The organism is Snodgrassella sp. CFCC 13594, assembly GCF_001590725.1.
GTDB lineage: Bacteria > Pseudomonadota > Gammaproteobacteria > Burkholderiales > Neisseriaceae > Snodgrassella.
This window is the reverse complement of record NZ_LQXR01000006.1, coordinates 57,672-115,342: the sequence shown is the minus strand read 5'-3', so window position 1 is coordinate 115,342 and position 57,671 is coordinate 57,672. Positions and strand designations below refer to the sequence as shown.

General features: G+C 49.4%; 53 protein-coding genes, 2 tRNA genes and 4 pseudogenes (2 of these 59 cut by a window edge). 35 read left to right on the top strand and 24 right to left on the bottom strand.

The genetic code is table 11. The features are described 5' to 3' along the window. Together coaBC and A2F46_RS05555 are read right to left on the bottom strand one after the other, a co-directional pair. A protein-coding gene (coaBC, locus tag A2F46_RS05560; RefSeq protein ID WP_066567755.1) for a bifunctional phosphopantothenoylcysteine decarboxylase/phosphopantothenate--cysteine ligase CoaBC crosses the window boundary here: on the bottom strand, positions 1-325 show its start. The gene continues 857 nt to the left of window position 1, outside the view; the window shows 325 of its 1,182 coding nt (coding positions 1-325); its start codon is at positions 323-325; its stop codon lies beyond the left edge, outside the window. 35 nt (positions 326-360) lie between these two features. After that, positions 361-717: a general secretion pathway protein GspG gene (locus A2F46_RS05555; protein WP_066567753.1), complete on the bottom strand. Its 357-nt coding sequence runs from the start codon at positions 715-717 to the stop codon at positions 361-363. A gap of 305 nt (positions 718-1,022) precedes the next feature. On the opposite strand from A2F46_RS05555, the gene A2F46_RS05550 reads away from it, so the two are divergent. From A2F46_RS05550 to A2F46_RS05530, 5 genes are all read left to right on the top strand, one after another. Beyond that, a complete protein-coding gene (locus tag A2F46_RS05550) occupies positions 1,023-2,159 on the top strand; it encodes an ABC transporter ATP-binding protein (protein ID WP_066567751.1) in 1,137 nt (378 codons plus the stop codon). 14 nt (positions 2,160-2,173) lie between these two features. Beyond that, positions 2,174-3,139, top strand: coding sequence for an ABC transporter permease subunit (locus tag A2F46_RS05545; protein WP_066567749.1), 966 nt, complete (start codon positions 2,174-2,176; stop codon positions 3,137-3,139). Continuing rightward, positions 3,132-4,019 (top strand): ABC transporter permease subunit, encoded by an 888-nt coding sequence (locus tag A2F46_RS05540; RefSeq protein WP_066567748.1) that lies wholly within the window; start codon positions 3,132-3,134, stop codon positions 4,017-4,019. Before A2F46_RS05545 ends, A2F46_RS05540 begins: the two co-directional genes overlap by 8 nt. A 124-nt stretch (positions 4,020-4,143) precedes the next feature. Beyond that, positions 4,144-5,457 carry an FAD-binding oxidoreductase gene (locus A2F46_RS05535; protein WP_066567739.1) on the top strand — a complete coding sequence of 438 codons (1,314 nt, stop codon included), beginning with the start codon at positions 4,144-4,146 and terminating at the stop codon, positions 5,455-5,457. Positions 5,458-5,510: 53 nt separating this feature from the next. Next, positions 5,511-6,335 (top strand): hypothetical protein, encoded by an 825-nt coding sequence (locus A2F46_RS05530; protein WP_156471568.1) that lies wholly within the window; start codon positions 5,511-5,513, stop codon positions 6,333-6,335. A 54-nt stretch (positions 6,336-6,389) separates the two neighbouring features. Here A2F46_RS05530 and fnr read toward each other — a convergent pair whose 3' ends face one another. Then, entirely contained in the window at positions 6,390-7,127 is a 738-nt protein-coding gene (gene fnr / locus A2F46_RS05525) for a fumarate/nitrate reduction transcriptional regulator Fnr (RefSeq protein ID WP_066567735.1), read from the bottom strand. Between the two features lie 263 nt (positions 7,128-7,390). Between fnr and hemN the strand changes: the two genes are divergently transcribed. Beyond that, complete coding sequence (gene hemN, locus A2F46_RS05520) at positions 7,391-8,776, top strand: oxygen-independent coproporphyrinogen III oxidase (protein ID WP_066567732.1); 1,386 nt, start codon at positions 7,391-7,393, stop codon at positions 8,774-8,776. A gap of 91 nt (positions 8,777-8,867) precedes the next feature. On the opposite strand, the gene A2F46_RS05515 is transcribed toward hemN, so the two are convergent. Both A2F46_RS05515 and A2F46_RS05510 read right to left on the bottom strand, forming a co-directional pair. Next, entirely contained in the window at positions 8,868-9,152 is a 285-nt protein-coding gene (locus A2F46_RS05515) for a hypothetical protein (protein WP_066567730.1), read from the bottom strand. A gap of 149 nt (positions 9,153-9,301) precedes the next feature. Continuing rightward, entirely contained in the window at positions 9,302-10,483 is a 1,182-nt protein-coding gene (locus A2F46_RS05510; protein ID WP_066567728.1) for an acetyl-CoA C-acetyltransferase, read from the bottom strand. A gap of 210 nt (positions 10,484-10,693) precedes the next feature. On the opposite strand from A2F46_RS05510, the gene A2F46_RS05505 reads away from it, so the two are divergent. Beyond that, positions 10,694-11,209: a CoA pyrophosphatase gene (locus tag A2F46_RS05505; protein ID WP_066567726.1), complete on the top strand. Its 516-nt coding sequence runs from the start codon at positions 10,694-10,696 to the stop codon at positions 11,207-11,209. A gap of 131 nt (positions 11,210-11,340) precedes the next feature. Here A2F46_RS05505 and msrAB read toward each other — a convergent pair. Next, positions 11,341-12,326, bottom strand: a pseudogene (gene msrAB, locus A2F46_RS05500) (bifunctional peptide-methionine (S)-S-oxide reductase MsrA/peptide-methionine (R)-S-oxide reductase MsrB); the annotation flags it as partial. Between the two features lie 160 nt (positions 12,327-12,486). Between msrAB and A2F46_RS05495 the strand changes: the two are divergent. From A2F46_RS05495 to serC, 3 genes are all read left to right on the top strand, one after another. Beyond that, complete coding sequence (locus tag A2F46_RS05495) at positions 12,487-12,975, top strand: GNAT family N-acetyltransferase (protein WP_066567718.1); 489 nt, start codon at positions 12,487-12,489, stop codon at positions 12,973-12,975. Positions 12,976-13,045: 70 nt separating this feature from the next. After that, positions 13,046-13,861 carry a molybdopterin-binding protein gene (locus A2F46_RS05490; protein ID WP_066567716.1) on the top strand — a complete coding sequence of 272 codons (816 nt, stop codon included), beginning with the start codon at positions 13,046-13,048 and terminating at the stop codon, positions 13,859-13,861. Positions 13,862-14,260: 399 nt separating this feature from the next. After that, the gene (serC, locus tag A2F46_RS05485) at positions 14,261-15,373 is read left to right on the top strand and encodes a 3-phosphoserine/phosphohydroxythreonine transaminase (RefSeq protein WP_066567713.1); all 1,113 of its coding nucleotides are present in this window, start codon (positions 14,261-14,263) and stop codon (positions 15,371-15,373) included. Between the two features lie 340 nt (positions 15,374-15,713). On the opposite strand, the gene cydX is transcribed toward serC, so the two are convergent. From cydX to gluQRS, 7 genes are all read right to left on the bottom strand, one after another. After that, entirely contained in the window at positions 15,714-15,830 is a 117-nt protein-coding gene (cydX, locus tag A2F46_RS12035) for a cytochrome bd-I oxidase subunit CydX (RefSeq protein ID WP_082783588.1), read from the bottom strand. A 55-nt stretch (positions 15,831-15,885) separates the two neighbouring features. Then, positions 15,886-17,028, bottom strand: coding sequence for a cytochrome d ubiquinol oxidase subunit II (cydB, locus tag A2F46_RS05480; protein WP_066567708.1), 1,143 nt, complete (start codon positions 17,026-17,028; stop codon positions 15,886-15,888). A gap of 11 nt (positions 17,029-17,039) precedes the next feature. Continuing rightward, on the bottom strand, positions 17,040-18,584 hold the full coding sequence (locus A2F46_RS05475) for a cytochrome ubiquinol oxidase subunit I (RefSeq protein ID WP_066567705.1): 1,545 nt from the start codon (positions 18,582-18,584) through the stop codon (positions 17,040-17,042). Between the two features lie 272 nt (positions 18,585-18,856). Beyond that, complete coding sequence (locus A2F46_RS05470; protein WP_066567702.1) at positions 18,857-20,554, bottom strand: amino acid ABC transporter ATP-binding/permease protein; 1,698 nt, start codon at positions 20,552-20,554, stop codon at positions 18,857-18,859. After that, positions 20,551-21,372: an ATP-binding cassette domain-containing protein gene (locus A2F46_RS12500; RefSeq protein ID WP_197457569.1), complete on the bottom strand. Its 822-nt coding sequence runs from the start codon at positions 21,370-21,372 to the stop codon at positions 20,551-20,553. Before A2F46_RS12500 ends, A2F46_RS05470 begins: the two co-directional genes overlap by 4 nt. Beyond that, complete coding sequence (locus A2F46_RS12495) at positions 21,288-22,244, bottom strand: ABC transporter transmembrane domain-containing protein (protein WP_197457568.1); 957 nt, start codon at positions 22,242-22,244, stop codon at positions 21,288-21,290. Before A2F46_RS12495 ends, A2F46_RS12500 begins: the two co-directional genes overlap by 85 nt. 33 nt (positions 22,245-22,277) lie before the next feature. Then, complete coding sequence (gene gluQRS / locus A2F46_RS05460) at positions 22,278-23,180, bottom strand: tRNA glutamyl-Q(34) synthetase GluQRS (RefSeq protein ID WP_066567700.1); 903 nt, start codon at positions 23,178-23,180, stop codon at positions 22,278-22,280. A gap of 91 nt (positions 23,181-23,271) precedes the next feature. Here gluQRS and tsaB point away from each other — a divergent pair, with 91 nt between their 5' ends. The 7 genes and pseudogenes from tsaB (at position 23,272) to A2F46_RS05425 (ending at position 28,692) form a co-directional block, all read left to right on the top strand. Further along, positions 23,272-23,949 (top strand): tRNA (adenosine(37)-N6)-threonylcarbamoyltransferase complex dimerization subunit type 1 TsaB, encoded by a 678-nt coding sequence (tsaB, locus tag A2F46_RS05455; protein ID WP_066567797.1) that lies wholly within the window; start codon positions 23,272-23,274, stop codon positions 23,947-23,949. Then, on the top strand, positions 23,949-24,374 hold the full coding sequence (gene rimI / locus A2F46_RS05450; RefSeq protein WP_066567693.1) for a ribosomal protein S18-alanine N-acetyltransferase: 426 nt from the start codon (positions 23,949-23,951) through the stop codon (positions 24,372-24,374). Before tsaB ends, rimI begins: the two co-directional genes overlap by 1 nt. Then, positions 24,368-25,246, top strand: a complete 879-nt coding sequence (locus A2F46_RS05445; RefSeq protein WP_066567691.1) for a uracil-DNA glycosylase — start codon at positions 24,368-24,370, stop codon at positions 25,244-25,246. Before rimI ends, A2F46_RS05445 begins: the two co-directional genes overlap by 7 nt. Positions 25,247-25,388: 142 nt before the next feature. Further along, positions 25,389-27,361 (top strand): annotated as a pseudogene (locus A2F46_RS05440) (cation:proton antiporter). A 65-nt stretch (positions 27,362-27,426) separates the two neighbouring features. After that, positions 27,427-27,502: transfer RNA gene (locus tag A2F46_RS05435), tRNA-Val, on the top strand. Positions 27,503-27,538: 36 nt separating this feature from the next. Then, a tRNA-Asp gene (locus A2F46_RS05430) sits at positions 27,539-27,615 on the top strand. A gap of 345 nt (positions 27,616-27,960) precedes the next feature. Then, the gene (locus A2F46_RS05425; protein WP_197457567.1) at positions 27,961-28,692 is read left to right on the top strand and encodes an endonuclease/exonuclease/phosphatase family protein; all 732 of its coding nucleotides are present in this window, start codon (positions 27,961-27,963) and stop codon (positions 28,690-28,692) included. Positions 28,693-28,710: 18 nt separating this feature from the next. Here A2F46_RS05425 and rsmI read toward each other — a convergent pair whose 3' ends face one another. Next, positions 28,711-29,592: a 16S rRNA (cytidine(1402)-2'-O)-methyltransferase gene (gene rsmI / locus A2F46_RS05420; RefSeq protein ID WP_066567686.1), complete on the bottom strand. Its 882-nt coding sequence runs from the start codon at positions 29,590-29,592 to the stop codon at positions 28,711-28,713. A gap of 82 nt (positions 29,593-29,674) precedes the next feature. Between rsmI and A2F46_RS05415 the strand changes: the two genes are divergently transcribed. The 4 genes from A2F46_RS05415 to A2F46_RS05400 all read left to right on the top strand — a co-directional run bounded on the left by A2F46_RS05415 (position 29,675) and on the right by A2F46_RS05400 (position 31,974). Further along, complete coding sequence (locus A2F46_RS05415; RefSeq protein ID WP_066567793.1) at positions 29,675-30,019, top strand: YraN family protein; 345 nt, start codon at positions 29,675-29,677, stop codon at positions 30,017-30,019. A gap of 2 nt (positions 30,020-30,021) precedes the next feature. After that, the gene (locus A2F46_RS05410; protein WP_066567684.1) at positions 30,022-30,609 is read left to right on the top strand and encodes an SIS domain-containing protein; all 588 of its coding nucleotides are present in this window, start codon (positions 30,022-30,024) and stop codon (positions 30,607-30,609) included. Positions 30,610-30,647: 38 nt separating this feature from the next. Then, on the top strand, positions 30,648-31,277 hold the full coding sequence (locus A2F46_RS05405) for a BON domain-containing protein (RefSeq protein ID WP_066567683.1): 630 nt from the start codon (positions 30,648-30,650) through the stop codon (positions 31,275-31,277). A 202-nt stretch (positions 31,278-31,479) separates the two neighbouring features. Further along, positions 31,480-31,974: a hypothetical protein gene (locus tag A2F46_RS05400; RefSeq protein WP_066567673.1), complete on the top strand. Its 495-nt coding sequence runs from the start codon at positions 31,480-31,482 to the stop codon at positions 31,972-31,974. A gap of 72 nt (positions 31,975-32,046) precedes the next feature. Here A2F46_RS05400 and A2F46_RS05395 read toward each other — a convergent pair whose 3' ends face one another. Both A2F46_RS05395 and A2F46_RS05390 read right to left on the bottom strand, forming a co-directional pair. Further along, a complete protein-coding gene (locus tag A2F46_RS05395; protein WP_066567670.1) occupies positions 32,047-32,262 on the bottom strand; it encodes a hypothetical protein in 216 nt (71 codons plus the stop codon). Between the two features lie 28 nt (positions 32,263-32,290). Further along, on the bottom strand, positions 32,291-32,830 hold the full coding sequence (locus A2F46_RS05390; RefSeq protein WP_066567667.1) for a C40 family peptidase: 540 nt from the start codon (positions 32,828-32,830) through the stop codon (positions 32,291-32,293). Positions 32,831-32,912: 82 nt separating this feature from the next. Here A2F46_RS05390 and A2F46_RS05385 point away from each other — a divergent pair. Both A2F46_RS05385 and A2F46_RS05380 read left to right on the top strand, forming a co-directional pair. Then, positions 32,913-34,582 (top strand): annotated as a pseudogene (locus A2F46_RS05385) (ABC1 kinase family protein). Between the two features lie 151 nt (positions 34,583-34,733). After that, positions 34,734-35,429 carry a Bax inhibitor-1 family protein gene (locus tag A2F46_RS05380; RefSeq protein ID WP_066567665.1) on the top strand — a complete coding sequence of 232 codons (696 nt, stop codon included), beginning with the start codon at positions 34,734-34,736 and terminating at the stop codon, positions 35,427-35,429. 521 nt (positions 35,430-35,950) lie between these two features. Here A2F46_RS05380 and A2F46_RS13220 read toward each other — a convergent pair. The 5 genes from A2F46_RS13220 to A2F46_RS05365 are packed head-to-tail and all read right to left on the bottom strand — an operon-like array spanning position 35,951 to position 39,297. After that, a complete protein-coding gene (locus A2F46_RS13220; protein ID WP_255358751.1) occupies positions 35,951-36,610 on the bottom strand; it encodes an FAD-dependent monooxygenase in 660 nt (219 codons plus the stop codon). Next, positions 36,592-37,107, bottom strand: a complete 516-nt coding sequence (locus A2F46_RS13215; protein WP_255358750.1) for an FAD-dependent oxidoreductase — start codon at positions 37,105-37,107, stop codon at positions 36,592-36,594. The genes A2F46_RS13220 and A2F46_RS13215 overlap by 19 nt, the downstream gene beginning before the upstream one ends. A gap of 41 nt (positions 37,108-37,148) precedes the next feature. Beyond that, positions 37,149-37,847 carry an FAD-dependent monooxygenase gene (locus A2F46_RS12930; protein ID WP_231867712.1) on the bottom strand — a complete coding sequence of 233 codons (699 nt, stop codon included), beginning with the start codon at positions 37,845-37,847 and terminating at the stop codon, positions 37,149-37,151. Continuing rightward, positions 37,844-38,329 (bottom strand): FAD-dependent monooxygenase, encoded by a 486-nt coding sequence (locus A2F46_RS12925; protein ID WP_231867711.1) that lies wholly within the window; start codon positions 38,327-38,329, stop codon positions 37,844-37,846. The genes A2F46_RS12930 and A2F46_RS12925 overlap by 4 nt, the downstream gene beginning before the upstream one ends. Before the next feature lie 44 nt (positions 38,330-38,373). Continuing rightward, positions 38,374-39,297, bottom strand: coding sequence for an AraC family transcriptional regulator (locus tag A2F46_RS05365; protein ID WP_066567663.1), 924 nt, complete (start codon positions 39,295-39,297; stop codon positions 38,374-38,376). A 144-nt stretch (positions 39,298-39,441) separates the two neighbouring features. Between A2F46_RS05365 and A2F46_RS05360 the strand changes: the two genes are divergently transcribed. From A2F46_RS05360 to hrpA, 10 genes and pseudogenes are all read left to right on the top strand, one after another. After that, complete coding sequence (locus tag A2F46_RS05360; protein WP_066567792.1) at positions 39,442-41,646, top strand: FepA family TonB-dependent siderophore receptor; 2,205 nt, start codon at positions 39,442-39,444, stop codon at positions 41,644-41,646. A gap of 126 nt (positions 41,647-41,772) precedes the next feature. Then, on the top strand, positions 41,773-42,465 hold the full coding sequence (locus A2F46_RS05355; protein ID WP_066567662.1) for a hypothetical protein: 693 nt from the start codon (positions 41,773-41,775) through the stop codon (positions 42,463-42,465). A 63-nt stretch (positions 42,466-42,528) separates the two neighbouring features. After that, entirely contained in the window at positions 42,529-43,500 is a 972-nt protein-coding gene (locus A2F46_RS05350; protein ID WP_066567660.1) for an alpha/beta hydrolase, read from the top strand. Continuing rightward, positions 43,497-44,303, top strand: coding sequence for a siderophore-interacting protein (locus tag A2F46_RS05345; RefSeq protein ID WP_082783586.1), 807 nt, complete (start codon positions 43,497-43,499; stop codon positions 44,301-44,303). The genes A2F46_RS05350 and A2F46_RS05345 overlap by 4 nt, the downstream gene beginning before the upstream one ends. Before the next feature lie 108 nt (positions 44,304-44,411). Then, positions 44,412-45,371 (top strand): siderophore ABC transporter substrate-binding protein, encoded by a 960-nt coding sequence (locus A2F46_RS05340; RefSeq protein ID WP_082783585.1) that lies wholly within the window; start codon positions 44,412-44,414, stop codon positions 45,369-45,371. Between the two features lie 56 nt (positions 45,372-45,427). Further along, a pseudogene (locus A2F46_RS05335) lies at positions 45,428-46,397 on the top strand (ABC transporter permease). Beyond that, on the top strand, positions 46,387-47,352 hold the full coding sequence (locus A2F46_RS05330) for an iron chelate uptake ABC transporter family permease subunit (RefSeq protein ID WP_066567658.1): 966 nt from the start codon (positions 46,387-46,389) through the stop codon (positions 47,350-47,352). Before A2F46_RS05335 ends, A2F46_RS05330 begins: the two are co-directional and overlap by 11 nt. Before the next feature lie 36 nt (positions 47,353-47,388). After that, positions 47,389-48,147, top strand: coding sequence for an ABC transporter ATP-binding protein (locus tag A2F46_RS05325; protein WP_066567657.1), 759 nt, complete (start codon positions 47,389-47,391; stop codon positions 48,145-48,147). Positions 48,148-48,165: 18 nt separating this feature from the next. Next, positions 48,166-48,402 carry a hypothetical protein gene (locus A2F46_RS05320; RefSeq protein ID WP_066567656.1) on the top strand — a complete coding sequence of 79 codons (237 nt, stop codon included), beginning with the start codon at positions 48,166-48,168 and terminating at the stop codon, positions 48,400-48,402. 233 nt (positions 48,403-48,635) lie between these two features. Beyond that, positions 48,636-52,658, top strand: coding sequence for an ATP-dependent RNA helicase HrpA (hrpA, locus tag A2F46_RS05315; RefSeq protein ID WP_066567654.1), 4,023 nt, complete (start codon positions 48,636-48,638; stop codon positions 52,656-52,658). 176 nt (positions 52,659-52,834) lie between these two features. Here the strand turns inward: hrpA and A2F46_RS05310 are convergent, their stop codons facing one another. From A2F46_RS05310 to wrbA, 3 genes are all read right to left on the bottom strand, one after another. Beyond that, positions 52,835-54,322: an aldehyde dehydrogenase family protein gene (locus A2F46_RS05310; protein WP_066567653.1), complete on the bottom strand. Its 1,488-nt coding sequence runs from the start codon at positions 54,320-54,322 to the stop codon at positions 52,835-52,837. Positions 54,323-54,618: 296 nt separating this feature from the next. Continuing rightward, complete coding sequence (gene nfsA, locus A2F46_RS05305; RefSeq protein WP_066567646.1) at positions 54,619-55,359, bottom strand: oxygen-insensitive NADPH nitroreductase; 741 nt, start codon at positions 55,357-55,359, stop codon at positions 54,619-54,621. Between the two features lie 30 nt (positions 55,360-55,389). Continuing rightward, a complete protein-coding gene (gene wrbA / locus A2F46_RS05300) occupies positions 55,390-55,986 on the bottom strand; it encodes an NAD(P)H:quinone oxidoreductase (protein WP_066567784.1) in 597 nt (198 codons plus the stop codon). A gap of 181 nt (positions 55,987-56,167) precedes the next feature. Between wrbA and A2F46_RS05295 the strand changes: the two genes are divergently transcribed. Beyond that, entirely contained in the window at positions 56,168-57,421 is a 1,254-nt protein-coding gene (locus A2F46_RS05295) for a YihY family inner membrane protein (protein WP_066567643.1), read from the top strand. A 177-nt stretch (positions 57,422-57,598) separates the two neighbouring features. Continuing rightward, positions 57,599-57,671, top strand: the start of a protein-coding gene (locus tag A2F46_RS05290) for a M23 family metallopeptidase (RefSeq protein WP_231867710.1). Its footprint extends 1,283 nt past the window's final position; the window shows 73 of its 1,356 coding nt (coding positions 1-73); the start codon lies at positions 57,599-57,601; the stop codon falls past the right edge of the window.

Genomic DNA, 57,671 nt, shown 5'->3' with positions numbered 1-57,671 from the left:
CCGCCAAGTTGGTGAGTAGGTTGTCGGCGAAGCCATAAGCAAGCTTAGCCAAGGTGTTAGCGGTTGCAGGTGCAATCAGCATCACATCCGCTGCCCGTGTCAAATTGATGTGGGCCATGCCATTACCCTGCACACCATCATGTGTGTCCAACAACACAGGATGTCCACTCAATGCTTGAAATGTAGTGGGCGATACAAATTCAGTGGCTGCCGCCGTCATCACGACACTGACGTCATGACCGGCTTTCACCAGCAAACGAACCAGCTCGCAGCTTTTATAGGCCGCGATGCCACCACTCACGCCCAGTAGTATGTGTTTACTCATATCAAGCTGCCTGAAAGTACGACTGAAATTGACCATCAATGCTCATGATGATGACAACCACCATCACCACAAGCACAACCGTGTTCACCACCAGCAGCGGCATCAGCCAAAGCATCATGCCAAGCCTCATCATCGCCATCAAATTCTTCAACCTCGGCATAAGCACCGCTCTCAATCAACTCAACCAATTCGGCCAAATCATGAGCACCTTCTACCCAGTCGCACGGCACATCCGGCGGTGTATCGTCGGCCAATACAGCAGCCATGCCATTGTGCCACGCCACCCAATAGCCGTTGGTGGTGTGGTAAAACCGTGCGCCTTCATCGATAGCTTCATGGCTATTGGCCTGCATGCGCATTGCCACTTCAGGCTGATACGGCAAAGTTTGCATGACATTTATCCTTAATCACAAACCCCAAATACTACACCAAGGCATGGCTTTTCAGCCAGCCACAGATACTGCCACCTCCCTATGCATGAACCACAGCAGGACCTCCTCATTCAAATTAATGCATCATAAACATATTTTTGTTCAGATAAGAATAATCAAAAATAAGTTAGGGATTTTGTTAATTTGTGTTGACAGCCCATTGCCCTAGGTCATACGCTTGCTTAAAATGCCCACTGCACAAGGATTAGCCTCGATTAACCCTTGTTATTGGCAACATCAGATTGAATTCTCTGGAGCGTGGAACCATGAGCGACAATGCAACGCCAAAAGCAACCGACAGCACCACTCCTTATTTACAAATCAAAGACATCGTCAAAACCTATGGCGATAACTATGCCGTAGACCATGTCAACCTCACCATCAAGCAACATGAAATTTTTGCTTTATTGGGTAGCTCAGGCAGCGGTAAATCAACTTTACTGCGCATGTTGGCCGGTATGGAAACGCCTACGCAAGGACACATCATCTTAGATGGCGAAGACATCACCCACCTGCAACCTTATGACCGCCCCATCAACATGATGTTTCAAAGCTATGCCTTGTTTCCCCATATGACGGTGGAACAAAATATTGCTTTTGGCCTAAAACAAGACAAGCTGAATAAAGACGAAATTGGCGCTCGCGTTGAAGAAATGCTGCGTTTGGTTCAAATGACCAAATACGCCAAACGCAAACCTCACCAACTCTCTGGCGGACAACAGCAACGGGTGGCATTGGCACGCAGCTTGGCCAAGCGCCCTAAATTGCTGTTGTTGGATGAACCTTTAGGGGCGTTGGATAAAAAACTGCGCCAGCAAACTCAACTTGAATTGGTCAATACCTTAGAACAAGTAGGTGCTACTTGCATCATGGTAACCCATGACCAAGAAGAAGCCATGACCATGGCCACCCGTATAGCCATTATGTCAGAAGGCCAACTCAAACAAGTGGGCACACCCAGCGACATCTATGACTATCCGAATAGCCGCTTTACTGCTGAGTTCATGGGTGAAACCAACATCATTCCCGGCAAAGTGGTGGAAGACGACCCCGATCACGTGGTAATCCAATGCCCTGACTTGCAGCAGCCTGTGTATTTGGGCCATGGCATAACTGGACCGGACGATCAGCAAATTTGGCTCTCAATCCGCCCTGAAGACATCAATATCCACCAAGACAAACCGGTCAATTTAGGCGAATACAATTGGGCACAAGGCGTGGTTAAAGAAATTGCCTACTTAGGCAGTTTTGGTATTTTCCATATCCGTCTACCCTCAGGCAGAATCATCAAAAGCCAAGTACTGTCTTCCTACTGGGAACTCAATAACATTGCCCAGCCTACTTGGGATGAATCCGTGTACATCAGCTGGCCCGAAAATCAGGCCTCACCCCTCACCCGCTAATAGGGAGCTGTGTTATGAATTGGCTCAACCGCCTGAAAAATATCCGGCCAACGCAAGGACTGGTCATTGGCATACCTTATGTGTGGCTGCTCGTACTTTTTTTGGTGCCGTTTATTATCGTCCTCAAAATCAGTTTTGCAGAACAAGATGTTTCTATCCCGCCTTTTTCCCCACTCTACACAGTAGATGGCGATATGGGCCGCCTAAACATATTACTGAGCTATCAAAACTATGCCGACATTGCCAATGATTTTTGGCATTCTCTCGGGCAAATGCTCACAGGTAACCGCGGTGACAATATCTATTTGCTCACTTATTGGTTGTCGATTAAAACAGCATTCACCACCACAGTCATTTGTTTGTTGCTCGGATACCCCATTGCTTATGCCATTTCTCGCGCACCAGAAAGCATGCGTAATGGTTTGCTTTTGGCCATTATGCTGCCCTTCTGGACCTCATTTCTGCTGCGTGTCTATGCGTGGATGAGCTTGCTGGGAAAAAACGGCATCATCAACAATTACTTGCTCAAATGGGGTGTCATTAATCAGCCATTAGACATGTTTTACAATACGTTTTCGCTGAATTTGGTAATGGTTTATGCCTATCTCCCGTTTATGATTTTGCCGTTGTACACGCAACTGGTCAAAATGGATGGGCGCTTGCTTGAAGCAGCGGCAGATTTGGGCGCAGGTCCGATTAAAGCATTTTTAACCATCACTTTACCGCTCTCCAAAGCAGGCATTATTGCTGGTTCTATGCTGGTCTTCATTCCCGCAGTGGGTGAATTTGTGATTCCAGAGTTAGTGGGTGGGCCTGAAAACCTGATGATTGGTAAAGTCTTGTGGCAAGCATTCTTTGACCAGAATAACTGGCCACTGGCATCGGCAGTCGCCGTTATCATGGTGCTGTTGCTGGTGATTCCCATCGCCTTTTTCCACCGCTACGAAAACCGCGAAATTGGAGGCAGCAACCATGCATAAACAAAAAATGTCTTGGTTCTTAAGAACCATGCTGTTTTTGGGACTGGCTTTCCTGTATATCCCGCTGGTGATTTTGGTGGTGTATTCATTCAATGATTCTCGGCTGGTCACTGTATGGGGTGGTTTCTCTACCAAATGGTATGGTCAACTGATGCAAAATGAGGTGATTTTGGAAGCCGCCTGGCTATCCATCCGTATCGCATTATGCTCAGCCGCCGCCGCAGTTGTTTTGGGGGTTATGGCAGGGTATGCGCTGGCCCGCATCAAACGCTTCAAAGGCAGCTCATTGTTTGCTGGCATGGTATCCGCGCCCATGGTAATGCCGGATGTGATTACCGGCCTGTCCATGCTATTATTGATTATCCAAGTACAAATGTTGTTGCAAAATAGCGTGCTTCATTTTTTGTATTTTGACCGAGGCTTCTTCACCATTTGGTTGGGCCACACCACACTGTGCATGGCTTATGTTACGGTGGTAATTCGCTCTCGACTCTCAGAATTGGATCAATCGTTGGAAGAGGCTGCCAAAGACTTAGGCGCCAAACCACTGAAGATATTTTTCCTGATCACATTGCCGCTTATCGCACCGGCCATAGCGTCTGGCTTTTTGTTGTCGATTACCTTGTCACTAGATGATTTGGTCATCACGTCATTCTTATCTGGCCCCGGCTCCTCTACCTTACCGATGGTGATTTTCTCAAAAATCAAACTGGGCTTGGATCCTCAAATGAATGTATTGGCCACCATCATCATTGCTTTGGTAGGCTCGTTGGTGATTGCCATCAACTACCTAATGATGCGACAAACCACCAAACGCGAACGCGAAATGGCTGAAGCCTATCGCAGTAATAGCACCACAACCAACAGCCCACGCGCCTAATCTGCACCGGTAGCAGGCAACTTTCCTGCTTACCGGTGTTGACCACCCCTCTTGGCGTGCCGCACACCAGCTATTAATGCAACAGCCATTACGTGCGGCTGCCTGAAAAACCAAAGGCCTGCCCATGTTACCTAACCCTGATTTTCAAGAGCACGTAGCGTCTTACTATTCAGCCACCCGTAATGACACCACCACCTATCCCGCCCTCAGCGGCAACACCAAAGTAGACACTTGCGTCATTGGTGGTGGCTTAGCTGGCGTAGGCACCGCACTACCACTGGCAAAGGCAGGAAAAAGTGTCGCGCTGATTGAGGCAGCACGCATCGGCTATGGTGCATCTGGACGTAATGGCGGCCAAGTTATCTATGGCTGGGCCGCAGAAATGAGTGCCATTGCTCATGATATCGGCATTCAGGCAGCCCAATCCTTGTGGAATTGGAGTGTAGAAGCTGTTGAGCTAATTGACGCGCAAGTGCATCAATATGGCATTAACTGCGACTGGCAACGTGGCTATGCCCATGCGGCTGTTAGACCCCGCCACCTAAAAGAGCTGCAAGAATGGCAACAAGAAGCACGGGCTATTTATGGTTATGACGGCTACCAGCTGTGGGACCAAGCACAATTACAACAAGCGTTGTCCAGTGATCGTTATGTAGGCGCACTGTTTGATCATGACTCTGGGCATATCCACCCACTCAACTATTTGCTGGGCTTAAGTCGAGCAGCACAAGCTGCTGGCGCCACCTTATACGAGCACACCCCCATGCACGATATCCTGCCACACCAAGGCGGTTACCGCGTGTTCACGCCTCAAGGCTATATTGATGCGCAAAATGTGGTGGTGGCCGTCAATGCATTTACCCAAAGTCTGAAACCTGCGCTGTTGCGGCCATTACAGGCCAAAATTTTGCCGGTAGGCACCTACATCATTGCCACTGAGCCGTTGGGTGAGCAGGCGCAAGCACTGATACGCAATAATATGGCAGTATGCGATACCCGCTTTGTTCTGGATTACTACCGCTTAAGCGGTGATGGCCGGCTTCTTTTTGGTGGTAAGGTCAACTATGCGGGACGCGAGCCCACCCAAGAACAATTGATTGCCGGCATGCGCCGAGACATGCTTAAAGTTTTTCCACAACTGACTGAGGCCAAAATAGATTTTGCTTGGGGCGGTGATGTGGACATTACCATGAACCGAGCACCCCACTTTGGTCGATTGGCACCCAATTTATATTTTATGCAGGGCTTTTCTGGCCACGGCGTTGCTGCCACTGGACTGGGTGGCCTGGTCACGGCAGAGGCCATTTTGGGAGACGATAGCCGCTTACGCGTTTTTGAGCTGCTCCATCACCGCAATTTCCCAGGCGGGCCTTATCTGCGTTTGCCTAGCCAGTGGTTGGGCGTGGGTTATTATCGGCTTAAAGATTTATTGCCTTAGATCGCCATAAACCTCATTTGCCGTTTATACTCCACTTTTTGAGCAGCAAGCCCATGACGCGCTGGCTTTGCTCGATTATCGTTACTCCGTTATTCATGCCCATGTCACTCACACCAGAAGAATACCAGCAACAGTTAAGCTTCCTCGCTGCACAACAACAGCAAACCATTGCCTCACATATTCTACCGAATCAAGAAAAAATATGGATACGCAAGGCTGGGCCGACCAATGCCTTGTGGCGCTATCGGCTGATGCATTTGGTATCCGAAATGTCGGGCTTAAAGCCACTTACGCCCATACCCAACCCTGGCGGCGTGGCCATGATTGCCACAGAGATCAAACGCATTCGCGAACTACATAACGCCGGCGTTTTGGTCCCCACAATTTTAGCTGAGCAGAATAATGCTTTAATGACTCGTTCTTTGGGGAAACGAAATTTACTCAAACACTGGCGCAAAGTGGGCCAAACCCCGTCGGAGTTATTACAGGCATGGCAATTGGGTTTGAATGCCATCGCTGACGTACACGCCAAAAAACAATACTTGAGCCAAGCCTTTGCCCGTAACATGATGTATGTCAATGACACCACAATTGGCTTTATTGACTTTGAAGATGACCCAGGAACCTTGCTGTCGTTACCGTTGTGCCATGCTCGTGACTGGCTCAGTTACCTGCAATCGGGCGCCAATATCATGGAAAGTGCCGGCGTCAAAACCGAAGCACATGCGCTGTGGATGCAAACCTTGGATAAGGTTCCTGCTGACGTCCGCCTAGCAGTACAACAAGTGATGCGCAAATTACGCTTACTCAAGCATTTCAATGCCCCCTGGATGGGGAAAGATACGTTGCGCCTGAGTGCCATGGCGAGATTTGGTTAAAATAGAAAATAGCGATAACCCAGTCATGCGCATCGCTATTTTTTGCTTGAATAATCACAAAGCCTGAGAACAATTGGCAATCAAGGTTTTGAGAGCCTCGGGATCCAAAAGCTGAATGTGTTTATGGTCAACCTTAATCCAACCTTCTTGCTGGAATTTTGATAAAGTTCGACTCACTGTTTCCAGTTTAAGGCCTAAATAACTGCCTATTTCTTCACGCGACATGCGTAGAATAAAATCATTGGCTGCGAATCCTCGCTGATTCAATCGTTGAGATAAATTGATCAAAAAAGCAGCCAATCGTTCCTCAGCACGCATATTGCCCAACATCAGCATAATGCCTTGATCACGTACGATCTCTTGGCTCATTAATTTATAAAAATGGGTTTGTAATGAGGGAAAGCGCTCTCCCGCTTCTTCCAAATTACCAAATGGCAATTCACACACCTCACTGTCTTCTAGGGCAATGCCATGACAGCTGTGGGTATGGCTGCAAATGCCATCCATGCCCAGTAATTCACCAGACATGAAAAAACCCGTCACCTGATCACGGCCATCTTGGCTCATTACAGTGGTTTTAAAAAAACCAGTGCGTACGGCGAATAAAGACGTAAACGCTTCACCTGCGCGGAACAAATATTCCCCTTTTTTCAAACGGCGGCTTTGACGGATAACCGCATCCAATTGCGCCATTTCATTGCCATTGAGGCCCACTGGCATACACAAAGCCTGTAGTGAGCAATTACTGCACAACTTTTGCACAGTCTCACCTTGTTTGAAAAGTTTAATCATGGTGTGCTTACACGTTATCTGTTATTAAATGCATCATGTGCCGTGTCATTGATACACATCAACACCAATTTCGCGCATAAGCGCCATACTGATGCTATAAAACCAATTGAAAACCCCTTGACCATAAATGGCATGGTCGAATCGTTGTTGTTTTCATTTTTTGATTATAATCAAAGAAAGCCAAGTTTAACATAGTTTGGCGGCTGAACAGATGATTACAATAGCCATTTGGCCGACCTTGGGTCTACACACACGGTCACACCATGAATCATCCTCATTTTAATATCGATTTCGACCGCCAACTCATTGCTTCGCTTCCTGCATTCGGCCCACGCTACACCTCTTATCCGACAGCTGACCGTTTTTACTCCGAATTTGGCCCGGCCAATTTTCAGGCAGCCATACAACATCATGGCGGGCAAACGCCTTTGTCTTTGTATGTACATGTTCCTTTTTGTAACACCATTTGCTATTACTGCGGCTGCAATAAGGTCATCACCAAAGACCATAGCCGCGCCGACCGCTATCTAGACTACTTAGACAAAGAACTGGATTTGGTGGCCGCCAACTGGACAGGGAAACCCCTGTTGGCTCAGTTACACTTTGGTGGTGGCACCCCAACATTTCTTAGTGATGCACAATTAACACGGGTGTTCGACAGTATCCGTGCTCATTTCACCTTATCCGAGGATGGGGAATATTCGATCGAAATTGACCCCCGCAAGGTTAGCCGTGAACGCATCCTAACCTTAGGCAAACTCGGCTTGAACCGCATGAGTGTTGGCATACAAGATTTTGATGCTAAAGTACAAAAAGCAGTCAACCGTGTGCAAAGTGAAGCAGAAACAAGCATAGTCATCGACGCAGCCCGTGAAGCTGGTTTCAAGTCGGTTAGTGTGGACTTAATCTACGGCCTTCCTCATCAAACGATGGCGAGCATGCACACTACCTTGAACAAAGTTTTGGCACTCCACCCAGATCGTCTCGCCGTCTACCACTATGCGCACCTGCCCCATTTATTCAAACCGCAGCGCCGCATTGATACTGAGGCTGTGCCCGACAGCGTGACCAAGCTGGATATTTTACAAGACACGGTTCAACATTTATTGGATCAAGGCTATGTGTTTATTGGCATGGACCATTTTGCCAAGCCTCAAGATGAACTGGCACAAGCATTACAACAAGGACGGCTACAACGCAATTTTCAGGGTTATTCAACCCATGCCGACTGCGACCTGGTTGCCATTGGGGTTTCCAGTATCAGCAAGATTGGACGTGTGTACAGCCAAAATGAAAAGAATTTAGATGCCTACTATGAGGCCTTGGACAACAATCATTTGCCTGTCATGCGCGGCTATGAGTTGAATGAAGATGACCTTCTCAGACGTGACATCATCCAAGATTTAATGTGTCGATTTGCCGTCAATCTGGATGATTATCAACACCGCATCAATATTGCAACGGCCGATTATTTTGCCGCGGAGTTAGCGGATTTACAACAGATGGCAAGCCGAGGTTTACTGACGTTGCAAGGACATAAGCTGGTTGTTAGCCCCAAAGGCCGTTTCCTGATTCGCAATATTGCCATGGCTTTCGATGCCCACTTACGCCATCAGCACACTCAAGCTAAATACTCGCAAACCGTTTAATTATCGGGTTATTATCAGATGATTCAGGCAACCTCAAGGCTGCCTGAATATTTTGCATCTCTACTGAATGGGATCACAACATGCGCTGTTTTTATCTAGGCGCAGATGCAGCGTCATCCGCAGCGGGCGTTGAAGCCTCTGGCGTCGCCGTAGGTACGCGGCTGATTACTTCACTTTGAATCGCATCACCGCTGCCTTCTGAGGTTACGGTGGCAGCAGGCACTGCATTTTCTAGAGCATCTGATGCAGTTTGAACTTCAGGAGTTGATTGTGCTTGTGCCGCTTTGTGTTTGTGCTGATGTGCACTCCCAGGTGCCGCCATTGCTGTACCCATCACAGCCACAATCAAACCGATACCCAATAGTTTATGGTTCATTCATCACTCCTAAGCATTCACTTTTTAAAAGAATTAGTTTTGACAACAGCTAGGGCTTAGGTTCATCGGTTTACTTGTTTTAATCCAAAAAAACAAAAACCGAGCAAAATGCTCGGTTCTTATATGGGCGTTCAAAAACACCTAGATTCTTACACCCGTTCGACTGCCAATGCCACCCCCATGCCGCCCCCCACACACAAAGTAGCCAGGCCTTTTTGTTTGCCGCTTCGCTGCATCTCATGCAGCAAAGTCACCAAAATACGGCACCCAGAAGCACCAATAGGATGGCCAAGCGCAATAGCACCACCATTGATGTTTACTTTATTCATATCCAATTTAAGCGCGCCAGCCACCCCCAAAGCTTGAGCCGCAAAAGCCTCATTGGCTTCAATGACATCCACTTCTTCCAAGTGCCAGCCTGCTTTTTCTAAGGTTTTTTGAACCGCACTCACCGGACCCATACCCATTATTGCCGGCTCCACCCCTGTGCTGGCATACCCACGCACCACTGCCATGGGCGTCAAACCCAAAGACTTGGCTTTTTCCGCCGACATCACCAACACCACCGCAGCACCATCATTGATGCCGGAAGCATTGGCCGCTGTTACCGTACCGTCTTTTTTAAAGGCTGGGCGTGGCTTACCCACGCTCTCCATCGTAGCCCCTTTTTTAATGAATTCATCGGTATCAAACACGACAGGATCACCTTTGCGCTGTGGGATGGCGACACCAATAATTTCTTCCTTAAAGTAACCCGCTGCCTGCGCGGCCTCGGCACGTTGTTGCGAGCGCAAAGCCAGCTGATCTTGCTGTGCCCGTGAAATTTGATATTGATCGGCAATGTTTTCGGCCGTGATGCCCATATGATAAGCATGATAAGCATCAGTGAGGCCGTCAAAAATCATGCTGTCAATCACTTTTCCATCGCCCATGCGCAAACCAGTACGGGCTCCTGGCAACAAATACGGAGCATTAGACATGGACTCTTGCCCACCAGCCACCACCACTTCAGCATCGCCACATTGAATTGCCTGCGCAGCCAAATGCACTGCTTTCAAGCCAGAGCCACACACCACATTGATGGTTGAACATGGTACAGAAACGGGTAATCCCGCTTTTAGTGCCGCCTGCCGAGCTGGATTTTGCCCTACCCCCGCTGTTAATACTTGGCCCAGAATCACTTCGCTAATTTCGCTGGGGTGAACACCAGTTTCATTGAGCACCGCTTCAATCACAACTTTGCCCAAATCAGGCGCTGCTACCTGAGACAGACCACCACCAAAATTACCGATAGCAGTGCGCTTCGCCGCTACAATCACCACTTCTGTCATGTTGTTCTCCTTTGTATTGTGTTGGTTGACATTGTTTGCGATGGCCAGATTAGGCAACGACTACGCCATTGCATTAGTCGATTAGAGTGTAACCGATTTGTTCTTTTTTGGCTGTTTCAACCGCCATTGAAACCAATGTGAAGATTCAGGCAACAAAAGACCATAATTGGTTTATTCTTATGGCTTGTTTGTGTTATTGACCTTGAGCTCATGCCACTATTTACAGACCAAAATCACTTTCGAGATTTTTTGTTGTATGCCTGCCGGCATGTTGATGGTGATTTACCAGAACGCGCTCGATTGGTACAAACCCTTCCACTACGCTTTCAGGCAGCCGCAGTGTTGTTGCCGTTTGATTGGCACCACGGCCAACCACAAATATGGTTAACTACGCGCAGCCAGCACTTGCGCCACCATACGGGCCAAGTGGCCTTCCCTGGTGGCAAAGCCGATGCTCAGGATGCATCTTCCGTGGCCACTGCTTTGCGTGAAACCGAAGAAGAATTGGGCGCTTCAGTCCATCAATGGGATATTATTGGCCAATTGCCTGATTGCTATGTGCCTTCTGGTTTTGTGGTGAGCCCCGTGGTGGCGATTCAAAAAGAAGGCTTGGTTTGGCAGCCTAATCCTGCCGAGGTGGATAATGTTTTTGCTGTCCCTTTGGCCTGTGCATTGAACCACCAAGCTACCGAGCTCAAACCATGTCATATCACAATCAAGCCATGACCGTATATGAATTACCCTTTGCTCAACATCATATCTGGGGTGCCACAGCCAGCATGCTGCGGCACATGGCACTCAGTTACGCGGCCTGGTCTCGATAGCCATTCAATGTGCACTCGCAACCTCGCCAAACATCATTTCACCCATTTTTTATAAGCACCATACCCCGCTTCATCCATTTCTGCATAAGGGATAAAGCGCAAGCTTGCGCCATTAATGCAATAACGCAAGCCACCACGCTCACGCGGTCCATCTGAAAATACATGCCCCAAATGCGAATCAGCATAGCGGCTGCGCACCTCGGTTCGCTGCATACCATGACTGCTGTCACGATGTGCGCGGACGACATCGACAGCCACAGGCTGACTGAAGCTGGGCCAACCACAACCAGAGTCAAACTTGTCTCGCGAACTAAATAACGGCTCGCCGCTGACCACATCGACATAGAGCCAGGTGCAAAAAGATGATCATAATCATGGCTGAATGGATATTCGGTGCCAGCCTGTTGGGTAATGCGGTATTGTTCCTCGCTGAGTTGTTGGCGCAACTGCGCGTCGGCAGGCTTGTGAAATTGCTGCACATCAAAGCCCGATGACGCTTCAGAAACTTCATGCTCTACTGGCAACGGTACATCAGCCTGTCGCAAACCGATGTGACAATAACCCTCAGGGTGCTTGATTAAATAATCCTGGTGCTCCGTTTCTGCCGGATAAAACTGCTGCAAAGGCTGGTTTTCCACGGCAATAGGCAGTTTGTGGTGCTTTTGTTCCGCTGTTAAAATCGCTCGGATCAGCATCTCATCAGCGATATCCGTGTAATACACACCACTGCGATATTGCGTACCCACATCATTGCCTTGACGGTTTACGCTAACTGGATCAACTACACGCAAAAAATAACGCAATATTTCTGTTAGGCCAATGACATCAGCGTCATAGACAACCTTCACGGTTTCAGCATGCCCCGTATGGTGATGGCACACATCCTCATACCGAGGATGCGTCGTATGCCCATTGGCATACCCACATTCGGTGGTCAATACGCCGCGAATTCGCTGAAAATAAGCCTGCAAACCCCAAAAACAGCCACCGGCCAAATAAATTACTTTTTCTTGCATGATATGATTCCTGTGCATGGTTGGCGCTCATGCTATCACCCACTGCGCCGATGGCGCAAAACACATACGCATGACGCCGGCAAAGCAGCCGATTATAATGACACAAAGATCAGGCTTGATCGTTACGCAAAAATCATCAAGCATTTCATGAATAGGGAATGGCATGAGTATTTTAACCTTGCTGCGACCGGCTCGGCCCGACGACTGCGAGCACATTTATAATGCGCATCGCTATGCCGTGCAATACACCTGTGCGCGCAAGTACAGCGGCGAAGTGCTTCAAGCTTGGCTGGCTCTGCTCAGTCCACAAAGTTACTTAGACACCATGATGGATCCACACAAAGCCTTATGGATTGTCGATTACAAAGGCCATATTCAAGGTTTTTTTCAACTTGATTTACATGAGGCCCAGCTCGATGCCTTATATGTGCACCCATTTGTGCACAATCAAGGCCTAGGTACCGCACTCTTACAACGAGCAGAAGAATTGGCCCGTGAAGCGGGTTTAGGCATGATCAAGCTCTACGCATCTGTGAATTCGGTACCTTTTTATGAAATCAATGGTTTCAGCTCCTTAGGTGAATGTGCATTACCATTGAATCAACAAATCACCGTCAATTGCCAACTCATGCGCAAATACCTCACCGACTAAGCCCATTCTCTTTACATCAAGCTGCTTGTTTCAGGCAGCCTGATGGCGTTGACACCAGAAAGAAACCACCATGCAATTTGGATTGATGATTATCGGCGATGAAATCGTTCACGGCTCCCGTGCAGACAAACATTTTTCATTCTTTAAAACCTTGCTACAAAGCAAAGGGCTGCAACTAGCTTGGGTACAATATTTACCTGACGATCGTGCGCTGCTCGTGCGTCAACTCAAGCGCAGCTTTGTCGATGGCGGGCCTGTCTTGGTGACTGGCGGTATTGGCGCCACGCCAGATGACCATACCCGCCAAGCCGCTGCCGCAGCATTGGACCGCCCTTTAGTTCGTCATCCAGACGCAATAAAAATTTTAGAAGACATCACCTTAAAACGAGGAGACACCTTAGATAGCGCGGGACATCAGCAACGTGCCAAAATGGCGGATTTCGTTGCAGGGGCAACATTGATACCCAATCCGTTTAATCACATTGCCGGATTTTCCATTCAGGAACATTATTTTTTCCCAGGCTTTCCCCAAATGGCACACCCTATGGCTGAATGGGTATTGGATCATTATTATCAGCAGACCTTCTTCCAAACCAAATACGCCCATCGCGCAGCCATTGTTGATGGATTGCCTGAATCGGCAGTTGGCCCGGTGATGGACAACATTGAAGCCAACTGGGACGGCATCAAAACATTCAGTTTGCCCACCATCCATCAGGACAACCCAGGAGAGGCACATCAACGCCACTATCGTTTGGAATTTGGCCTCAAGGCCACCGATGCAGCCTGCGCCCACATTCAAGCCGCATGGGAAGATGCACTGGCACAATTGCGCGCGCTTGGTGCTACCAGCATCCACATTCTGGAAAAAAGCAGCGAAGAATAGAGGAAAAGCCTTTTAAAATGGATGTCCGAAGCACAAATGCAGGCAATATTCAATTTTTAAAGATTCCAAACAAGATTTTTACCTGTCAACCATGCTATTCATGGCGTTATTTCATATCTTTATCGACGCTTTAGGCAAAACCACCATACTTGTCCTCCAATACATGCAAAGCGGCAAACGGTTTGCCTTTCGTGCTGCGACGCACTAAAATCGGTAACACCTTGTTTCAGGCAGCCTTCGAAATTGACTAGGCATGCTGGTACAAATAGGCCTCACTATGATGATCATAGGGGGCTGTTATTTTATCGACCCCAAAACTAAACCCAACCGCCCCGCTGACCCTGCCATTGCGTAGTGCACGCTCCGGTTACCTGGTTACACAAAGGCCACAAGTTCATCATGACAGTGCAAACCCCGACCATTTATAATTTCTCTGCTGGCCCCGCCATTCTGCCCGAATCCGTATTACGCACCGCACAAGCGGAAATGTTTGATTACAACGGCACTGGCTTTTCGGTAATGACCATGAGTCACCGCTCTGATGTATTCATGAGTATTCTCTATCATGCTGAACAAGATTTGCGCCAATTGATGGGGATTCCCGATAATTACAAGGTCCTATTTTTACAAGGTGGTGCCAGCGCCCAATTCAACATGGTGGTGATGAATTTGGCCAATGGCTTTAAACGAGTCGATTCTGTGGTGACCGGCAATTGGAGCCGCATTGCCCACAGCCAGATGGGCAAATTGTCAGATGTTGATGTCCACTTAGCGGCCCACGGCGGAGACCTGTTTAACTATACCGATTTACCTGCACCAGAAACTTGGGATGTCGACCCCAAGTCAGCTTTTGTCCATTACTGCATCAATGAAACCGTGCATGGTCTACAATACCGCGATATTCCCAAGCCCAATGACAACATGCCGCCAATCGTGTGCGACATGTCCAGCGAAATTCTATCACGCCCCATCAATGTGTCCGATTTTGGTGTGATTTATGCTGGGGCCCAAAAAAATATCGGGCCTTCGGGTGCCACTATTGTCATCATCCGTGAAGATTTATTGGATCGCTGTTCTGATCGGATACCGGATGTATGGAATTACAAAAGCCATGTAAACAAACAAGGCATGTATAACACCCCAGCTACCTACCCAATCTACATTTCTGGCTTGGTATTCCGCTGGCTGCAATCGCAAGGCGGTGTTACTCCCATGCAAACCATCAATGCCTTAAAAGCCAAGATTCTTTATGATGCCATCGACCACAGTGGTGGCTTTTACATCAATAATGTCCAACCACAAGCACGATCACAAATGAATGTGGTCTTCCACACAGCCACCCCCGAACTGGATGAATTGTTTGCCCAAGAATCCACCACGCGCGGTCTGCGCATGTTGCGTGGTTACAAAACCATGGGTGGTATGCGTGCCAGCATCTACAACGCCATGCCGTTGCAAGGCGTGGAAGCCCTGATTGATTTCATGCAAGAATTCCAACGCCGATACGGTTAAACGGTAATCCTTTTTGATTTGATGTACCACTACGTTTCAGGCAGCCCAATGGGCTGCCTGAATTTTTTAGATTCATGATGTGCTGATAACAAAACACCGCATGACAACTCACTTTTAACAACGACCATTCTTACTCAACTGAACTCGTCTTTTTATTGGCTGTATGCAATTGGATTGCCGTAACATACCGAATATCACTAATGATCCTATAAACCAAACCATAGAGTTCATCATGTCAAATGTATAGGAACATTCCTTAATTAAACGATAAGGGATCAGCCAGGTAAAACAAAAGGCTGCCTGAAAAACATCAGGCAGCCTCATTTTATTGGCTTAACACTTATTGTTGCTGGTTATCCAATTCCTTGCGGTCTTGTTCGTATTCACCCCACAAGGCATTCACGATGGCCAGCAAAATCGCAAAGCCAATACCCAAACACCAGGCAAAATACCACATGATTTAACTCCTTATTCGATGGCAGGCAGCCATTTCAGGCAGCCTGCCTAGCCTATTAGTATGCGCTGTGATCGTTTTTCTTAACAAAGTCAGTGGTGACTTTGCCGCGCATCACATGGTAACACCAGCTGGTGTACACCAAGATAATGGGCACGAAAATGATGGCAGCAACCAACATCACAGTCAGCGTCAACTGGCTGGAAGAGGCATCCCATACGGTGAGACTGGATTTCAAATCGCTGGAAGACGGCATCAAGAACGGGAACAAAGCCACGCCTGCAGTCCCAATCACGCCAGCCAAACCCACAGCTGAGGACCAGAAAGCCACAAAAGTTTTACCGGCTTTGGCCAGCAACCATGCACCAATCAAGCCCAAATAAGCCAAAACAGGGATAATGATGGTCAACGGATAGTTTTTGTAGTTTTGCAGCCAAGCGCCCGTGCCTTCAATCACTTCCTTCTTCAAAGGATCAGGATAGCCAGCCATATCATAGCTGCCAGGTACCAAAGCATAGCCGTGTATACCCAAAGCAATCCAAATACCTGCTAAAGAGAAGGTAATCAAGAACACCAACAACGCAATGCTCATGGCAGTGAATGTGCGTTTTTGAATGGCACCTTCGGTACGGTGAGCCAAATACACCCCACCGTGGAAGATAATCATCGCAGCAGAAACCACACCACACAACAAGCCAAACGGATTGAGCAAGCCCCAGAAAGAGCCGGTGTAGAAAGAGCGCAATGAATCATCAAAGTGGAATGGCACACCCAACAGCAGGTTACCAAAAGCCACACCGAAAATCACAGGCGGGATGAAGCCACCGATAAACAGCGCCCAATCCCAAGTTTTGCGCCAAGTGGGATTATTGATTTTACTGCGATAATCAAAGCCCACCGGACGGAAAAACAAGGCCCACAACACCGCCAGCATAGCCCAGTAGAATCCGGAAAATGCTGTGGCATAAACATAAGGCCATGCCGCGAAGATGGCACCACCACCCGTAATAAACCAAACTTGGTTACCATCCCAGTGCGGGCCTACGGTATTGATGACGGCGCGGCGTTCTTCGTCAGTTTTGCCCACGAATGGCAGCAAGCTACCAACGCCCATGTCGTGACCATCCATGATGGCAAAGCCAATCAAAAGGATGCCCAACAATAGCCACCAAATCAATTTCAGGAAAACATATAAATCCATGGTTCGTCCTCCTAATGTTTCGCTTCATTGGCGTAACGGCCAGTACCCATAGAACCCGGGCCCTGACGTGAGAAACGCACCATCAAGTACACTTCTACGACCAATAAAATTGTGTATAAGCCAACAAACCCGAAGATAGAACCCCACAAATCACCCACGCTCAAACTAGAGGTTGATAAATTTGTCGGCAATACCCCATAAATGGTCCAAGGCTGACGACCATATTCCGCCACAAACCAGCCTGCTTCACAAGCGATCCAAGGCAACGGCAAGCTCCAGAACGCCCATTTCAGCAACCACGGTTTATCTGCAAAATTGCCTTTCACAGAGCCCCACAAGGCGCAAACAAATAAGGCCAGCATCAAGAACCCACACAAGACCATGATGCGGAAGCTCCAGAACATCGGTGCCACACGAGGAATGGTGTCACGAGCAGCTTTGGCAATATCCAAATCAGTGGCTTTAGCAACATCAGGCACATAAGATTTCAATAACAAACCAAAACCCAAGTCTTTGCCATATTTCTGCAACGCAGCACGTGCATCAGCATTGGTACGGTCTTTGCGCAATTTTTCCAAGGCCAGCACTGCTTCTTTACCATTGGTAATGCGTACAGTGTTTTCAGCAATAATTTGGTTGATGCCCGTAATCTGTTTATCCACAGAACGCGTACCAATCAAGCCCATTACCCAAGGAATTTCAATGGCAAAGTCATTTTTACGTGCTTCTTCATTGGGGAATGCAATCAGGTTAAATGAGGCAGGCGCAGGTTTTGTATCCCACATGGCTTCCATCGTCGCCAATTTGGTTTTTTGTGCTTCACCAATGGTGTAGCCCGCTTCGTCGCCCAAAACAATCACAGACAACACAGAGGCCATACCAAAAGCCGCAGCAATGCGGAAGCTTTTCTTGGCAAAGTCCAAATCCTGTTTCTTCAGGATGTACCAAGCAGAAATCGCCATCACAAAGATAGAGCCTGTCACATAGCCAGCAGATACGGTGTGCACAAATTTCTCTTGTGCCACAGGATTAAAGATCAGTTCAGAGAAACTGGTCATTTCCATGCGCATGGTTTCGAAATTAAATTCAGAACCCACCGGATGCTGCATCCAGCCATTGGCCACCAAAATCCACAAAGCAGATAAATTGGTACCCAGCGCCATCAGAATGGTCACCACCAAATGGCCTTTGCGGGACAAACGATCCCAACCAAAGAAGAACAAACCAATAAAGGTTGATTCCAAGAAAAAGGCCATCAAACCTTCAATGGCCAACGGGGCACCAAAAATATCGCCCACATAGTGTGAGTAATACGCCCAGTTGGTACCAAACTGGAACTCCATAGTTATGCCTGTGGTCACACCCAGCGCAAAGTTAATCCCAAACAACTTGCCCCAAAAACGGGTCATGTCTTTATAGATTTGATTGCCTGTGAGCACATAAACTGACTCCATGATGACCAAAAGCCAAGTCATCCCGATAGTCAGAGGCACAAAAAGAAAGTGATAAAGCGCGGTTAGAGCAAACTGCAATCGCGACAGTTCCACTAGATCCATGGCTTCGACTCCTATTGTGTTAAATAAACTCCGCTTGCGCGGCCCACAATCAACAAACGCATACTCAAAACCAAAATGCCCTGCTGATTGACGCGCCAACCTCGGCGCTTTCCCCACGGCCTTAAGACCGCTGCCCTCACACCCAAAACATCCAACATGAGCACAACAGATTGTCAGGCCATTGTTTTGTTTTCATTGATGAGCTTGAAAGCGAGCAAGATATCAGCCAAACAGCAGTGATATCTTGCATGACAGAATGATACGCTGCCCCCTCACGAATGAATAGTTTCGTTGAAGTTTACATGAGCTAAATCAATATTTACCTGCTTTGACTTTTGCCAAGGTGAAACTTGGTGGCTAACCACCACCAAAATACCGTGCTGCTGATGGCTCTCCAATGCACTCGCCACCAACCCTATGGTAGCGGCATCCAAACCTGCGAAAGGCTCATCCAGCAGCATTAATGGGTAGGGTTTCAGCAGTAACCGAGCTAACGCAATGCGGCGCGCCTGTCCACCGGAAACCGCTGATCCATATTCCCCTAAAGGCGTTTCTAAGCCAAGAGGCTGAGCCTGAGCCCAATCGGCCAAGCCCACTTGAACCAGCACTGACCACAACTCTTCCTCAGTGGCATCATGCTTCCCCAAACGCAAATTCTGCGATAAGGTCAAATCAAAAATATCCAGCTGTTGCGCCAAATAAGCAATTTTGCCTTGCCAATCCCAGTGCGCATAAGGTTGCTGATTAACCATTAGGCTGCCTGAAAGCGGTTCCAACTCACCAGCCAAAACCGACAGCAAGGTCGATTTACCCGCACCAGAAGGACCTGTAACCACCAATATATCGCCGTTTTCCAAATCAAAATCAACCTGTTCAACACCGTTTAGCGCACCGGGCAAGCGCGCACTCAAATGATGTGCTTGCAAATGCAACGCCTGTGGCAACTGCATTGGAACTGTGTTTGCAATCTCTGTCTCATGAGGAACCAACGCATTGAGCCGTGTACAGGCAGCCTTACTCAACCCATACGCCGTCATTTGCATGCCCAACACCAACACCAATTCACTAAAACCAAATAAAGCCAACAATAAAGCCAACAGCATGGCCACAGACATATTGTGGGCCGATACCGCCAACCCACCCTGCCACAACAAAATCCCCCACGCCACCACCAAGCACAACTGCTGAGCCAGCACCACCGCACCACTCATTTGCTGCTGCTGCAATAAGCCTGATACATAACGCGCGTCTTGTCGCCGAAAATCGGCTTCAAACCGCCCCCATTGACGCCATTGCAGCAAAGCTGTGAGCGCGGAAAGCGGACGCAATAAAGCCAAACGCCGCTGTTCTGCTTCCTCGGTCTGATGATTGGCCCACGCTTGACCATGACGGCCGGCCCAACTAGGCAGCACCGCTGTGGCCAACAATAAAGGCAGCAATATCCACAAAGCTAAACCCACGCCACCAGCCAAGGCCGCCACCAACACAATGACCAACAGCATAACCACAGCCCATAACCAAGGCAAAACCACGCTCAACGGCCAAGCATTCAGCAAATCAATGTCGCTGGTTAGCCGATGCATTTGCCGCATGGATGCAGTCTGTGCAGAAGGGGTTGCGGCAAGCCGCGCAAACAGGCTACTGCGCAAATCCGCCAGCAGCGCCAATACTGCATTATGAGAAGCCAACCGCTCACCATAGCGCCCAGCAGTTCGCACAATGGCAAATAACCGAATGATGGCCGCAGGGCCAAAATAATTGAATGTAAAGGCGCTGCCCAAACTCACCATTCCGGCCAAACCGGCAGCGGTGATAAACCAGCCCGACAAAGCCAGCAAGCCTATTGTGGCAATAGCAGTAGCCATACCCAACAACCACGCCAGCACCCAAGCTTCACGGCGACTGTCCAGTAAGTGGCGTAAACTTAAACGCCCGTTTTGCCACAGAGCGTCGGCTAATCTCGTTTTCATGCTGAGGCTCCCTGAAAAGATGCTAAGGCAGGTAAATGAATGACGCGATCGAGCCACGTAACATACTGGGTATCATGGCTCACCATCAAGACCGTTTTACCCACACTCAAGCGCGCCAATAGTTGCTGAATGTCGGCAGCGGTTTGCCCATCCAAATGCGCCGTGGGTTCATCCAGCAACCACAATGGCGATTGGCGCAGCAACAGTTGCGCCACAGCCAAACGCTGTAATTGACCGCCCGACAATCCTTGCCCACGCTCACCCAAATGCGTATGGATGCCTTCAGGCAACCGAGACACCAAATGCCATAATTCCACTTGCTGCAACACCGCAATCAACTCAGCATCGGAGGCTTCTGGCTTAGGCAAACGTAGATTTTCGGCAATACTGCCCGGCAACAATGGGGGTGTTTGCGCCAAATAGCCAACGTGTTCCCGCAATTGCGTCAAATTTAAATCCGCATAATCCAGGTCATTAAGACGAATGCACCCCCCATAGGGCGTAAAGCCCAGCAAAGCCTGTAATAAACTGGACTTACCACTGCCACTTTCACCTGCCAACAACAATTTCTCCCCCGCTGCCACGGTAAAACTGGTTTCAGGCAAGCGGATGCGCCCCCCTTCTCCATCAATACAGACGTGTTCCAGTCGCAGTGTCGGCGCTTGTGTCAATGCCAGCACTTGCCCGCCCTCGGTGACTTGAGTACCAGCATCCAGAAGCGGCATCAGTGCCGTTATGGCCGCTTCAGCTTTGGCTTTATCATGGTAATCGGCACCCAGCTGGCGCAAAGGCGCATAAAATTCTGGGGCCAACAACAAAATAAATAAAGCCCCTGATAAGGCACGGGCACGCGCCCAAGCGCCCACGGCAACACCCCCAACAAACCCAATCCTAAATACACCGCCACCAAGGCGATTGCCAATGAAGCAAACAATTCCAGCACGGCCGTCGACAAAAAAGCCAAACCCAATACTTTCATCGTACGCTGGCGATAATCCAACGCAGCCATGTCTACCGCTTGTTGTGCTTGATCCACAGCACCCAAACGACGCAATGTTGGCAAGCCACGTAGCAAATCCAAAAAGCGCCCGCTCAATTGGGCCAGAGCCGATAATTGTGCGCGATTTTTTCGCGCTGCAGCATCACCCAAAAAAATCATAAAAATCGGCACCAACGGAGCTGTACACAGCAATAAAGCCGCAGCCAAAGGGCTGTAATAAAAAGCAGCCACAGCCACCAACATTGGCATCAGTGCCGCCAATTTTTGCTGGACCACATAGCGGCTAATGTAACCATCAATCGCATCCACTTGGTCCAATACTTGGCTGGATAAAGCGCCATCACTGCCGAAATAACGTCGTGCGGGGCCAAGCTTGGCCAGCGCCGCTAACAGTCGTTGGCGTAAATCTGTGCGTACTTGCACGCTCACGCGCAACAAACGGCGCTCTTTGAAATAATTCAATAATGGCCGCAACAACCAGCACACGGCCAACCACGGTAGCCATTGCCACAATAGCGGCAATATGGGGGCCCCCTGTAACCATGCAGCAAAGAGTTTGGCCAGCAATGCACTTTGCACGATAATCAACACCGCCCCAGCAAGCGCCAAATACCATGCCCCGCCCAAAGCACGGCGATAAGGATGCAGTAGGGTGCGCAAAGATTGCTTGAGTGATTGATTGGCGTTCATACAGGCTCGCAGATAAATAATAAAGAAACCAGCTTAATGGGTGGCAATGGCAGCTGCTGGTATGCGCGTCAAATGCCAATGAATCTGGGCCCACATGAGCAAGTCAGTTGGGTGGTTAACTTCAGGGGCTGGAGGCAAACCCAAATAATGCAATACCTGTCGTAACAAAGCCTCTTGCTGATGCAAATCCAGTGCTGGTGCATGCGTTTGCTTCGACCATTTTTGTCCTTGATCGTTGGTGAGCAGGGGCAAATGGGCATAATGCGCGCTAGCATAGCCCAAACACTGCTGTAAATAAATCTGTCGAGGGGTCGAAACGAGCAAATCTTGACCCCGAACAATATGATTCACGCCCTGTGCCGCATCATCCACCACCACTGCCAATTGATAGGCCCAATACCCATCAGCGCGCAGCAACACAAAATCGCCCACATCATGGTCTAAATTTTGTTGGTAATGACCCACAATGCCATCATCAAACCCCACTGTTTGGTTGGCCACGCGCAGGCGCCAGGCTGGTGATTTTTGGTTTTTATCTGTGCTTCTCAACGCAATAGCAGCGCAACGCCCACTGTATACTGGGCCATCCACCCCCATACATTTGGCTTCACTAAAGACAGTTTTACGGCTGCAAAAACAGGGATACACCAAATCTCGCCTACGCAATTGATTCAACGCATCACGATATAAATGGTGGCGCTGGCTTTGATAAACCACCTCACCATCCCAATGCAAACCAAATGCCGTCAAGGTGCGCAAAATATCATCGGCCATACCAGGCACTTCACGCGGCGGATCCAAGTCTTCCATGCGCACCAACCAGCGCCCACCATGTGCCCGCGCATCCACAAATGAAGCCACCGCGGTCAACAAAGAGCCCAAATGTAAATGGCCGGTGGGGCTGGGTGCAAAGCGCCCCACATAAAACGAATTCATAAATGACATAAGCAGCAAAAGGCATTCAGGCAGCCTGAATGCAACATGAATCGAGTATAATATGCGTCATTTTACGTCAAAGCCGCCTGCCATGAACAACCCATCACCCTGTTTGCTCGCCATCGACACCAGTACTGCGTTTTTGTCGCTGGGTGTACACATGCATGGCCAGCAGCATCTGATTTACGAAGAAGCGGGCACGCAGCAATCCGCCTTGATTCTGCCCACCATTCAACGCCTATTGAATGAATGCAGCATCACACTGTCCGACATAGATGCCATTGTCTATGCGCAAGGACCTGGAGCCTTTACTGGCTTGCGCATTGGCATAGGTGTGGCTGCCGGCTTGGCTGCACCACTAAATATTCCCATGATGGGTATTCCTTGCTTAGCCGCAGTGGCCACATTGGTACCCGATGAGCCTTGCGTACTGGCCGCTACCGATGCCCGTATGCACGAACTATTTTACGCATGGTTTGATACCCAAACACACACGCGCTTAAGCGATGATTGCGTCGGCGCTGCCGACTCCATTAGGTTGCCTGAAAACCAATCACACGGCGTAGGCGTGGGCAATGCATTTGGGCTGGGCTTGTCTCTGCCCGTTACGGGACTGGCGCAGATGCCGCACGCCGATACCTATTTAAAACTAGCATTATCCGGCCATTACCCAACCACGCCCCCGGCACAGGCGCATCTGCGCTATGTGCGCAATAAAATTGCACTCACCGCTGTGGAACAAGCACAGCATCGGGGGCTGCATTCCTGATGCGTAACGCGACTTTGGCCGACATTGATGCGCTGGCAGAGCTCGAATTGCGGTGTAATCCATCACCTTGGCACGCCAATCAACTGCAGCATGCCTTGATGCCGCCCAATCAAATTTGGATTTGCACAACAGACAATGCGCGCATCAGCGCCATGCTGGTTTGGCAACAGATTGTGGATGAGGCCGAAATTCATTTAATGGATACGCATCCCGACAACCGCAGACAAGGCCTAGCCAGCCAGCTATTGCAAGCCTTATACCATCATGCACAGGCTCATGGCCTCAGTCGCATTTTATTAGAAGTCCGAGCGGGCAATGACGCCGCACTCGCGTTGTATCAGCATCAGGGTTTTGTTGAATGTGGGCGCCGCCGTGGCTATTATACCAATGGTGAAGACGCCATATTGATGGAAAAAACATGCTGAGCACCCGCTACCTCTATTTACATGAAGCACTGGAATTGGGTCCTATGTGGCTGCAACAATCTGCCCACATTCAGGCAACCAATGCAGCCACAGGGCACTCAGCAAAACACGCGAACCAAGCTGCAAGTACACCAGCCAAGACAACAACAGAAGCGATGGGGAGTGATGCTGCGGCATCGCCATCGGTATCATCCACTCGTATCGAAGCACAACCAGCCCGCCATCACGTACAGCAGATTTTGCAGCAACTGGGCCAATCTGCACGCAACCCAGCGACGGTGCATACTGCCACCAGCACCCCTACCCCAGCCGAGTTGCAACGCCAAAGCACCAACGCCGCCACCCAACCAGCACAGGCAAACCATTTACCAGCCGCCATTGCCACCTGTACTGCTTGTGCCTTGCACGCAGAGCGACGCCAGCCAATCTGGGGACAAGGGACATCACAGGCAACATTAATGGTCATCAGCCCCAATCCTGCTCCAGCAGATGATGATGCACAACAATTATTCAGTGGTGACGTGGGACGCTTGCTGCACAATATGCTGGCAGCCATAGGCGTGGATGAAAGTCAGGTTTTTTACACCAGCGAAGTCAAATGCACACCCAACGTCAGCTTGCATATAGCGCCTGCATCCATTGAAGCCTGTCGGCCTTACCTACAACAGCAGCTTGCCACCGTGCAACCTCGCGCCATTCTGTTACTGGGTCAGGCATTTACACGCATTCCGGCAGAGCAGTTGGCCATTCAGTGTAACCACTTGCCCTATGTGATAATGCCACACCCTGCGCGCCTACTGCGACAAAGCCACCTCAAAGCACAAGCATGGGATGCTTTGCGTCAATTGGCTTCCTACCTAAATCAAGCATAATTATTTTGCTTCATTTAATGCGTCAAGCATCATAGAATCACCTTTTAACCCATAAAAATACAATCCGCCATACCAATTGTGTTAATGTTTTATCATTCTTCTGCCACGATGACTGTTCAGGCAGCCTAAATACTGATTCGTTATGCATATTTCACTCGGCCCCGTCGTAATGGTATTGCTGGTGGCGGTTTTGGCCGTCATTATCTGCCGTCGTATCCACATTCCACCCATGCTGGGTTATCTCGTTGTTGGTTTTATTGCAGGGCCAGGCGCCTTAAGCCTTATTCCCCAAACACAAGACACCGAATTTTTGGGTGAAATTGGTATTGTTTTTTTGATGTTCAGCATCGGTCTTGAATTTTCATTGGGCAAACTCAAAGCCATGCGAAGTTTGGTATTGGGGCTTGGCGGTTTACAGGTTTTGCTCACCATCATCTCAATGTGGATCATTCTGATGCTACTGGGCGTGGCACTCACTTGGGCATTTACGTTGGCGGCAGCCTTGACCATGTCATCCACGGCCATTGTGAGCCGCATCATGGCTGAAAAAAATGAGCTGGGTCAGCATCATGGACACATGGTGATGGGTGTCTTGCTGATGCAAGACATTGCTGTGGTCCCACTCATGATTTTGTTACCAGCCATGGCCGAAAGCAGTGAACATCTGTGGATCACCATAGACTTGGCGTTATTAAAAATGGTGCTCACCTTGGCACTACTGTTGGTAATGGGCAATAAATTTATGACGCCTTGGTTCCGCGTGATTGCCAAAGCCAAATCCAGCGAACTGTTTATGATTAACGTTTTACTGGTTACGCTCGGGGTTGCCTATCTCACTGAGCTCGCTGGGCTATCACTGGCTTTGGGTGCGTTTGTGGCAGGCATGCTCATTTCCGAAACCGAATATCGGTTTCAAGTGGAAGATGACATCCGCCCTTTTCGGGACATTTTGCTGGGTTTTTTCTTCATCACCATCGGCATGAAGATGGATATCCAGGTGTTACAACAAAGCTGGCAAATGATTTTGGTGTTGTTAACCATGCTGCTGATACTCAAGGCAGCCTTGATTTTTGGCATTGGCAAAAGCATGCGCACAGTGATAGCGACAGCCTAAAAACAGCTTTATATTTGGCGCAGGGCGGTGAATTTGGGTTTGTGATGCTGGCGGTGGCTGGCAGCATGCACCTGGTGACCTCAGAACTGCAACAGGCTGCGATTGCAGCAATATTGTTGTCCATGATGATAGCCCCCATTTTGCTGAATAGCAGTGATGCCATTGTCAATCGATTAATTAAGCGCAGCTGGGATGAGCAGTCGGTCAACTTGCAAAATATTTTGGTCGAAACCATGAGCAAATCCGACCATGTACTCATCATCGGATTCGGCCGTGGCGGTCAAGGCGTGGCTCGGATTTTGCAGCAAGAAAACACGCCGTATTACGCCTTAGACTTGGATGCAGATCGCGTCGCTTCGGCCAGGGCTGCAGGAGAATCGGTGACATTTGGTGACGCCAAACGTCGAGAAGTGCTTCAGGCAGCCGGCTTAAAACGAGCGCGCATGGTGTTAATCACCATCAACAACATGACTGAGAGTCAACACATCCTGAATAATATTATGATGCTCTCCCCCACCATGCCGGTCATTGTTCGCGTAACTGATGATGACTACATCCAACCATTCACTGATATGGGCGCAGATGACATCGTCTCCGATACCAAAGAATCTAGCCTGATGCTGGCCAGCCAAGCCTTGGTCAACATGGGCAAACCTTTTGCCGAAGTGTATCAAACCATGCGTCAAGTGCGTCAAAATCGTTATCAGGTTTTACAAGGACTGTTTGTCGGCCAAGATGACGACACACACGGCGAGCAAAGCACTCATTACAACCGCCATGCGTTTACTTTACCCCCTGACGCATATTTGATTGGCAAAAGTGTGCATGACCTGCCTTTAGACAAGCTGCACTTAAAACTCCTGTCCGTACGGCGCAATGCCCACCAACTGCGCCATTTTGATGATGACTTTGTGTTTGCCAAACAAGACACCCTTGTGGTACTCGGCATGCGTGACAAAATTATTTCTTTTGAAAACTGGTGTCTACAAGGCGCTCAATGATTTTTTTACAAACGACGCTTGCCAACCCAAGTCGCTTCTGGTTTAATAGCGCCTTCTTCGACGCAGGGTGATTAGCTCAGTTGGTAGAGCGTCTGCCTTACAAGCAGAATGTCGGCGGTTCGACTCCGTCATCACCCACCAAGTTTTTTTGTTTTTGTGCCGCGCACAGAAACACGCGCGGTGGTAGCTCAGTTGGTTAGAGTACCGGCCTGTCACGCCGGGGGTCGCGGGTTCGAGCCCCGTCCGCCGCGCCAACAACATCTTATTTAAAAAAGCACCTGTTTAAGGTGCTTTTTTGTTGCCCATCTCAAACACACTACAATAATCTGGCCATGTGCATACAAACCAGCTCATCCTCATTCAACCGGCTTTTCTGGCTCCAATGTTTGCTCATCCCCGGTCTATTGAGCCCAACTCTAGCCCGTTTGCATTTGAGCCCATCTTTACTCGACTGGCCTCTTGATTTACTTGGCCATTGGCAATGGCAATATGGCTTAATCTTATTTTTCTGCATCATGATCCAAGCTGCATGGAACTGTAAGCACAAAAGGCACTTATCCAGCGTAAACTCAGCCACTGCTAATCGTCTAATATCAAGCTTGAGCCTCTCTCTACTGATCTGCAACTTTTGGATCTGGCCACCTCAAACTGCACCAGCACTTATCCCAGCTCCGGCTCATCCTGTACGCATTGCCAGCTTTAATGCCAATTTACACAACACTCAAACCAACAACATCCACCACTGGATAAGCCAACAGCACATTGACATTATTGCATTATTGGAGGTAACCCCAGCTTGGCAACCGGCACTCTACCGTCTGCAACAAGAATACCCATATCAGTATCAATATTTATCTGAAGACCCATTCGGTATGGTGATTTTATCGAAATACGCACTCCGTACACCTCAATTCATACTCACAAATACAGGTATACCTTACTTCACTGCCCAAATACCACCCTTACCTGGCATGCCACAGACCACAGCACCCATCCAATTAACCGTGATTCACCCCATGCCACCCATCAGCCAAAGCGACTTTGATCAACGAAACGATCTATTTAGCAAATTGGCCAACGAAAATACCCAGCACCCTGCCATCATTATGGGCGATTTCAATGCCACGGTTTGGTCAGCAGGGTTTGGCGCATTCTCCCATCAAGGTTTTGCTCCCACCCACGGATTGAAGCCTACATGGACACCACTGGGCGGGTTACCCATTGACCACATTTTAATCAATTCATCCAAACTAATCGTTACGAACAGCGGCTCAGGACCTGCTTTGGGATCTGACCACCTGCCCATCTGGGCCGATGTTAATTGGAAATAGATTGCTCAAAACCATTCGTCACTGGCTGGTTTTTTTCTGGGCAACTGCCCAGTCATAGAGCGCTTTTTTATTAGCACCCGTAATCTCTGCAGCCAAAGCAGCAGCCTGCTTGGTCGGTAAATCGGCAACCAAAATCGCCATGACTTTTTGCGCGCTCTCTGGTAATCCATCTGTTTTTTCTAAAGGCGCTGGATGCAACACCAAAACCATTTCACCGCGACTCTGATTGGCATCCGCCAGCACGGCTGCCTGAATTTCACTGACTGTGCCTGCCAAATAGGTTTCGTGCGTTTTGCTGATTTCTCGAGCCAAAAGCAATGTACGTGAATCCATCATCGCTGCCATCTGCGCCAAGGTATCGTGGATACGGTGTGGGGTCTCAAACATCACCACGGGATAAGTCGCTTTCAGCCAATCCGCCAAACGCTTTTGTCTGTCACCACTTTTGGGCGGCAGAAAGCCCGCAAAATAAAAATCAGATTGAGTGACACCAGCCACACTCAGCGCCGCCATCACGGCACTGGCCCCCACCACCGGCACCACAGCATAACCCGCCTCACGCACCCGTACTGCCAATCGCGCACCCGGATCACACACGGCTGGCGTTCCCGCATCAGAAACCTGAGCCACCACCAAACCGTCAGCCAAGGCGGCAATCACCTTACCTGCCATGGCTTGTTCGTTTTGCTCGCGCACGCTGAGTAGCCGCGCTTGCAGGCCATATGCACTGAGCAGCTGTTGTGTTACCCGCGTGTCTTCGGCGCAAATCAAATCAGCGCGCCCCAATACCGCCAACGCATGTAAAGAGATGTCGGCCAGATTGCCAATGGGCGTCGCCACCACATATAAGGTTTGCGGTACAATGCTGGTCAATGCTTTCTGGTAATGCGTCTGCACAATGGCGTCCTTATTTGGTTTCAGGCAGCATGACGCTGCGTGCCGCCACTATACCACGACCGCACTCCATGATTGGACAGCAACCATGCGTTTGAACCATCCCACAGGCCAAGCCGCCGAAGACGCTGCTTGGGCCTATTTGCAACGCCACGGCTGCCGTTTGGTGGCGCGCAACTGGCATTGCCGTTTTGGCGAACTTGATTTGATCGTATGGGATGGTTCCGTATTGGTATTCGTTGAAGTGCGCTTGCGGCGTGGAACCCAATTTGGGGGCGCTGCCGGCAGCCTGAATGCGGGCAAACTGGCCAAGGTGCAACGCAGCGCTGAGTATTATTTACAGACCCATCCCACACCCGCACCTTGTCGCATTGACGCCCTATTGTTTGACAACGACCCCCAGCCCACTTGGCTGCGCAACATCACAGGTTAACCATGCCCGCCCACACCACATCCGAACGTTTTCTCCACACCGCCAAACTCTTACAAGACTGTGCCGATCTATTTGCCGAGCCGGTACACGGTGCGGCCGAGGTGATCTTGCAAGCACTCATGGCCGATGGCAAATTATTGGTCGCAGGCAATGGTGCGTGTGCGTCTTTGGCCAACACTATGAGTGCTTACATGATGACGCAACTTGATTGTGAGCGCATGGGCTTGGCCGCGATTGCGTTGTGCAACAATGCCGCCCTGTTGAGTAGCCTCGCACGCCAACAGCACGCTGACGATTTATTTGCCCAACAAATTCACGCATTGGGGAAACCCCACGATGTTTTGTGCGTCTTATCGACTGATGGTCAATGCACCAATCTACAAGCCGCGATTCAGGCAGCCCACGAACGAGACATTCGCGTATTGGCACTCACTGGCGCCGATGGCGGCGCACTGGCCGGCATGCTGAGTGATCATGACATTTTACTGAATGTACCCAGCGCTCAGGCCAGCGAAGTCATCGAAGTGCACTTGGCGACTATCCATGCATTGAGTTGGGAAATTGACCAATTGCTCCTGGGCGGTTTATAAAGTCGCCTGTGTTTCCGATTTGTTCACAAAGGATCGTTATGAAAAAACCATTGTCTATGCTGATTTTAGCCACCGTGCTTACTTGTGGGCTGGGCGGCTGTGCTGCTGCGGTTGTGGGTGGTGCTGGTGCCGCAGCATTGTCTGCCACAGACCGGCGCACCACTGGCGCGCAAGCCGATGACCAAGTAATGGAAGTACGCATCCGCGAAAATGCCTTGTCTTATCTGAATACGCAAACACAGCCGGAAAACTTCAGCCCCAAGCTTTCTGTGGTCAGCTATAACCGCCAAATCTTACTGCTGGGCTTGGTTGCCAATGCCAACGACAAAGCCACAGTAGAACGCATCGCTCGCGCCCAATCGGCAGCGCAAAAAGTGTACAACTACATTGATGTAGCTACTCAAGCCCGTGGTTTGGGTAACGTTACCGATGACACTTGGGTTACATCCAAAGTCCGCACCACCTTACTGAATGCGCCGGGGCTATCACCCAACCACCTGAAAGTGGTGACCTACAATGGTGTGACCTACGTGATGGGCGTATTAACCCCGGCGGAGCAGCAAGTCGCCACACAAACTGTCAGCACCACCTCAGGGGTAAAAAAAGTGGTGACTTTATATCAAAGCTTTGAACCCGCCACCAGCGGCACCGCAGAAGCCACACCGTAAACAAGTGCCAATTGATTTTTTCAGTCTTTCAGGCAGCCTTTAGGCTGCCTGAAAGCACGGTGCAGGCTGATTTCCCGCTGATTGCCTTTGCTCCTGCATCGGCACCACAGTCCAGCAAATGGCAAATAACGCCGCACACTGCTGATTTTGCGTATAATACGCCGTTGATTTTTTTCCGCTCGTGGTTACGAAGGATGCAATTATGCGTGAGCAACAACCCAAAAATTCCGCCCAGCCCAACGCACCCAAACGCAGTGTGGTCAAAAAGGGACTGAGCAGCTTCACCAAAATCATGCTGGCTTTATTGCTGCTATTGGCTGTGGCCATGGCGGCTTTTGTGTTCAATGCTTGGCAGCAACTCAACCGCATCAACCTAATTGACGGCCAAGCGGCCAGTGGCGCCAGTATAGAAGTATTAACACCTTCTGGCGAAGCACCCACCCAAAATGCCAATGGCAGCATTTTTGTACCACAAACCAACCCTGAAGCTGCCTCCGCTACGGTCACCGCGGCCTCAGCCGAGCAGCCAACCAACACCGTAACCACAGCCAAGCCAAGCAAACCGGCAAAAGCAGAACAGCAACCAAACACAGAAACACCGATCTTGCCCACCAATACTGGCGACAACAGTGCGCAATCGACTGCACCACAACCAACGCAACACAAGCCCAAAAGCAATTTAGATGACTTATTTTGATGTTTTGTCCATAAAAAAGCCCGGTGACAATGCCGGGCTTTTTTATGGTGTATCCAAGACTAACTTAACAAATCAGCGCCGATAAGGGTTGGTTAAACCGGCCACCAAATCCGCAAAATAATGACGTAACTGGGTTTCACTGCACCCCATCAGTAAGCCATCCTCAAATGCATCTTGGGCCAACTGATGCAATTCTTCCATGTTTTGCTGCATGACTTTGATTTTCTCTGTGCACGACACTACTTCACCTTGGTCATCGACCCATTTGGGCATATTCGGCATACTCACATCTCACCATCCTTTGTTTCAGGCAGCCTCAATGCTTCACGCGGCGGGCAGTCACATAAGCGCGAGCCCAATAGCCCTGCTCAATGCTGGTTATTTCAATGTTTTTACCCGTCCGCGGCGCATGTATCATGCGGCCATTGCCAATATACATGCCCACATGCGAGATACCACCGCCACCAGGGCTGAAAAACACCATATCACCGGGCTGCAAACTGCCTTTGCTCACCGATTCGCCCACTGTTGCCATCTGCCGTGACTGACGGGGCAAATTAACGTTCATACTGCGGCGGAAAATATATTGCATGAAACCACTGCAATCCAAACCACTGGTAGGTGAGCTACCACCAAATCGGTAAGCCACGCCCAAAAGGCCCATCGCATTCATGATTAAATCGCTGGCATCATTACCACTACTGCGCAGCTGCGGACCAGTTTTATCGCGAATCAATCGCTCCAGCGCAGCATTATCCAAACCTTCAGCAGGGGCCGCCCATACCGGCGCAATTTGCAATACCCCGCCACACAGGCAAACAGTGGCCCAAGCCACCAGCTTATGCGTCCATTTCATTCAAACTTTATCCATTCATAGCGCCCGTTAATCTGCTATGCTGTCTTAACACACAAGACCAGTCACATAGGGCATTTAGCTTATGCTGAACCCAGCCACTTCTCATTTAAGTGATTTGGCGCGCATGCGCGAAATCGTCACCATATTGGCCAAATACGGTTTGGGCGAGTTTATGGTTCGCCTAAAATTGTCGGTACGTCCGCGGGCCAAGCAGCAACATCAAGACTCAGCCACGCAACGTTATTTATCGACACCACAGCGCGTGCGCATGGCCTTTGAAGAGTTGGGTCCTACTTTTATCAAACTTGGGCAAGTATTGTCTACCCGCGTTGATGTATTTGGTTCGGAATGGACAGAAGAATTTGCCAAGCTGCAAAGCAATGTCCGCCCCATCCCGGGGAACGATATTTTCGGCCTCATCGAAACACAGTTGGGTCAGCCGCTGGCGCAGGTATTTCAACACATTAGCCTGACCCGATTGGCAGCGCCTCTATTGCCCAGGTGCATCAAGCAGAGCTTATTACCGGAGAAGCCGTGGCCGTAAAAGTCAAACGCCCCGGTATTGATGCAGTGATTGCTGCGGATTTGCGCATTCTCAACCACATCGCTCAACTGATTGAATCGGAAATCCCCGAATCGCGCCGTTATCATCCCGTGCAAATGGTGCAGTATTTTGCCCGTTCATTGGCCAAAGAAACCGATTTATCGCATGAATTGCGCTATATGCAACGTTTTGCTCGCCTCTACGATGGACACGGTTTTCTGCACATTCCCAAAGTTTTTCCCGCGTATTCTAACCGCCAAATTCTGGTTCAAGCATATATTGACGATACTTTACTTAAAAATATCGCCATTGATGCCCTCCCACCCGATACTGGCCGCGCACTCGCCACACACCTTACCGATGCATTATTGAGCATGATTCTACAACAAGGTTTTTTCCATGCAGACCCGCATCCAGGCAATATTTTCATTGGGCATGAAGGCCGTATCACCCTCATTGACTTTGGCTTGGTAGGGCAATTAAGCCCCAGCCGCCGCCAAGAAATCATCACCCTCATCAACGCTCTGATTGAGCGCGATCAGTTTGCCATGCAATTTGTCTTAAGCAATTGGGCTCAAGACCAATTGCCGGATGAAGACATGCTTGGTGCGGATGTGCTGGAAATGATGATGAATTATGAAAACATGAGCATGAAAGACCTGCGCATCAGCCAAGTCATTAATGACATCACCCAAATTACCCGCACCCACGGCCTCACTTTGCCGCCGGATTTGGTGATGCTGTTTAAATGCTTGATTACCTTGGATGGCGTAGTCAAACGACTCGATGGTAATTTTGAGCTGGTGGGACACGCTAAACCCATTGTCCAAAACATTCTGCAACAACGCTTAAAGCCACGCACTCTATGGCGCCATGGCAAAATTCAAGCACAATTGTTGGCCCAAGTAGCCGATCAATTTCCACAAAATTTATTGCGTCTCAGTCGGCGTTTACAAAAAGGGCAGCTGGGCATCAATTTGGACATCGCCAGACTTGAGCAGCTCAATAACCAACTCGATAAAATCACCAATCGCCTTACTATGGGCATTGTCACGGCCGCACTTATCATTGGCTCATCCATCGTCATGAACATCAATGCGGGTCCCAAAATGTTTGGCCTACCCTTTTTCGGCCTCATCGGCTACTTATTGGCATTTGCCAATAGCCTATGGGTAATCTGGTCAATTTGGCGTTCCGGCAAGCATTAATCCTTCTTGCCTAGCAAAAAGAGGTTGCCTGAAAAGCTGAGTCATTTTTACAAACCCCAACATTGAAACCGCTAAAGGCTGCTACAATATTGTTGCAGACAGAAATAATTTTCTCAAACAAGCAAACTACCCCTTATTGGAGACAAACCAGATGCAACCCCAACGAGATGCTTACGACTACACCCAGCTGGGCCAACAAGTCGACAGCCACAATGCCGTCTTGCGTAAAACCTACGGCTTGCTTGGCCTGTCTTTCATCCCTTGTGTGGCCGGTGCCATGGTAGGCATGCAAACCAATTTTATGAACCTGTTTGGCAATTCTTGGTTATCCATTATTGCTTTTTTCGCTTTTTTCTACGGTATGTGTTTTGCCATAGAGAAAAATCGTTATAGCAATATTGGCATAGCACTTCTGATGGTGTTCACATTTGGCTTGGGCTTCATGCTCGGCCCGATTTTGCAATTTGCTTTGTCCAGCGCCAATGGCGGTAAAATCGTGGCTATGGCTGCTGGCATGACCGCTGCTTTATTCTTGGTCATGGCCACCATGGCTGGCCGCAGCAAAATCGACATGAGTGGGTTGGGTCGTTTTTTGATGGTAGGCGGTATTGTGCTGATGGTGGGGGTCGTGTTGAATCTGTTCCTCAAGATTCCAGTCGTGGCATTGGCCATCTCTACGGGCTTTGTGATTTTCAGTTCGCTGCTCATCATGTGGCAAATCCGCGCAGTTATTGATGGTGGCGAAAACAGTCCCATCAGTGCGGCATTAACCATTTTTGTATCGATCTATAATATTTTCAGCAGTTTATTGCACATTTTGCTTTCGCTAACTGGCGATGACCGCTAAAAACTGAAAATTGATTCAAAAGAGGCTGCCTGAAATACACGGGCAGCCTCTTTTTAAATCGCTTTGTCATGCATGATTTTATGATACCGCTATTGCGGATAGTATGAGCGGTGGTGGTGGGTATAGACGCAGGCAGGCATCGTTGGTTCACATAATATTGTCGGGCTTCACTCGTTTTCATATCATTGGAACAAAGCCGTCTTCTGGATTGGTTACGACGGCGATACAGACCAAACCATTAAGTTTTAAATAGCCGAATACAGCGACTCCGCATGCTGATTCTTGTTCACGTTTACCTTGTTATTGCGCCAGAATAACGTTCACTTCATTCAATTTCACCGCCCATATTTAGCGTCACACAACGCCAATCATGGCAATCATGGACAACCATATTTTTGCTTACACCAATGGGTGTTGCACTCGCGTGAAAATATTGATTCAGATATCTAACTGGACACACAAAGCTGGCTTTGACACAGAATCGGCACATCACTTGCAGCCATGGTCACTACAGCACAACCTCAGCGCAGCCCCATGGCTTGTTGAATCAGACGTGACTTAACCAAAGGCAAGGCATTAACAGCACTCATGCCCCAATTGCGCCACTGGCTTATACCAGGCAACTGCTCCTTGCTAAAAAGCTGAAATAAGGCATTACACCCTTCTTGCATGGTGCGCACAGGCAACAGCCGTGCTCGCCGATAATGCTTGAGCAATGACCACGCCCCCACATCAGCCGCATCAAGCATGAGTGTCGCCAAACATTGCACATCGCCAAACCCTAAATTAACACCTTGCCCCGCTAACGGATGAATGGTGTGCGCTGCATCACCCACAAGGGCTACGCGTTGCGCCACTGCGCTTTGAGGCTTACGCAACACCAAATCAAACGCAAAGGCTGGTGTTTGCGCGGTGAGTTCGCCCAAGGCAAAACCGCCCTGTGCCGCAACTGTTGCACTGAGCTCCTCAGGCGATAAAGCCAGCAACTGCTCAGGCTCTGGTGTCGACCAAACAATAGAAATCTGGTTGTTGGGCAAAGGCAAATAAGCCAATACTTGCCCCTGTTTAAACCATTGCCGTGCACAATTTTGATGTGCTTTTTCAGCCATGAAATTGGCCACCACGCCATGGTGGTGATATGGCGTGGAAGCCACCTCAATATTCAGCTGCTGGCGCAGCATGAGTGAGCGCCATCGGCACCAATCAATACACGGCTGCGCACAATTTGAGCATTAGCCAAAGTCACTTCGACATGCATGACATCGGAGACGACACCAACAACCGCCTCCGTTTTAACGCATACACCCGCCTCGCCTAACGCTTGCCAGATTTTAGCCAACAGATAGCGGTTCTCCACCATCTGTGTGAGCCAAGGTTCATTTAAATCAGCCGCATCAAACACAATGCGCCCGCCAGCATCACCACATACATCCATGCGCGTAACTGGCTGAGCCCGCTCGCTCGGCCAAACACCCAATGTGGCCAAAAAACGTTGATTGGCCGGGCTGATGGCATAAATGCGTGCATCCCAACTGCGCTCCAGCACTGTCAAATCCGTTTCAGGCAGCCTCTTTTCCAGCAGCAATACTTGTTTGCCTTGGCGTTGCAAGACCAAAGCCAAGCTGGCCCCAACCAAACCGCCGCCCAAAATCACCACGTCAAAATCAACATCGCCCATATCAATGGATACCTTTATGTAACAAATCAGGCTGCCTGAATCTAAACACCAAACACCAACTGCTTGGTAAAAGCACGCCGCCATGCTGGTACACTGCCCAGCAATGCCATTCCCGCACTTTGCCCCCATTGCAACCAAGGCAAAGGATGATCAAACAACATCACCAATCCGTGCGTAAAGCCCACAATAGCATGCGCATCTACTTGCCGAGCTGCCGCATAGCGCGCGGCCAACGCAGGCTCATCTAAGCGCACCGACGCGCCCAACAATGCAGCCAAACATTCAGCATCGCGCACGCCCAAATTCAAGCCTTGAGCCGCCACCGGGTGCATGGTTTGTGCCGCGTTACCAATGCAAATGACTCGACCGCTGTAAACCCGATTGAGCTGCTGCAAACGCAATGGGAACGTGGCGGGCTCGCCCATGTGGGTTAGATTGCCCAGCCGCTCACCCATGATGGTTTGCAATTGATCCGCAAAAGTGGCGCAATCCATGTTTATGCGTGCAGTAGCCTCCGCTTTCGAGCAGGTCCACACCAGTTTGAAGTCATCGCCATAAGGCAGCAGCGCCAATGGGCCTGCATCGGTAAACCGTTCATAGGCCGCGCCCGCACTGGGCTTGGAAAACTGCAATTGATTCACCAACGCCATCTGCTGATAATCATGGCTGCGTCGCGTCAGTCCTGGCAATTGCGTGGCCAATTGACCGCCTTCGGCCAATACCACCCATTCTGCCGTCACGGCTGATCATCGCCGTTGGTTTTTTGTATAGTGACTTCTGCCCAGTGTGACAACGTAGCCAGCTTGTGCACCGGCGATTCCCACGCCACCGGCACCTGCTGTTCAACCAAAGCGGCTTCGCATTGGCGCAGCAAGGCTGTGTAATCCACGGTTGCACCCAAATAGGGCAAATCCACATCGGTCGCGGTAAGCAAAGTACGGCCAAAATGATGCTGACGCGAGACGTGTACAGTGGTGATGGGGGTGAGCATGGCATCTTCAAGTACCACACCGGCTGCCTGAAACGCCTTCACACTGTGATAAGACAAAGCAATGGTACGCTGATCAGCTACTGCCGCTGCGGCAGCACGTGCCTCCACCAGCAACACCGACTTACCCTGCTGATGCAATGACAAAGCACACAACATGCCCACAGGACCGGCACCAATAACAATGATTTGATGATGAGACAGCGGCTTCATTGGCACAACTTTAATAGGCATAGAAAATGCCCCAATTTTACCCGAAATCAGCCCGACTGCACCGCTTATTGTAATACCCGCACTTGAATGGGGGTACAACCATATTGCTGTTTGAATGCTTTGCTGAAACTTTCTAAATGCTGGTAGCCAGCGCAATCGGCAGCCTGTGTGACGGTAGAACCGGCTTGTAATGACTGATAAGCCCGCTCAAGCTTCAGACGTCGGAGATAATGCCAGATACTCACCCCATGGCATTGTTGAAAATGGCGCTGCAAAGTAGTCACATTGGTGCGGCTGAACGCCGCCATTTGCGCCAAAGTCCAATCATCTGCCTCGCCACTGTGCAGCAAAACGGTTAGTGCATTGATGCGTTTTTGTGCTTCTCTACGTAAAAGTGAATTTTCACTTTCTTCTAATACCATTTGACGGATGACCGCCAGCCAAAGCTGCATGACCAAACCAGTGCGATGAGCATGCTGCAAAACCGGGGACATGCCTTCGAGCGCAAAAAATTGCGCAGCCAATTGTTGCATCACTGGTGTCACCACAAAAGAAACGGCATTCAGTGATTTCATTTGATGACACCAATTCGGCACTGCAGGCAAATGCGCGCACCAGTCCGCTAGCCAGTCATGCGAAATAAACAACACCAATTCCCGGTATGCACTATCCGCATAAAAGCGTTTACTGCCCGCTGCAGGATGCACCACGTTTAACCACAATCCCGCTTTGGCTGCCTGTCCATTGCAGTTCAGGCTGTGTGACCCGATGCATAAGTCCATGCGTCCTTCCAAAGGCAGCACCACGCGAACACCAGTATCAAAACGCAGATCATCCCGCTCATGATCTTCAGGCAACCATACTGTATTTTGGCGTGCCATCATCCCGTTTTGAATACGATACCAGTGCACATCATGCTCTACAGCTGACAAACGCGACGCTGAAGGCATTACACCCAACACAGGTGAAGCCACTTTCTTTGCGGTCATTAAAATTGAATTTGATTTTTTCACAGGGTACAGAATTATGGATTAGTCAAAACAAAGGAGACGTTGCATGTTACCATTAATGAGATTGATTATCATATTTTTTATCATGTATATGATTTGTTTCATCAAAGGGAAAATTTAACTATGCCGTCTTCATCACCTACGTATTTTCGTTTGGCGCTCTTGCCTCTACTTTTAGCCAGCGGTTTTGCCCAAGCCGCAGACCAAAACAGCACCCAACTGGATACGGTTTATGTCACCGCAGAACGCCAGCTACAGCAATCGCTAGGTGTATCCAAAATCACCGAAGAGGATTTGGAAAAACGCCCAGCCGTTAACGACATATCAGAAATCATTCGCACCATGCCCGGCGTAAACCTTACTGCCAACTCACCCACAGGTCAGCACGGCAACAAACGCCAAATAGACATTCGCGGCATGGGCCCAGAAAATACCTTAATCATGGTTGATGGCCGCCCGGTATCTTCGCGCAACAGCGCCCGCATGACTTGGCGGGGTGAACGTGATACCACAGGCGACAGTAACTGGGTACCGGTAGAAGACATTCAGTCGATCGAGGTGATCCGTGGCCCTGCTGCGGCGCGCTATGGCTCTGGAGCTGCAGGCGGCGTAGTCAACATCGTCACCAAGAAAGTGAGCAATGAGTTTCATGGCTCCTTGAATTATTTCACCAACCAACCTGCTGACAGTAAAGAAGGGGCCACCAATCGCGTTGGCTTCAACTTGAGTGGTCCCATTGTGAAAGACGTGTTGTCATTCCGTTTGTATGGCAATTACAGTAAATTCGACGGTGATTCTTTAGACATCAATGCCAATGCTAATAACAGCGGCAGCCAATATGCGGGCAATGAGGGCTTTACCAACAAGGATGTAGGTGGTCGACTGGCGTGGAAAATCAGCCCAAACCAAACACTTTACTATGATGGTAGCTACGGCCGTCATGGCAGCATATTTAATGGTGATAGCCAAAACAACTCGGCTTTGGATGCCTATAATAAATCCATCATTGGTCAAGAGCACCGCATTATCTATCGTCAAAGTCATGCGCTAACCCATGAAGGCGTATGGGACTGGGGCGACACCAAAGTCGTGGCTCAATATGACAAAACCCGTAATGCCCACTGTGTAACCGGCTTGGCTGGCTCCACTGAAGGGAAATGCCAACAAGGCACCAGCGCGCTGGGGACAGTTAACCTCTCAGACAGCACCTACGTGACCAAGCGTTTATCCGCAGAAGCCAACATTCCCTTTACCTGGGGAGTGGGTCATGTATTAACCGTGGGTGCCGAACTGAATCATGACTCTCTGGATGACCCAGATTCATTGAAACAAACCGGCTCCATATTGGGCAGTCAATATGCAGGCACCCGTACCAGCAAGATGAGCATGTCCAGCTGGGCTGCTTATGTTGAAGACAACATCAGCATCTCCCCCGCCTTTTCGCTTGTTCCCACTTTACGGTTTGACCACAACAACTATACCGGCAGCAACCTCAGCCCGGGCCTAAATGCCTCGTATCAACTCAGCCCATCTTGGAAAATCAAAGGGGGTATTGCCCGAGCCTACAAAGCTCCCAACTTATACCAATTGAATGAGAATTACCTGCTAACGACCCGTGGAAATGGCTGCCCCATCACCATAATCAACGGCAACTACACCAAGGGTGTAGCGGGAAATTGTTATTTATTGGGCAACAAAAACTTAAAACCGGAAACCAGCTGGAATAAGGAAATTGGTTTTGAATTCAGCCAAAACGGTTATCTTGGCTCCTTGGCTTATTTCCGCAATGATTACAAAAACAAAATCACGGCAGGTGATGAAAACCTAGGCAATATTGCTGGCTACAATGTTCTGCAATGGGATAATGCGCGCAAAGCTGTCGTGGAAGGCTTTGAAGGCAATGTTACCATTCCATTTAGTGATCGACTCAAATGGGTAAATAACTTCACCTATATGAAGCAATCGATCAATAAAGACACCGGCAATCCTCTCTCGATTATTCCCAAATTCACCATCAACTCCACCTTGTCTTGGCAAGCCACCGACAAGTTGGATGCTCAGCTGACCTTTACCCAGTATGGCAAACAAAAGGCGCGCTCTGTCGATGAAACCAATATTGAAAAAGGGGCATTGACCTATGAAAACTTAGGTAGCTACGGTATCTGGGGCGTTTCAGCCGGTTATGATTTCAACAAAAATGTGAATATGCGCATGGGCATCAATAATATTTTTGATAAACAACTGTACCGCTCGTCATCCAGAGGCAGTGCACAAACCTACAACCAAACAGGCCGTGCAATCTGGGGCTCAATGAAAGTGTCATTCTAATCCACTGCCAGTCTCTTTCGGTTGCCTGAAAAATAGATATTGCTTCACCAGGCAATCGAATGAGCTGACATGAACACCGATTGATTATGATTTCGACTTAAACAAGGTTCAAGCAAAGGAAAACACATGAAAATTTTCAACACTGCATTATTGATCAGCGCAGCATTAGGCCTGTCTACACCCGTATTGGCCGCAGGCTTCGCTCACCAACAAAGCCTTACCGTATCCGGACAAAATTTAGCGGTCAATGAAACGTCTGCCCGTGTTTTGGGCAATGAACAAGGCCAAGTGGCCTTATTAGATGATGTCACTGATGGCTTAGGCAAAACCAAGGTGCCCGGCTTTAAAATGATGATTATGAGCCGAGCTTCATCCGTTAATTACCAGGCACGTCCAAATAAAGACGGTACATGGCGTGATGATCGCGCCATCCATCGCGGTAGCAAAGTGACCTTTGGGATACCTGTGATTAATGGTAAACCAGACATCAGCAAAGCCATTTTATTAGACATGGCCGTGATTGCTGACAAACCAGAAGCGGCCGGCTTCAAGGCTGAAGATAAAGTACGCCCACGCGGCCAACAATTACTGAAAAAAGACACCAAGGTAGGTAAATCCAGCTTGAAAATCAGTGATTTGCAATTACCGGATATCGCCAGCGGTGAACGCAGCGGTGGTGGCGTTAAATTGACCGCCAGTACCGTACTGGATGGGAAACCCGTCAGCACCACCGTCAATAGCACTTTTCAGATTGTCGATATTGCCAAACCAGAATTGGGCCGTTTGTTTGAAGCGGACTCTCGTTTTGTGAAAAAGTAAGTACTGTAAGTCCATCATCGGGCAGCTTCGGCTGCCCGCAACTTTTGCTAAAGGAATCACGCCATGCGTAGACTGTGGCTGTGTTTTTTATGTTTGCTGAGCTCTTTGGTTATGGCACAACCTGATTTAACCCGAAAAGCCGATTTATCGGTATTACAACAAACCAACAGTGGTTATCAATTTCACACTCTGCCTTTTCATTCGGCAGATGGCCTACGCCATTACCGTGTCTTTGTGGGCGTGCCTCAAAAAAAGGCACCCACTCGGGGGTTTGCCACATTCTATGCATTGGATGGCAACGCCATGCTGGAAATGCTAACGCCACAGCGCCTCAAAACCTTGGCAGCCACACCAAATGCGCCGGTGATTGTGATGTTGGGTTATGCCACTGATTTGCGTTTGGACGCAGCTTCTCGTGCGTATGACTACACCATCAGCCACCCTGAAACGCCTGTTGCAGTAGATGCGCTGCATCCAGAGCGCCGCAACGGCGGCGCCGATATTTTTCTACAATTATTGCGCACCCAAATCATGCCCAGCGTCGATAAGCTGGCACCCATTAATCGCGCACAACAAACACTGTGGGGTCACTCCTACGGCGGGCTATTCGTGATACACACGCTGTTTACCCAACCACAGCTATTCCAACGCTATATTGCAGCAGATCCCGCTATTTGGGTGCACGAAGGTGCTATTTTGGCAGAGCAACAACGCTTTATGCAGCCAGGGATGATAGAGTCAAACACACAATTATGGCTCATGAAAAGCGGCACACCCAATTCAGGCACACAACACGCCCGCTCACCCAACCAAACACGCCAGCGTGCGCGACAAGCCATCCCTCGTGACGCATTGATGACCTTAGGACAACAGCTGAGTCAGGCCCACAGCGCATTGCATGTCTACTATCAAACCTACCCGGAAGACACCCACGGCAGCTTATTTCCTAAAAGTTTTCAGGCAGCCTTATTTGGTGCGGATCCATTTGCCTACCCGTCATCCCCTACCGACTCATTGAAAGGGCCTCAACTATGACCGTCAGACCACAGCGCCAAGCGCGCCACATTACCGTTTGCCGCTGGCTGGATCTCAGCCCCAATCTTAGACGCATCGTATTTCATGCACCCACCTTGGCCGATTACCCATTCCATTGCAATGGTGCTCACATCAAATTATTTTTTCCACATGAAGGCGAGAATCAGCCACAGCTGCCTACTTTTTCATCGCGTGGCCCGGTGTGGGCAGACCCCAACAACAAACCCATTGCCCGCACCTATACCCTGCGTGAATTTGATGCTACTGCATGCACCTTGAGTGTGGATTTTGTCAAACACGGCGACAATGGTCCTGCTTCTTATTTTGCTGAACACGTACAGATAGGCCAAATCATCGGCATCTCCGAACCGGCTGGCCCTATACCCATGTTAAAACCGGCAAAACGGTACTTTATGGCCGGAGACCTCACTGCATTGCCTGCCATCAGCGCCATGCTGGCCGAAATGGACAGCCAAGCTGAAGGGGATGTTTTATTGTGGTTGCCTGAACAAGCCGATTGGCCCAATGACTTAACCATTCCCACAGCCATTCACATCCATCCATTTGTGGGTGGCCTTGACCAAATCAAACAGTTGGTTGCATTCGCGCACACCTGCACCCCACCCACGATTGAAGATTTCGTGTGGGTGGCTGGCGAAGCCAGCATGGTGGCGCCTTTACGCGTCTTGGCTCGGCAGCAGTGGCAAATACCTTTGGCGCGTTGCTATGCCGTACCCTACTGGCGATCTGGTGAAAGTGAAGAAGCCTACCACCAAAAACGTCATGATTTTATGGATAATTAATCCTAAAAAAGTTGAAGCAGCCTATTGAGCATATCCCCGTAAAGGCTGCCTGAACATCATGAAGCTGATATAATCATCAAAGATGATAATGATAGGAAATTTTATTCAATGCTTAAGCAACTTTCCCTAACCGCGATGGCCTTGGCCACCTTGGTCGCTTGTAACCCAAGCAACCTGTCATCAACACCTGCTTCAGCTCCCGCAGCAGCAAGCGCGGCACATGCGGCGGAAGTCACCATCCAAACGGCACGAGGTGAGGTTAAGCTGGCGCAAAGCCCAAGCAAAGTGGCTGTATTTGATTTGGCCTCTCTCGATACCTTGGAAGCGTTGGGCGTGCCCGTGGCGGGCTCCCCCAAAAAAGTCTATGTGCCTTATTTGCAACCCATGGTAGAAACGGCCAACGACATTGGTACCTTATTCGAACCCAATTTGGAAGCACTCAATGCGTTGAAACCGCAGCTCATCATCGTTTCCGCCCGCACCGCAGCCAAATACAATGAATTGGCCGCGCTGGCACCGACCATCGACATGAGCGACAGTGGTCAGGATTTAATTGGCGATGGCATGAAGCTGTTAGATGGTTATGGCGTATTGTTCAACAAGAAAGCCGAGGCACAACGCCTGCACACCGAAGTGCAAAACCTGCTCACAGACACCCAAGCCGCAGCCAAAGATAAAGGCACAGGCTTAATCTTGATGGTAAATGCAGGCAAATTATCGGCCTTCGGTGCGCAATCTCGATTTGGCTGGATACACAAAGACATCGGCATTCCCGCTGCGGATAGCAATATTCAGGTTTCGCCACACGGCCAGCCAGTGTCTTTTGAATACATCCAAAAAACCAATCCAGATTGGCTCTTTGTACTCGACCGTAGCGCCGCGATTGGCGAAGAAGGCAAGGCTGCTCAGAATGTATTAGACAATGATTTGGTGCGCCAAACCAAAGCATGGCAACAAGGACATGTGGTGTATTTAAGTGCGGCATCATACGTCGCTGCCGGTGGCGTGCAGCAAATGAAAACCGATTTGAGCAATATCAAAGCCGCGCTCAATAGCAAAAATAAATAAACAATGGTATTCAGGCAGCCTGTACCCTCCCTCAGGTTGCCTGAAACGCATGGACGATGCCTGCTTCTTTTACTTTAAATACTGCCAATCTATTGTTGCTGCTGGTGCTGGTGGCCGTCAGCCTGACCACGGGTGTGGCTGATTTCCATTGGGCACAGCTGTTGCATGTACCAGAACAAATGCAGCTGCTACTGGTGAGCCGTATTCCACGAACCTTAGCCGTGATACTCACAGGCGCCACCCTAGCCGTCGCTGGCATGGTGTTACAAATCGTCCTCAAAAACCGATTTATTGAGCCCAACATGGTGGGGGCGACCCAAAGCGCTGCCGTTGGCGTGTTGTTGGTCAGCCTAGCATGGCCAGATGTGACACCACTGGCCAAAATGTCTGCAGCCACTCTCTCTGCACTACTGGGCATGAGCGTTTTTTTTATTGCTGCTGCGCCGTTTGCCACCACAACAAATGCTGCTGGTACCACTCATCGGCATCGTATATGGCAACCTCATAGAAGCCATGGCCACCTTTATTGCCATAGACACCGATACCCTACAACTTTTATCGGTGTGGTTTAGCGGTGATTTTTCGGGTGTATTGACTGGGCGCTATGAGCTATTGTGGTTAACCGGCGTGATGGGGATTTTGGTGTACCTGGTGGCCGATCGCTTATCCATTGCCGGACTCGGGCGCAGCATCAGCACCAACTTAGGCGTATCGTATGAACACATGCTGTGGCTGGCACTCATGGTGGTGGCCATGATCACTGCTATCGTGGTGGTCACCATAGGTCAAATCCCGTTTATCGGCTTGGTGGTACCCAATATTGTGTCCCGGTTAGCCGGTGATCGCCTACGGCGCAATTTACCCAGCGTCGCTTTATTGGGCGCCAATGCATTGCTGGCCTGCGACATCGGTAGTCGCGTCATCAATCCGCCTTATGAAATTCCAGTGTCTTTGATTTTTGGTTTAATCGGCACGGCGTTGTTTCTATATTTATTGCTGCGAAAGGGCCCAACACATGCTGCCTGACGCACTTCGCCGCCCGGCTGTTTTTTTGGGACTATTGGGGTTGCTTTTGGCGGCTTCATGCTTGTGCTTCATGACATTCAATGCACAAGGCCAGTGGGATTTTGTATTGGCTTTGCGTGGCAAAAAATTGTTGATGCTCCTGACTGTGGCTTATGCGGTGGGCGTATCCACCCTATTGTTTCAGACACTTACCCACAACCCGGTACTCACACCCAGCCTGCTGGGTTATGATGCCTTGTATCTCCTGATGCAGACAGCGATGGTGTGGCTGGTGGGCGCTGCTGGCGTACAAGTCCTCGGCGTGGCCGGAAAATTCAGCGTTGAAGCGCCACTCATGATGGCGGCTTCGTGGTTATTATTTCAAACCCTAATGCGCCATAGCAATGGCGATCTGGCGCGGCTGATTTTGGTCGGTGTTATCTTCGGGGTATTGTTTCGCAGTTTAAACAGCTTATTGCAACGCCTCATCGATCCAGCTCAATTTGCCACCGCCCAAATCAGCTATTTTGCGCAGTTCACCAGCGTCGAACCCACATTATTGCTCATGGGTATGGTCATCATGGCGATTAGCGCAATATGGATTTGGCGCATGCGCTATGCCTTAGATGTCTTACAGCTAGGGCGCAATGCCGCCATTTCATTGGGGGTAAATTATGCCCGCTTGAGCCGAGCAGTGTTGCTGTGGGTGGCCTTATTGGTCTCGGTCGCCACGGCCTTGGTGGGACCTGTCAGTTTCTTTGGTTTGCTGGTGTGTGCTTTGGTCAACGCGTTATCACCTACCCAAAAACACAGCATTCGCCTGCCAGCCGCCGGCCTCATGGCGGCCATCATCTTGATAATAGGCCAGACCTTATTCGAACACGTATTGGGGCTCAGCGGTGCGTTGAGTGTGGTCATTGAATTCACCGGTGGTTTGGTGTTTTTATGGCTGGTATTGCGCCGACCACGTCGTTAACCCAATTTCAGGCTGCCTGAATGGATAATTCTAAACATGATTACTGTTGAACACGTGAACCATCAATTGAATGGCATACCCATTCTCAGCGACATCAATCTATCTATTGAAGGCCCAGGCATCACCGCACTCATTGGCCCCAATGGTGCGGGCAAATCTACCCTGCTCTCATTGATGGCACGCCTGCAACCGCTGCAAAGCGGGCATATCTTGATTGACGACCAAGACATTACCCGCGCCAAATCCAGCGACATGGCCAAACGCTTGGCAATACTGACCCAAGACAACCCCATTCAAAGCCGCATCACCGTGCGCGACCTACTCATGTTTGGGCGCTACCCATTTAACCAAGGCAGGATCACTGAACAAGATCAAACCATTGTTGACTCAGCCCTACAACGCTTTGAGCTTTCAGACTTAGACAATCGTTATTTGTCTGCGCTCTCCGGCGGACAGCGCCAGCGCGCTTTGATTGCCATGGTTTTTTGCCAACAAACCAGCCACGTTTTATTGGACGAACCACTCAATAATTTGGACATGTTCCATGCCCGCGAGCTGATGCGCCGTTTGCGCGAGCTAACAGACACCCAGGGGCTCACCACCGTCATGGTGGTACACGACATCAATGTCGCTGCCGCTTACGCAGACCATATTGTGGCCATGAAAGACGGCCGTATCGTGCACCAAGGTGCACCCAGTGCTATCATCACCGCCGATAATCTGAAAACCATCTTTCACCTGGATGCAGAGGTACTCACCCACCATGGTTTGCCCCTCGTTATCCACCACATCTGACCCAACACTGAGTGACTCATGAACCCATCTTCATCAACACCGACCCCGCAGCAACGAAAAACCATATTGACGGCCGTGGCCGTGGCTTTATTCGTGACCTTGGCCATGTGGTTTGTGTGGCTGTTTATGGGCGATGATGTGGTGCTGCGCATGTCCATAGCGCGCATAATGCTGATTTTTGTGGGTCTGGTGTGTCTATTCCTATTTGGCTGCATGGTATTTGTGGCCATCAGTATTGCCCGCCGCCGACGCTAAGCTTTTACGCAAGACTCCGCCAACAAGGGATTGTTTGAGTCTATCCCATTACAATTCAAGCTGATGGTCGAAATGCCTTTAAGATTCAAACGGCACGACGAAAACTCAGGTATCAGGCTGCCTGAAACACCTAACAGCCTCAATCAGGATACCCGCATCACAAGGCTTGTTTTTAGGGGCGATGGCAGCATGTACTGATTTGTTATAATCCTTTTTTTGCCTGCTGTTTTCCTATGCCCGACTTCGACCTAAACCAAGTTCTCACTAAAGATCGCCATTTTTTACAGCGTGCCCATCGGAATCCGGCCCGTTTTGGCGGTTCGGATCAGGTTCTCGAAAAATACCAACGCTCCCACGCCGCCTACTTGGCGCGACGCACCAGTGCACCCACACCGCACTACGATGGCTCACTCCCTGTACACGACAAACGTGCCGAAATCAAACAGGCCATCGCCAACCACCCCGTGGTGATTGTGTGCGGCGAAACTGGGTCGGGCAAAACCACGCAATTACCAAAAATTTGTTTGGAATTGGGACGTGGCGTCGCTGGTTTGATTGGTCATACTCAACCCCGGCGTCTGGCCGCCCGTTCTGTAGCCGAACGCATCGCAGAAGAATTAGACAGCACCATTGGCGCCGCCGTGGGTTATAAGGTGCGTTTCACCGATCACAGTGCACCGACTGGCCACATCAAATTGATGACCGATGGCATTTTATTGGCAGAAACACAAACCGACCGCTATCTAAGTGCCTATGACACACTCATCATTGACGAAGCACATGAACGCAGCCTCAACATCGATTTCTTACTGGGCTACTTGCGACAATTACTGCCAAAACGGCCAGATTTAAAAATCATCATCACGTCAGCTACCATTGATGCCGAGCGGTTTGCACAGCATTTCACTCATAACGGTCAGCCAGCCCCAGTCATTGAAGTATCGGGGCGTACTTATCCAGTGGAAATGCGCTATCGGCCCCTACACAGCACCGATGCCGATGAAGCCGAAATGGAAATCAGCGAAGCCATTGTGGATGCAGCGGATGAGCTCACACGTGAAGGCAATGGCGATATTTTGGTATTTCTGCCGGGTGAACGCGAAATCCGTGATGCCGCCCAAGCCTTGCGCCAGTCACCGCTGCGCCGAAACGACGACATTTTGCCACTGTTCTCGCGCTTATCTGCCGCAGAACAGCACCGCATTTTCCACCCTTCAGGCAACCAACGGCGCATTATTTTGGCCACCAACGTGGCAGAAACTTCACTCACCGTGCCACGCATCCGTTATGTCATCGACACTGGTTTGGCACGGGTAAAACGTTATTCGGCAAGAGCCAAAGTAGAACAGTTACAAATAGAAAAAATCAGCCAAGCCGCTGCACGCCAGCGCGCCGGACGTTGTGGTCGTATTGCCGCAGGCATATGCATTCGTTTATACGATGAGGCCGATTTCAATGCGCGCCCAGCTTTTACCGATCCGGAAATTTTGCGCAGCAATCTGGCAGCAGTGATTTTGCGCATGGCCAGCCTGCATTTAGGTGAAGTCCAAGATTTCCCGTTTTTGGAGGCGCCCGAGCAGCGCTACATCAACGATGGTTACCAAGTATTACTGGAATTGGGTGCTGTGGATGAACGCAACCGCTTAACCACCATGGGGGAACAAATGGCGCGGTTGCCAGTGGACCCCAAAATCAGCCGCATGCTCCTTGCGGCCAAGCGATTGCAGTGCGTGGCGGAAATGTTGGTGATTGTGTCGGCATTGTCCATCCAAGACCCGCGCGAACGTCCACTGGAAGCACGCGATGCTGCCAACAAAGCACACGAACGCTTTCACGATAAAAAATCGGATTTTCTCGCCTATTTGAATATTTGGGATTCGTTTCAGCGCGAACGCGACAAAGGGCTTTCCAACCGCCAATTGATTCAATGGTGTCATCAGTACTTTCTGTCGCATATCCGCATGCGTGAATGGCGCGAACTGCATCACCAACTGGCGCAAATTGCCATCGACATGAAGCTAACCAGTAAACAATCGGCTTTCAGGCTGCCTGAACAACAAACCCAAGCACAACAACACAACCTGGGTGACCAAGATTTGGCGGCCAAGCTCAAGCAACAGCAATTGGCCAAAAAACAGCATCGACAAACATTGCGGGCAGCCAAAGAAGCAGGCTATGAGCAAATTCACCGTGCTTTGCTTACTGGCTTAATTGCCAACGTTGGTCTAAAAACCCCGGAAGGACATGACTACTTAGGTGCGCGCGGCAATCATTTCCATGTATTTCCAGCGTCGTCTTTATTCAAAACCAAGCCCAAATGGATCATGGCTGCTGAACTCACAGAAACCACCCGTTTGTATGCGCGCGACGTAGCCAAAATTGAACCAGAATGGATTGAAGCAGAAGCGCCGCATTTGGTGCGCCAGCATTATTTTGAACCTCATTGGTCACAAAAGCGTGGCGAAGTGGTCGCCAGCGAACGCGTCACCCTATATGGCTTAACGGTATTGCCCAGACGCCCCGTGGCCTATGGCCGTATTGCCCCAGAAGAAGCGCGCGAGCTCTTTATCCGCGGTGCATTGGTGGCGCAAGAATGCGATCTTCAGGCGGCCTTTTTCGTCCACAACCGCAAGCTGATTCATGAAGTAGCACAGTTGGAACACAAATCACGCCGCCAAGATGTATTGGTCGATGAAGAAGCCCTATATGCTTTTTATGACCAAAAACTACCATCCACTGTGGCCGTTGGTCAAAAAGAAACGGCGCTCGCCGATATCCGCTCCTTTGAAAGTTGGCGACAAAAAGCGGAAGCGGATCATCCCCAATTGCTGTTTTTACAGCGTGATGATTTGATGCAACACGCCGCGGCCAACATTACCGAAACTCAGTTTCCAAAATATTTACGCAACAGCGATGGCAAACTCAAGCTCAGTTATCGCTTTGAACCCAATCATCCTTTGGATGGGGTCACCATCAATGTGCCATTGCCTGTGCTCAATCGACTTCAGGCAGCCCAACTGGAATGGTTGGTGCCTGGCATGGTCAGGGAAAAACTCCAACTTGCCATCAAAGCCCTACCCAAACAGATCCGTCGCGTGTGCGTGCCCGTACCAGAATTCATCACACAATTCCTAGCGGCACAGCCCGATATCAACGCACCGATGTTGCCGCAACTGGCCCATGCCATTGCCAAGCAAGCTGGCGACATGCGCCTATTGGCGGCCATCAATATGGATGAGTGGGCAGCCAGCAAACTGCCTGAATATTGCTATTTCAACATACGAGTCATTGATGATGGTGGCCAAGAATTGGGCATGGGTCGAGACTTGGCGACATTACAACATCAATTGGGGCAGGCAGCTGCGGTCACTTTTCGTGACAACAGCCACGAATTTGAGCGCGACAACCTTAAAGCATGGGATTTTGGCAGCTTGCCGGAACACATCAAATTTGCGCGCGGGAAACAGCAGCTCACTGGCTTTTTGGGGTTGCAGCAACAAAAAGACGGCAGCACTTCACTGCGCCTATTTGACACCAATGAAGCAGCACAACAAGCCCACCGTCACGGCACTGTGGCCTTAATGGCCTTGCAATTGAAAGAACAAGTCAAAGACCTCAATAAAGGGCTACCTGATTTTACTCAAACCGCATTGCTGTTGAAGCACATTGGCGCCGATTCATTACGTGAAGATATGGCTTTAGCCGTAGAAGACCGTGCTTTTGTGGGCGAAGATGCCTTACCGCGCAATGAAAAAGCATTTAAAGAACAAATAAAGCGCGCGCGCAGCCGCTTACCCGCAGTCAAAGAAGGCCTAAACCGCAGCGTTTTGCAAACCGCCCAAGCCTATGCCGACATCAACCGCGCACTGGGTCGACACCCACTCAGCACCCAACTACACCGCCAATTAGAGAATTTAGTGTACCCTGGATTTATACAACGTACCCCATGGGCACAATGGCCACGGCTGCCAGTATACCTACAGGCCATGCAAAAACGCTTAGAAAAATATGGCAGCAATCCTGCTCGCGATGCAGCGCGTGAAACCGAAATACAAGCATTAACGGATTCATGGCAAGAAAAAATTCATCAGCTACACCAGCAAAACCAACCTATACCTAATGAATTGGCGACATTTCGGTGGATGCTGGAAGAACTGCGCGTGTCACTATTTGCACAAGAACTGAAAACACCTTACCCAGTTTCGGTAAAACGATTGCAAAAACACTGGCAAATGCTGATGAATCAATTAAGCTGATTCAGAACAGCATTAACGCATTGATCTATTAAAAATTTTTAACATTCCATTTATCAAGTGTGTCACGAGCTATCAGTCCGTAATCACTGGCATTAACAATCTATCCAAACAACATGCAGACAAAAAAAGGGCTGCCTGAAATTTTTCAGGCAGCCCTTCAATACCCGCAATATTGATTAGTACAAACCAGTCAATTTTTCAGACATACTGATGAAGATATTTTTCTTCTCAGTGTAAGCTTCCAAAATAATTTTATGGGTTTCACGACCGATACCGGATTTCTTGTAACCACCAAACGGAGCATGGGCTGGCAATTGGTTATAGCAGTTCACCCACATACGGCCAGTACGCACTGCTTTGGCTACGCGCAAAGCGCGGTTGATGTCGCGAGTCCACACCGCACCACCCAAGCCATATTCACTGTCATTGGCAATGGCAATGGCTTCTTCTTCTGTGTCAAACGGAATGGCAGCCAATACCGGGCCAAATACTTCTTCTGTCGCAATGCGCATATCTGGATTCACATCACACAGCACGGTTGGCTTCATAAAGTAACCGGTTTCTGCTTCACGAGCACCACCCGTTAATAAACGAGCGCCTTCACCTTTGGCAATGTCAACATAACCCAAAATTTTCTTCAATTGGTTTTCATCAACTTGGGCGCCCATTTGTGTGGTTGGATCCAGGGGATCGCCCACTTTCACTTTTTCAAATTCTTCTTTTACTTTGGCCAAGAATTTGTCGTAGATGCTGCGTTGAACCAGCAATCGCGAACCCGCACAGCACACTTGACCTTGGTTGAACAAAATACCCAAGGCAGTGCCTTCCACGGCTTTATCGATTTGCGCATCTTCAAAAATAATATTGGCTGATTTGCCACCCAATTCCAAAGTAGCTGGAATCAATTTTTCGGCAGCGGCCCGGGCTACGTTGTAACCAATTTCGGTGGAACCGGTAAACGCCAATTTGCTGAAACCTTCATGATCCAGCATATATTGACCAGTACGAGAGCCAGAGCCAGTCAATACATTGACCACACCCGCTGGGAATACTTGACCCAAAATACGGGCAAATTCAATCAACGAAATAGAAGTTTCTTTGGATGGTTTAATGACCACGCAGTTACCAGCAGCCAATGCTGGTGCGATTTTCCATGCACCCATCAAGAATGGGAAATTCCAAGGAATAATTTGACCGACCACACCAATCGGCTCGCTCAACACAATACTCAATGTGTCTTTATCAATCACATCCGCTTCATCGCTGTGGGCGCGGATAACACCCGCAAAATAGCGGAAATGGTCTACAGCAGCAGGAATATCGATATTGGTGGTTTCACGAATTGGCTTGCCGTTGTCCAAGGTTTCTAAAGTCGCGAAACGTTCTGTTTCAGCTTCCAATAAATCGGCTACTTTCAACAACAAAGCCGAACGTTCGGCCGGAGAAGTCTGGCTCCATGCAGGGAAGGCAGCCCAAGCACTTTTCACCGCCAAATCCACATCGGCTTTAGACGCTTCAGCCAGTGTAGCCAGCTTTTCACCCGTAGCTGGGTTATGGCTTTCAAAAGTTTTGCCTTCAGAACCAGCCTGGAATTTACCATTAATGAACAGTTGATATTCTGCGTTTGGACGCAGTTTTTCGGATAAGTCTTTCAGCAGTTTCATTACAACACTCCTGTGTTTATGATGCAGTTATTTTATGCTTCCCAAGTCACAGCACTTTCCAGTTGGACACACGTAGGCGTACCAACATCAAGTGCTTGTGCTTAGTGAAATACTACGCTTTCTCTGAATCATTGCCCAGACAGAATGGTTAATTTAATGTTAATTCAAGGTTGTATTTGTAATCTTACAATAACATTATTGATTATTATTCGTATTTATAATAACTAAATTTTATCAACCGTAGCGGCTACCTGAACCCCAAAAAAATTGAGAAGGTATTTTCGCTCAAATAATCCTCAATACTTTGCCAATCCCTGCTGCCGCAGGAATGGCAATACATCAGGGCGCACCGGATGGTTGAAATTATTGATGATGGTTTGACCCCAATTTAATTTCAGCCCACTCCGCATCCAGTAATAATTCGCCAGTTTCGTATCATAGGCAGCCAGTGTTTCTGAATCCAAAGCGTGGTAACCATTTTCACTAACCAAAGCGTGTAACGGCAATCGGGGGCGCTGTAATGGCTGCTGCGCAGGATGGCCCAAGCACAGTCCAAACAAAGGCGCTGTGTTATCAGGCAAGTTTAACAGCGTCGCGGTGCGGGCAATGTTGTTACGTAATGAGCCAATATAGACCCCGCCCAAACCCAACGATTCGGCCGCCAGCAAACAATTTTGCGCCATGATGCCCGCATCCACGGCGCCAGCAATGACCGACTCCGTCCATCCCAATTGAGCTTCTGGATAGGCTAGCTTGTGCTTGGCATAATCCAAGCAAAACACCCAGAATTCGGGCGCATCAACCACATACTGCTGATGGGCCGCCACTTCACACAAAGCCTGGCGCAATGCCTGATCGGTAATGCGGATGATGTGCACGACTTGCATGAAACTGGATGACGAAGCAGCACGGCCAGCTTCGAATATGGCCTGCCGTTGATCATCGTTTAACGGCTCAGGTGTAAAACGCCGAATAGACCGATGTTGATAAATGGTTGCCAAAGTAGAAGCGCTATGCACAGACGTGATTTCACTCATGTCCATTCCTCATGAAATCGATAAACATGCTTAACGATTGAGCTTCAGTGCACTTTTAGCCAGCCGCTGACCTTGTGCAAATGCCAAGGCCGCTTCATCGCGGCTCAACTTGGCCTGATTATCAGCGCCCGCCACGTGACTGGCGCCATACGGCGTACCACCGCTTTGGGTATGCGCCAATCCAGCCTCGCTAAACGGAATACCACACAACAGCATGCCATGATGCAACAGTGGCAACATCATGCTCAATAAGGTACTTTCTTGACCACCATGCTGCGTGTTGCTGCTGGTAAACACACACGCTGGCTTACCAATTAGGCTGCCTGAAAGCCATAAGCTGCTGGTCCCATCAAGAAAATATTTTACTGGCGCCGCCATGTTTCCAAAACGCGTAGGACTGCCCAAAGCCAATGCGCCACAACATTGCAATTCATCTAGCGTGACATAGGGCGCGCCTTGTGGCGGAATTTGCGGTGCGGTTGCTTCGCTCACGGCTGATACTTTGGGCACGGTACGCAACCATGCCTCGCAGCCGTCAATGCTGTCTATGCCACGGGCAATCTCGTCTGCCAAATGACGCGTACCACCACCCAAACTGTAATACACCACCAAAATCGGTAAGCTCATGATTGCCTCTTTGTTTTGAGAATTCACTGCTATTGTGCCGTCACCAATGCAGCCTGTCACGCCCACATTCTCAGACTGAAACGCCACCTCCACCCCATTCATACTGACCTGTTTATTGCCCGCATTGGTGCTCACCCCCATATCCGTTACAATAGATGTCAGTTTTCCCGTGAGAATTTCTATGCCCATTCCTTTTGTCCGCTGCCGCTGGCTACAGGCACGCCCCGTGCAATTTGCTCGGTTTTTGTGGCACCGCTTCAATGAAATCAATATCCCATTGGTTTCAGGCAGCCTCACGTTCACCACTTTACTGGCTCTGGTGCCTTTATTTACAGTTACCGTAGTGGTGATTGCGGCTTTCCCCATGTTTGCCGACATTGCCAACCGTTTTAATGATTTTTTAACCGGCATCATCATTCCCAATGCAGGGGCAGACTCAGTGGGTAGTTATTTGCTGCAGTTTCGCCAAAAAGCCAGCAACCTTACCGCCATCGGCATTCTCATCATGATGCTGACCTCGGTGCTGTTGATCCAAACCATAGAACGTACTTTCAATCAAATCTGGCGAGTAAAACAGACGCGCTCCTTACTCACACGCATGCTGGTGTATTGGGCGCTGCTGACGCTGGGACCGCTGGTATTGGGCTTGGGTTTATCAGTATTGGGTTATGTCTTGAGCCGCAGCGTTTTGGCGATTCATTTTCCCTTTTTGGCCGCACTGACTAAAATCGTTTCCTCCATTGGCGTGATTACATTACTGTTGTTTTTGATGTACAAAATTGTGCCGTATCGCTATGTGCCTACTCGCCATGCGTTACTGGGTGCCTTATTGACTGCTGTGCTCTTAGAAGTCACCCGACGCGGGTTTGGCATTTACATTGCCCACTTCAACAGCTATCAATTGGTTTATGGTGCTTTTGCCGCCATCCCCGTATTTTTGCTTTGGCTCAATCTTTTATGGATGATTTTACTCAGCGGCGCTTTGTTGACTGCTTCGCTCTCTTATTGGCAAGACGACGCCTATGCGCGGCAATTGTCGCGAAATGGGCGCTTTGATGATGTTTTAAAAATCTTGTTATTGTTGCATCAAGCACAAAATCAACATCAAGTTTTGAGCATCCGTGATTTTCGCCAACACATCAGCATGGGCTATGACGAATTGGGCGATTTACTGGCCCAGCTGGCGCAACACCAGTTGGTTATCTGCAACGGCGATGGCTGGGCACTCAAAACCAATGCGGAACACATCGCCTTGAAAAAATTGTTTCATTGGTTTGTGTATCAGCCGGACAACCAAGACAACAGCGCCGTCACTCAAACCATCAATGCTATGCTGGCACCCGGCATGGCCGCGATGGACTTGAGTTTGGCCGACTTCATCGCCCATCATCAGCAGCAAACGCCGATTCAGCCCACAGACACGACTACGGTTTAACCGCCGCTACCCAGTAAAAATGCGCAACCAATCAGGCGATGCGCATCACAATGATTTATAATGTAATACAATAACAATGCTGAAATATTGATGCATCCATGATTCATGCCCAGCAGTCTCAGGCTGCCTGAATATATCTGCATCCATTCAGCTCAGATAATTGGAATAATCGGCTTTATGTTGGATATAAAGGCACATTGGCGTCGTATTGATCAAAAACTGCGCCCGCCCATGATCAAATTGGCAGAAC

What these genes read in the sequence shown, in the direction of transcription:
- A2F46_RS05555 (WP_066567753.1), bottom strand. Translation starts at nt 717, where the DNA reads ATGCAAACTTTGCCGTATCAGCCTGAAGTGGCAATGCGCATGCAGGCC.
- A2F46_RS05550 (WP_066567751.1), top strand. Translation starts at nt 1,023, where the DNA reads ATGAGCGACAATGCAACGCCAAAAGCAACCGACAGCACCACTCCTTAT.
- A2F46_RS05545 (WP_066567749.1), top strand. Translation starts at nt 2,174, where the DNA reads ATGAATTGGCTCAACCGCCTGAAAAATATCCGGCCAACGCAAGGACTG.
- A2F46_RS05540 (WP_066567748.1), top strand. Translation starts at nt 3,132, where the DNA reads ATGCATAAACAAAAAATGTCTTGGTTCTTAAGAACCATGCTGTTTTTG.
- A2F46_RS05535 (WP_066567739.1), top strand. Translation starts at nt 4,144, where the DNA reads ATGTTACCTAACCCTGATTTTCAAGAGCACGTAGCGTCTTACTATTCA.
- A2F46_RS05530 (WP_156471568.1), top strand. Translation starts at nt 5,511, where the DNA reads ATGACGCGCTGGCTTTGCTCGATTATCGTTACTCCGTTATTCATGCCC.
- fnr (WP_066567735.1), bottom strand. Translation starts at nt 7,127, where the DNA reads ATGATTAAACTTTTCAAACAAGGTGAGACTGTGCAAAAGTTGTGCAGT.
- hemN (WP_066567732.1), top strand. Translation starts at nt 7,391, where the DNA reads ATGAATCATCCTCATTTTAATATCGATTTCGACCGCCAACTCATTGCT.
- A2F46_RS05515 (WP_066567730.1), bottom strand. Translation starts at nt 9,152, where the DNA reads ATGAACCATAAACTATTGGGTATCGGTTTGATTGTGGCTGTGATGGGT.
- A2F46_RS05510 (WP_066567728.1), bottom strand. Translation starts at nt 10,483, where the DNA reads ATGACAGAAGTGGTGATTGTAGCGGCGAAGCGCACTGCTATCGGTAAT.
- A2F46_RS05505 (WP_066567726.1), top strand. Translation starts at nt 10,694, where the DNA reads ATGCCACTATTTACAGACCAAAATCACTTTCGAGATTTTTTGTTGTAT.
- A2F46_RS05495 (WP_066567718.1), top strand. Translation starts at nt 12,487, where the DNA reads ATGAGTATTTTAACCTTGCTGCGACCGGCTCGGCCCGACGACTGCGAG.
- A2F46_RS05490 (WP_066567716.1), top strand. Translation starts at nt 13,046, where the DNA reads ATGCAATTTGGATTGATGATTATCGGCGATGAAATCGTTCACGGCTCC.
- serC (WP_066567713.1), top strand. Translation starts at nt 14,261, where the DNA reads ATGACAGTGCAAACCCCGACCATTTATAATTTCTCTGCTGGCCCCGCC.
- cydX (WP_082783588.1), bottom strand. Translation starts at nt 15,830, where the DNA reads ATGTGGTATTTTGCCTGGTGTTTGGGTATTGGCTTTGCGATTTTGCTG.
- cydB (WP_066567708.1), bottom strand. Translation starts at nt 17,028, where the DNA reads ATGGATTTATATGTTTTCCTGAAATTGATTTGGTGGCTATTGTTGGGC.
- A2F46_RS05475 (WP_066567705.1), bottom strand. Translation starts at nt 18,584, where the DNA reads ATGGATCTAGTGGAACTGTCGCGATTGCAGTTTGCTCTAACCGCGCTT.
- A2F46_RS05470 (WP_066567702.1), bottom strand. Translation starts at nt 20,554, where the DNA reads ATGAAAACGAGATTAGCCGACGCTCTGTGGCAAAACGGGCGTTTAAGT.
- A2F46_RS12495 (WP_197457568.1), bottom strand. Translation starts at nt 22,244, where the DNA reads ATGAACGCCAATCAATCACTCAAGCAATCTTTGCGCACCCTACTGCAT.
- gluQRS (WP_066567700.1), bottom strand. Translation starts at nt 23,180, where the DNA reads ATGAATTCGTTTTATGTGGGGCGCTTTGCACCCAGCCCCACCGGCCAT.
- tsaB (WP_066567797.1), top strand. Translation starts at nt 23,272, where the DNA reads ATGAACAACCCATCACCCTGTTTGCTCGCCATCGACACCAGTACTGCG.
- rimI (WP_066567693.1), top strand. Translation starts at nt 23,949, where the DNA reads ATGCGTAACGCGACTTTGGCCGACATTGATGCGCTGGCAGAGCTCGAA.
- A2F46_RS05445 (WP_066567691.1), top strand. Translation starts at nt 24,368, where the DNA reads ATGCTGAGCACCCGCTACCTCTATTTACATGAAGCACTGGAATTGGGT.
- A2F46_RS05415 (WP_066567793.1), top strand. Translation starts at nt 29,675, where the DNA reads ATGCGTTTGAACCATCCCACAGGCCAAGCCGCCGAAGACGCTGCTTGG.
- A2F46_RS05410 (WP_066567684.1), top strand. Translation starts at nt 30,022, where the DNA reads ATGCCCGCCCACACCACATCCGAACGTTTTCTCCACACCGCCAAACTC.
- A2F46_RS05405 (WP_066567683.1), top strand. Translation starts at nt 30,648, where the DNA reads ATGAAAAAACCATTGTCTATGCTGATTTTAGCCACCGTGCTTACTTGT.
- A2F46_RS05400 (WP_066567673.1), top strand. Translation starts at nt 31,480, where the DNA reads ATGCGTGAGCAACAACCCAAAAATTCCGCCCAGCCCAACGCACCCAAA.
- A2F46_RS05390 (WP_066567667.1), bottom strand. Translation starts at nt 32,830, where the DNA reads ATGAAATGGACGCATAAGCTGGTGGCTTGGGCCACTGTTTGCCTGTGT.
- A2F46_RS05380 (WP_066567665.1), top strand. Translation starts at nt 34,734, where the DNA reads ATGCAACCCCAACGAGATGCTTACGACTACACCCAGCTGGGCCAACAA.
- A2F46_RS13220 (WP_255358751.1), bottom strand. Translation starts at nt 36,610, where the DNA reads ATGCTGCGCCAGCAGCTGAATATTGAGGTGGCTTCCACGCCATATCAC.
- A2F46_RS13215 (WP_255358750.1), bottom strand. Translation starts at nt 37,107, where the DNA reads ATGGGCGATGTTGATTTTGACGTGGTGATTTTGGGCGGCGGTTTGGTT.
- A2F46_RS12925 (WP_231867711.1), bottom strand. Translation starts at nt 38,329, where the DNA reads ATGCCTATTAAAGTTGTGCCAATGAAGCCGCTGTCTCATCATCAAATC.
- A2F46_RS05365 (WP_066567663.1), bottom strand. Translation starts at nt 39,297, where the DNA reads ATGACCGCAAAGAAAGTGGCTTCACCTGTGTTGGGTGTAATGCCTTCA.
- A2F46_RS05360 (WP_066567792.1), top strand. Translation starts at nt 39,442, where the DNA reads ATGCCGTCTTCATCACCTACGTATTTTCGTTTGGCGCTCTTGCCTCTA.
- A2F46_RS05355 (WP_066567662.1), top strand. Translation starts at nt 41,773, where the DNA reads ATGAAAATTTTCAACACTGCATTATTGATCAGCGCAGCATTAGGCCTG.
- A2F46_RS05350 (WP_066567660.1), top strand. Translation starts at nt 42,529, where the DNA reads ATGCGTAGACTGTGGCTGTGTTTTTTATGTTTGCTGAGCTCTTTGGTT.
- A2F46_RS05345 (WP_082783586.1), top strand. Translation starts at nt 43,497, where the DNA reads ATGACCGTCAGACCACAGCGCCAAGCGCGCCACATTACCGTTTGCCGC.
- A2F46_RS05340 (WP_082783585.1), top strand. Translation starts at nt 44,412, where the DNA reads ATGCTTAAGCAACTTTCCCTAACCGCGATGGCCTTGGCCACCTTGGTC.
- A2F46_RS05330 (WP_066567658.1), top strand. Translation starts at nt 46,387, where the DNA reads ATGCTGCCTGACGCACTTCGCCGCCCGGCTGTTTTTTTGGGACTATTG.
- A2F46_RS05325 (WP_066567657.1), top strand. Translation starts at nt 47,389, where the DNA reads ATGATTACTGTTGAACACGTGAACCATCAATTGAATGGCATACCCATT.
- A2F46_RS05320 (WP_066567656.1), top strand. Translation starts at nt 48,166, where the DNA reads ATGAACCCATCTTCATCAACACCGACCCCGCAGCAACGAAAAACCATA.
- hrpA (WP_066567654.1), top strand. Translation starts at nt 48,636, where the DNA reads ATGCCCGACTTCGACCTAAACCAAGTTCTCACTAAAGATCGCCATTTT.
- A2F46_RS05310 (WP_066567653.1), bottom strand. Translation starts at nt 54,322, where the DNA reads ATGAAACTGCTGAAAGACTTATCCGAAAAACTGCGTCCAAACGCAGAA.
- nfsA (WP_066567646.1), bottom strand. Translation starts at nt 55,359, where the DNA reads ATGAGTGAAATCACGTCTGTGCATAGCGCTTCTACTTTGGCAACCATT.
- wrbA (WP_066567784.1), bottom strand. Translation starts at nt 55,986, where the DNA reads ATGAGCTTACCGATTTTGGTGGTGTATTACAGTTTGGGTGGTGGTACG.
- A2F46_RS05295 (WP_066567643.1), top strand. Translation starts at nt 56,168, where the DNA reads ATGCCCATTCCTTTTGTCCGCTGCCGCTGGCTACAGGCACGCCCCGTG.